Source organism: Castellaniella caeni NBRC 101664 (assembly GCF_001592225.1).
In the GTDB taxonomy this organism is placed as follows: Bacteria; Pseudomonadota; Gammaproteobacteria; order Burkholderiales; family Burkholderiaceae_B; genus Castellaniella; species Castellaniella caeni.
On the sequence record NZ_BCWN01000025.1, the window covers coordinates 1 to 51,071 of the forward strand.

The window sequence follows — 51,071 nt, forward strand, 5'->3', positions numbered from 1 at the left end:
GGGCGCCGCGCGGGTGGGCATAAATGGCCGCATAAATCGTTTCGTGGCTGATCTGACGCGACGCGTCGTTTGGATGCATCTTGTGCAGCTTAGCGGCAATCTGCTGCGGCGACCAGCACCAATCAACCAGGCGGCTACGCACGTAGTCGTAAAGCCAACTACCAGGCGTCATCTTCGTGTGGCGCACCGAATGCTTTCTTCTGGCACGGTACGCCATACCCGCAGATCGGGCGCTATAGGTCGCAGTTCCGCTCACGCGGCTGCGGGCCAGTTCCCGGCTGATGGAGGATGGACATCGACCAAGGCTACTGGCTATCGCCCTCAGACTCATGTGCTCGCTCATGCCTACCTGAATCACTGCCCGCTCCTCAGGGCTCAAATGGCTGTACTGAATTCCCATTGCAACACCTCTGATCTCACCTTAGATCCCGGGGTGTTGCACTTGCAAGTTGAGTTTGCCTAGCTCAAAACGCGGTAAGAGCACACCGAGGCCGAAATCTGGCCTAACCTATTGCCCCACAAGACCTTTCGTACCGTTGCATGTCCGCACTAACGACTTGACAGCGGACATTTTTTATTGCACCAAGCCCTCCGATACCGACCTTCGCTGGACTGCGCCATACTTTCCCATCGTAGTCCGTCGGCAGGCCTGTCCAGTTGACCGTTGGCCAATAGGTACAGCATCGCTATGCCCCGCCACGCCTACTCCAGGCCGTTGTTTCTGCGAATGTTTGCCCATTTCACATACAAGGTGCTGCGCGAAATACCCAGCAGGCGTGCGGCGGCCGCCATGTTGTGATGAGATTTTTCGATGCTGTCGAAAATGGCCTGCGCCTCGACATCCGCCAAGCGGCCAGAAGGGTTGGTAGAAGCCAAGAATTAACCCCCGCACGCCGAGTCCGACGCCGGGCCAGGCGTGCCATACGGTTCATTGCGCCACATCAAAAAGCCGCTTTTGAAAGCGCATTTTTTTCAGGTCTATTTCAGCCAGTTCACGCCATTCTGGGTACGTGTCAAAACACTACGAGAAATAAGGTTATGAGCTTTTCTCCTGACCTCAACCGCAACAAAACGCGGCAGCTCGCATGGCTTCTGGCCAGGCTCCTACTTCTCATTGGCACGCAGGCCGCCTGTGCACAGCCCGGCGGCACGGCCGGGCAAGCGACCAGCGGCGCACAGCAGCCCGACCAGGCCCGATACGCCGAACAACCGACGCCCATCTATGCCGATGCCGGCCACACCCAGACATTGGGCATGCTGACCCCCGGCACCAAGCTGTACCTGGAAAGAAACCCCAACGCCCCCGCACAAGGGGCGTTCTTTCTGGACGGCTGGACGCAACAAGGCAACGACACGGCCGTCTTTCTGCAACAGGGCAAACGCACCCTGGCCGCTTCCATGAACGGCAAGAGCTGGCGTTTTCAGAAACTGGGAGAAATCAAAGACGACTACGACAACCTCTGGACGCACATCCGCCTGAACGGCTACGTCGATACGAAAACCCTGACCGCCAGCCAGGACACCGTCTGGCACGCCGCCATCACGCTCTACAGCGCACGCTGCAGCGCCTGCCATGCCCTGCACAAACCCACCGAATTCACGGCCAATCAATGGCCCGGCATTCTAGAGATCATGGCGAAAAATGCCGCGCTGCAGCCGCCGGAAAAAGCATTGATCACCCAATACTTGCAAACACACGCCAAGCCGTAAGGAGCCGAACGATGAAAGCCCCCAAAGACAATCAACCTGGCACAGACCCATTGGGCTTTGCCATTTCCAGGCGCCAGTTCGTCGGCACCATCGGCGCCGTGGCGGGTGCGCTGAACGCGCCAGGCCTGGCACTGGCGGCCGGCAAGCAGCAGGAAATCCTCACCGCCAGCCACTGGGGCATGGTGCGGGCCATCGTGCAGGACGGCCGACTCGTCCGGGTTGAGCCCTTTGAGAAAGACCCGCACCCCACCAAAATGCTGAAGGCATTCCACGACCGGGTCTATTCTTCCAGCCGCATTGCCCACCCCATGGTACGCAAAGGATTTCTAGACCCGGCCACGCGCCACGACACCAGCCGCCGGGGGGCCGACGCCTTCGTCCGCGTCAGTTGGGATCAGGCGCTCGACCTGGTCGCGGGCGAACTCAAACGCGTCAAAGAGAAATATGGCAACTCCGCCCTTTTCCCGGGTTCGGCCGATTGGCAATCCGCCGGGCTGCTGCACAGCGCATCGACACTGACACGCCGAATGCTTGGGCTGTACGGCGGGTTTACCGACTGCTCGGGCGACCCGAGCATCGCCGCTGCCATGGTGATCCTGCCACACGTCCTCGGAGAACTCGAAGTCTACGGCCAGCAAACCGCCTGGCCCGCCATTCTGGACAACGCGAAAAACGTCGTGCTCTGGGGCTGCTGTATCTTGAAGGACGACCAGATCGGCACCCACCCCGCCGACCACGCCGCGTACCCGGCAATGGAGCAACTGCGCGCAAAAGTGGCCCGCAAGGAAATCAAGGTCATTTCCATCGACCCCCGCATCACCGATACGGCGCAGTATGTTCAGGCCGACTGGGTCGCACCACGCCCCAATACCGATACGGCCCTGATGCTCGCCTTGATGCATGTCCTCTATACGGAAAAACGCTACGACGCCGATTTCATCCAGAAATACTGTTATGGCTTCGACCAGTTCCTGCCCTATCTGCTCGGCACACCGGACGGCCTGCCCAAGACCCCCGAATGGGCGCAGCACATCACGGGGATCCCGGCGGCAAAGATCACGCAACTGGCCCGCACGCTGGCCTCGGGACGAACCATGCTGATCACCGGCTACGCCATACAGCGCGCCGACCACGGTGAACAGCCTTACTGGGCCCTGGTCGCCCTGGGCGCCATGCTGGGACACATCGGCCTGCCCGGCGGCGGGCTGGGATTCAGCTACCACTATGACAACGGGGGCTCACTCAGCGCGCGCGCCCCCGGCATCGTCGGCATCCCGGCGGGCAGCAATGCCATCGAGGCGGCCCTGCCATTCGAGCGCGTCACGGACATGCTGCTCCACCCCGGACAGACCGTGAACTACAACGGCGAAACGATCAAATACCCCGACGTCAAGATGATCTACTGGGCCGGGGGCAACCCGCTGACCCACCTCTGGCAAACATCCAAGGTGATCGAAGCGTGGCGGCGCCCCGAAACGATCGTCGTTGCCGACCCGTTCTGGACCCCCACGGCACGCTTTGCCGACATCGTACTGCCCGCGACAACGACCTTCGAGCGCAACGATCTGGAAGTCTGTGGCGCATACTCACAAAAATATATCGTCGGCATGCACCAGGCAATTGCGCCTGTGGGAGAATCGCGCAACGATTACGACATCATGGCGGGCCTGGCCAAGCGGCTGGGGTTTGAAGACCAGTTCACCGAAAAAAAATCCGAGATCGACTGGCTGCGCGAGTTCTACGACAGGGCCCGCACGGCCAGCAAGGCCATGGGAACCGCGCTGCCCGACTTTGATGCGTTCTGGAAAGGCAAAGGCTACGTAGAATTTCCATTAGAGCCAGGCGCCGACACCTACACCAAACACGTCGAGTTCCGCCAAGACCCGCAGAACAACCCGCTGGGCACGCCGTCGGGCAAGATCGAAATCTACTCAAAAACCATCGCGGCCTTCAACTATAGCGACTGCCCGGGCCACCCCACGTGGCTGGAACCCATCGAATGGCTGGGCAGCGAACTTGCAAAACAGTACCCCCTGCATGTCGTCTCTCCCCATCCCCAATTCCGGCTGCACTCGCAGCTGGACAACACCATCCTGCGCAAAGCATACGAAGTAGCGGATCGCGAACCCGTCTGGATCAGCGAGGTAGATGCCAAAAAGCGCAAAATCGCCTCGGGCGACGTGGTGCGCCTGTATAACGGACGCGGCAGCGTCCTGGCGGGGGCTGTCGTTACCAACCGGATTCGACCGGGGGTCATCATGCTGCAAGAAGGCGCCTGGTACGATCCCGACAAGCCCGGCGACCCCAGTGCGCAGTGCAAGCATGGCCTGATCAACGTGCTGACGATCAACAAGGGAACCTCGCAACTAGCCCAAGGCAATATTGCCAATACGTGTCTGGTGGAAGTCGAGCGCTACGCGAAAACCCCTCCGGCGGTAACGGCCTTCACCGCCCCGGCCTGAACGCCGCCAGCAGCCCGCCCCCCGCTTGCGACAGCGCTGCGCCTGGCCTCGTCCCCACGGACGAGGCCAGTGCTTTCGGGGACAGGCAAACACCCCTGATTACACCTTTTACCCAAGCAGAATTAACCCAGATCAAGCCTATGAAAAACAGGATAGAAATCGCTTGATCACACTATATATTGTGTTTATGATTCATCGAAACACAACATATAGAGAATCCAGCATGCACTCACTTGCCACCGCAACCGCTGCCGCGATCCCCGATACGGCCACAGGCATCCCTACCCTTCCAGCCGTATACGCAGCCCCGCGCACTGGCTCGCAGGCCGAATCCCGCCCCATCCCGCAGGTGGACGTGATCCGCTCCATCGACGAATACCTGCAGCAGCAAGACTGGCGCGTCAACGCCAACGCCAACCAGGGTTATTCGCTGGGCGGGCTCATCCTGAACACCTCGGGCAAGATGATTGCCAACTACTGGCTCAGTCATGTCTACCCTGAAGCCATCGGCCAGGCCCACCGCCAGGGCGACCTGCACATCCACGACCTGGACATGCTCTCGGGCTATTGCGCGGGCTGGTCGCTGCGCACCCTGCTCACCGAAGGCCTGAACGGCGTGCCTGGCAAGGTTGAATCCGCCCCGCCCAGGCACATGTCCAGCGCCGTGGGCCAGATCGTCAACTTTCTGGGCACCCTGCAAAACGAATGGGCCGGCGCCCAGGCCTTCAGCTCGTTCGACACCTATATGGCGCCCTTCATCCGCAAGGACGCCATGTCGTACGCCGACGTGCGTCAATGCATGCAAGAGCTGATCTACAACCTCAACGTGCCTTCGCGCTGGGGCACGCAGACGCCCTTCACGAATCTCACCTTCGACTGGGTCTGCCCTGAAGACCTGCGCGAACAAGTGCCCGTGATCGCGGGCTGCGAAATGCCGTTCTCGTACGGCGAACTGCAAACCGAGATGGACTGGATCAACCAGGCCTACATCGAAGTCATGATGGCGGGCGACGCGCGCGGGCGCGCCTTCACTTTCCCCATCCCCACCTATAACATCACCCCGGACTTCGACTGGCACAGCCCCAATGCCGAGCGTCTGTTCGAGATGACCGCCAAGTACGGCCTGCCCTACTTCCAGAACTTCATCAACTCAGAGCTCAAGCCCAACATGATCCGCTCGATGTGCTGCCGCCTGCAGCTGGATTTGCGCGAGCTGCTCAAGCGCGGCAACGGTCTGTTCGGCTCGGCTGAACAGACCGGGTCGCTGGGGGTGGTGACCATCAACTGCGCCCGACTGGGCTACCTGCACCGGGGCGACGAAGCCGCCCTGCTCGCCCGGCTCGACACACTGCTGGCGCTGGGCCGCGACAGCCTCGAAATCAAGCGCCAGGTGATCCAGGGCTACATGGACAACGGCCTGTTCCCCTACACCCGCCGCTACCTGGGCACCTTGCGCAACCACTTCTCCACCCTGGGGGTGAACGGCATCAACGAAATGATCCGCAACTTCACCGCCGACGCGCACGACCTCACCAGCCCCTGGGGCCACGCCTTTGCCGTGCGCCTGCTGGATCACGTGCGTGCCCGCATGGTCGAATTTCAAGAAGCCACCGGCCACCTGTACAACCTCGAAGCCACGCCCGCCGAAGGCACTACCTATCGCTTCGCCAAGGAAGACCGCGCCCGCTGGCCCGACATCCTGCAGGCGGGCACGGCAGACATGCCCTACTACACCAACTCGTCGCAGCTGCCCGTGGGTTTTACCGACGACCCTTTCGAAGCGCTCGAACGACAAGACGAACTGCAGCGCAAATACACCGGGGGCACCGTGCTGCACCTGTACATGACCGAGCCCTTGTCCAGTGCCGACGCCTGCCGCACCCTGGTGCGCCGCACGCTGGGCCGCTTCTCGCTGCCCTACATCACCATCACCCCAACGTTTTCCATCTGCCCCAAGCACGGCTATCTGCCCGGGCGCCACGATTTCTGCCCGCACTGCGACGACGACCTCATCGCCTGCAAGCGTGCCCAGGCGCTTTCGGACGTCCACTGATACCTGGGCTGCCGGGCTCCGGTCTCCGAAAGTTCAACTTGCGGCAGCCCGATCCAGTCCTTGGCAAGGATGCATCAACGATGCATCAACGCCGCACCAAGGCGCCCAAGCCACGGCCAAGCAGCACTTTCCCTCAACGCCTCAACAGGAGTTCATCATGACCAACACCACCATCACCCTGCACGACAGCGAACGCCAAGCGTGCGAAATCTGGACGCGCGTCATGGGCTATCACCGCCCGGTATCGTCCTTCAACACAGGCAAGAAGGGCGAATTCCACGAACGCAAATTCTTCGTCGAACGCCACAGCGGCCAGGCGCCCGCTGCGCACACCGCCTGATACCGGCACGGAGCAATATCTCGCCGACCAGATGGCTCGGATTCCAGGGCAGGAAACTCACAGTCCTTCCATCCGAGCCATCTATTCGCCCACCGAAGCTCCGAACAGGGCAACAACAGAGATCAGACCAAAGCGGAACACAGCAGATGCCCCAGCACACCCTCAAAGTAGGCGGCCTCGTCCCCTTCACCGCCACCGACTACCCGGGCCTGCTGGCCGCCGTCGTCTTCGTGCAAGGCTGCCCCTGGCGCTGCGGCTACTGCCACAACCCGCACCTGCAGCCGCGCACCGCCGACAGCCCCATGCCCTGGGGCGACGTCCACGCATTTCTGCAGCGCCGGGTGGGGCTCATCGACGGTGTTGTCTTCAGCGGCGGCGAGCCCACCATGGATCCGGGCCTGCCCCACGCCATCAAACAAGCCAAGGCACTGGGCTACCGCATCGGCCTGCACACCGGCGGCACGCACCCGCGCCGCCTGGCGCAAGTGCTGCCCGACATCGACTGGGTGGGCCTGGACATCAAGGCCCATTTCGCCGATTACGAACGGGTCACCCAGGTGGCCCACAGCGGCAAACCCGCGCGCGAAAGCCTGCAGGCGGTGCTGGACAGCGGCGTGGCCTTCGAGTGCCGCACCACGGCGCACCCCGACCTGATCAGCGCCACCGCGCTGATCAGCCTGGGCCAGGCGCTGGCCGACGCGGGCGTACAGCATTATGCCGTGCAGGTCTTCCGCCCCCAGGGCTGCACCGATGACACCCTGAACGCGCACGGCCAGTCGCTGCGCGAATGGCCTGGTGCAACGACCAGCGACGCGCTGGCCGCTATGTTTCCGTCATTTACGCTTCGACGTGCGTAGAAGCCGAAACGCTTCAGCCAACAGCCCAAGCGTTTCGCAAGCAATGGCCATCAGCTTGCCATCGCATCCAGCAACATGCGCGCAGTGTAATCCGCAAAGCTGCGCCGCACGATCAACTCCCAGCCGCCACCTCCGTCGTCGAGCGGGCGCAACAAGACGCTGGTCTTGAAGAAATGCGTCTGGGCGCAACGGCCAAACGGCAAGACACGCGGGTGCAAGTCGAGCGGGCAACCGGCGTTGAGCACATCGCGCGCCCCAGGCCCATGCAACTGAATCACCGAGTAGCCACTGGTCTGGTCGGTAACTGCAAACCAGTGATTCGCCAATGCACGTTCAACCCGAGACACCATGCTATCCAGGCCATCAGTCTGCGCACGCAACAACCACTCGTCAGGCGCCAACCAGAAGACCACTAGTGATTCGTTGCAAGCCACGGTATTGGGGGTCAAAGGCAGTGCCAGCCCCAGGCATGCCTGAACAGCCTCCAGGGCAGCGTGATTGGATGTGTCTACACGCAAATTGGCCAGGCTAATCAAAGGCCGCTCGCTCAGAGCCACCCGATCAGGGGTGCCGTGCCGCAACGGCAGGCCAAAGTCAGTGTGCAGCCCTGTCAGCGGGCTCTGCTGTTTGATTTCAGTCAACATTTTGGCGGGCTCCTTCGGGATCGTAGAACACCGGGCTGCATACGCGCGCCGGCATGAATTGGCCATCGGCTGTGGCTACCGTGACTTCATGGCCCATCTGCGCCTGGCCGTCCTTGAGCATGGCAAGCGCAATCGAACGGCCCAGAACCGGGCTCATGTAGCTGGAAGTAACGTGACCAAACATGGGGGCGATAGCCGCCCGAGTCGGGCCCTGCAGAATCTGGCCACCCTCGGGCAGCACGCAGGTGGGATCATTGGCCAGCAGACCCACAAACTGCTTGCGCCCCGAACCGCTGGTATGGCTGCGCCCAAGCGAGCGCTTGCCCAGGCAGTCTTTGGTTTTGGCCAACATGCCGCCCATCCCCAGATCCATCGGAGTCACCGACCCGTCTGTATCTTGGCCGACGATGATGTACCCCTTTTCCCCTCGCAACACGTGCATGGTCTCGGTGCCATAGGGCGTGATGTCATAGGGTTTGCCAGCCTGCATCAGCCGCTCGGCGACATGGCGACCCATATTGGCGGGCACATAGACTTCGTAGGACAGCTCGCCCGAGAAGCTCACCCGCAGCACGCGAGCAAAGACGCCATCAATGGTGCCTTCCTGAAAACTCATGAAAGGAAAGGCGCCGTTGCTGAAATCGATATCTTTGCAAACAGCGGACAACACCTTGCGGGCGTTGGGGCCGGCGATGGTCGTCACCGCGTATTGGTCGGTTACCGAGGTGAGGTACACCCGCAAATCGGGCCATTCGGTCTGCAGCCAGCGTTCCATCCAGCTCATGATGCGGGCCGCACCGCTGGTGGTCGTGGTCAACAGAAAGTGGTCTTCGGCCAAGCGGATGCTCACGCCATCGTCCATGACCATGCCGTTTTCATCGAGCAGCAGGCCATAGCGGCAGCGCCCAGGCTGCAACTTGGTCCAGGAGTTGATGTACAGCCGGTTGAGAAATTCAACCGCATCAGGGCCGCGCACATCGATCTTGCCTAAGGTGCTGTAATCCAGAATACCCACGCTGTTGCGTACGGCCAGACACTCGCGCCGTACGGCCGCATGCATGTCTTCACCCGATTTGGGGTAGTAATGGGCGCGCTTCCAGTTGCCCACATCTTCAAAGATTGCGCCCTGTTCGAGGTTCCAATCGTGCAAGCAAGTGCGGCGGATGGGATCGAACCAGTCGCCCAGTTCGCGCCCGGCCATCGCACCGAAGCTCACTGGCGTGTAGTTGGGACGAAACGTCGTGGTGCCGGTTGCCGGAATGCTTTGCTTTAGAGCCTCGGCCAGCACCCCCATGCCGTTGATATTGCCCAGCTTGCCCTGGTCGGTACCAAACCCCATGGCCGTATACCGCTTGACGTGCTCGACCGAGTGATAGCCTTCGCTGACCGCCAGCAAGATGTCCGACACCGAAACATCATTCTGGTAATCAATGAACTGTTTTGAGCCACGGGTAGCATCTTTACCCTTGTTCACCGCCCACAGCGGCAACAATGGGGTGGCCTCGACCGAGTTGGCCGACCAGGCCGGAAGCTCGGCTGGCCGCGTAGACACAGCACCTTGTGCAGCTCGCAGACCTGCCTGCACACCGCCATCCAGGGCGGCCTTCAAACTGAAGTCACCATTGGCAGCGCCCGCGCTGCTTTGGGGCTGCGCCGACACATCCGGCACGAAGCATGCGCGTGCGTCGCACCAACGCAGCTTGCCGCGCGATTGGGCGTACAGATGCACCACCGGGTTCCAGCCGCCCGACATCACCAGCAGATCACAAGCCAAGGAATCAACACCGTCGCGCAGGCTGGCCCCGTGCCCGCGCAGACGCACACCGCTGACATGTTTGCGGCCGCGCGCCTCGGCCACCACGGTCTGATGGATAACCCGGATGCCCAGGTGCTCAGCCAGGGTCGGCAAGGTGCCGTGGCTGAGCACACGCGGGTCAACCACGGTGACATCAGCGCCATGCTGCTTCAAGTCGATTGCGGTCTGGTACGCACTGTCATTATTGGTGAACACGACCGCACGATGCCCCGGCAACACACCATACCGATGGATATAGGCAGACACGGCAGCCGCCATCATGACGCCTGGGATATCGTTGTTACCAAACACCAGCGGCCGCTCATGTGCACCGGTGGCCAGCACCACGTGCCGCGCCCGAATCTTCCAGATGCGTTCGCGCACGCCGCTGCGCTGCATGATCGGCAGATGATCGTGCAAACGCTCGCAAGCAGTCAGCAAATTGTGATCCTGATAGCCAAATGCAGTGGTGCGCTGCAGCACCTGAGTTTCCGGCTGGGCGGCCAGCTCTGCCACGCGTTGCGCCACCCAAGCTAGCGCCGACTGACCATCGATGGTCTCTTGAGTACGCAGCAGGCTACCGCCGGCCTCACTGCCATCGTCCACCAGAATGACACGCGCCCCGGTACGGCCGGCCGCGCACGCCGCCGCCAGCCCAGCTGGCCCCGCCCCCACCACCAGCACATCGCAATGGGCGTAGCGCTTTTCGTAGCGAGCCGGGTCTTGCTCGTCGGGAACAGAACCCAGGCCGGCCGCATCGCGGATGCGCTCTTCATACTTGCCCCACCAGCTGCGCGGCCACATGAAGGTCTTATAGTAGAACCCCGCTGGAATAAAGCGCGCAAAGCGTTGCATGACTGCCAGACGGTCGCGCTCGATATCGGGCTTGGCATTGACGCTGGTGGCACTCAAGCCCTCATAGAGTTCGACCTCGGTGGCACGGGCATTGGGTACGGTATAAGGGCCGCTTTCCAGCTGCACCAGCGCATTGGGCTCTTCGACGCCCGCTGTCATAATGCCGCGCGGACGGTGATACTTAAAGCTGCGCGCTACGAAATGCACGCCATTGGCCAGCAAGGCAGACGCCAGCGTGTCACCCTGCAGACCGACATAAGCCTTGCCATTGAAGGTAAAACGCACCGATGCGCCACGCTGCACACGCCCCCCCTGAGGCAGACGATTGGTCTGGTTCATATGGCCTCCCGCACAGGTTCGGCGGCATCCCGGCTTTGGCCGCCAAAGGTTTCATAGCTCTGGATGTCGTAGGTTCGGGTATCGCGCTCAGCGATGAACCAGCGACGACAACCATGGGCATGAACCCACTGCTCGCGAAACAGCCCGAAGGTATTTCGGCGCATGAACACGTAATCCCCCCACTCGCGATCATTCATCGCAGCGTTGTCCACGGGGCGCACGATGCCGGCTTCTCCCCCATAACTGAATTCAGTTTCGGCGCGATCCCCGCACCAGGGGCATTTGATCTGCAACATGATGTCTCCTTCAGTGGGCGACGGCGGCCGCGCCGTGCTCGTCGATCAGGTGGCCGCTGTAGAAGCGGTCAACAGAAAAGGCCTTGTTCAGCGGATGCGGCTCGTCGTGCGCCACGGTATGCGCAAAGACCCAGCCAGAGCCCGGCGTGGCCTTGAAGCCCCCGGTTCCCCACCCGCAATTGAAATACAGCCCCTTGATGTCGGTCTTGGTGATGATCGGGCACGCGTCGGGCGACACGTCTACGATGCCGCCCCACTGACGATTCATGCGCACGCGGCTCAGGGACGGGAACATCTCGACGATGGCCTGCAGCGTGTGCTCGATGCTCTGGAAGCTGCCGCGCTGGCCGTATCCCAGGTATTGATCGATGCCCGCGCCGATCACCAGATCGCCCTTGTCAGACTGGCTGATATAGGCATGTACGGCATTGGACATGATGACGGTATGGATGCAGGGCTTGACCGGCTCGGAAACCAGTGCCTGCAAAGGATGGCTCTCGATGGGCAGACGGATGCCTGCCATATCCGCCAGCACGCTGGAATGCCCCGCCACCACCACGGCCACCTTCTTGGCCCTGATGAAACCTTTGCCCGTATCCACGCCTTCGATCGCACCGTCTTTCTTGCGAATGTTGGTGACCGGACAGTTCTGGATAATGTGCACCCCCAAACTATCTGCCGCACGGGCAAAGCCCCAGGCCACCGCATCATGGCGGGCCACGCCACCACGCCGCTGAAACGACCCGCCCAGCACGGGATAGCGGCTGCCCAGATTGATGTTGGGCACGATCTCCTTGATCTGCGCCGGTGTCAACCACTCGCCATCGACGCCGTTGTAGCGGTTGGCATTGATGCGCCGCTGGGTATCGCGCACTTCTTGCAGATTGTGTGCCAGGTTCATGACGCCGCGCTGGCTGAACATAACGTTGTAGTTCAGATCCTGCGACAAGCCCTCCCAGAGCTGCATCGCCTTTTCGTACAGCTGGGCGGATTCGTCCCAGAGATAGTTCGAACGCACAATGGTGGTGTTGCGTGCCGTGTTTCCACCGCCCAGCCAGCCTTTCTCCAGCACAGCGACGTTATGGATGCCGTGCACCTTGGCCAGGTAATAGGCCGTGGCCAAGCCATGCCCACCCGCACCGATCACGACGACATCGTATTCCCGCTTGGGCTCGGGGCTATGCCATGCCCTTCCCCAGTTTTCATTGTGACTCAGCCCGTTGCGGATCAGGCTAAAGATCGAGTAGCGATTACTCATGGTCTCCTCGCTTGGATGATGGCGCACCACCATTGGTGTCATGGGTGCAGTACATCAAAAGCGAACCCGACCCGATAGAATTATTTCGCCGTACCGGTGGAAGATTTCAGCTGCGTCAGAAGAACTCGCTGCGCTCCGGAAATACCTCGCTGATGTAATCGGTCACGGGCGTGGATGGCGACAACAGCGTATCGGGCAACTGCGCACGGCCACGCCATGCGCTGGGCGGCATCCCAAAAGCGCCACGAAATTCGCGTCCCAGATGCGACGCATCGGCAAAGCCACACTCTGAGGCGATGGCAGCAATGGTCTTTTTGGTATGGGTCAGCATCCAGGCAGCCAAACGCAGCCGCATGCCGCGAGCATACGCCTGGGGCCCCTGCCCGGTAGCTTCCTTGAAGAGCCGCTCCAGGTGGCGCACTGAAATACCCAGCTTGCCGCTCAGTTCATCCAGGCTCAGGGCTCGGCCCACGTGCTGTTCCATCAACAAAACAGCACGCCGTACAGCAGGGTGCGTCGTGGGCTGAATGCCAGGTGGCAAGGGCTGAGCGGCACTGGCTCGGCCCGCATCCTCGACCTGCAGGATGCGCAGCGCCTTTTGCACAATAGACTGATCGATATGACGCCGCAGGATCTCGGCGGCAACATCGATCGAGGCCCGCCCACCCGAACAGGTGATCCGGCGCCGATCGAAAACGTACAAGCGATCAGCCACCACCTGTGCCGGGTCAACGCTGGGAAAACGCTCGAGAAAATCCCAGTAATGAAACCAGCTGATGCAGATACGATGCTGATCGAGCACCCCCGCCTGCATCAAGGTAAACACCCCCGTGCACAGCCCCACCAGATGCACGTCTTTGTGTGCGGCCTCGCGAATGAATTCGAGTACCCCTGGGCTGACGGGCGGGCGCTGCAACAGGCCACCAACCACCACCACGTAATCAAAGCGGGTGGGGTCTCCGAGAGACTCCGAGGGTACCACCTGGATACCACTGCTGGAGCGCACCGGTGCCAGCGTCTCATCGACCACCTGCCAGGCGCACCGCACCGGGCGGCTATGGTCGCCTTCGTCACTGGCCAAACGCAACACGTCCAGCATGCCTGAAAAGGCCGTCAAGGTGAAATGCGGCAACAAAACAAAGCCAAAACGCACAGGTTCCACACTCATATGATCTCGCCTCTTCGTGCCCGAGCATTCAGGCGCCACGTCGTTTCCATTCTAGGCACACATTTCTCCTCATGCTGTAGTGGGCGCAAACACAGGGCCGTGCCACGTTGGCCACCAGCCCCAAACCGGAGACACACCATGCAGCAGCCCCCATCGTCCACACCATCAGCCGCCAACACACTGTTTTGCCTGACGGTGTCCTGCCCCAGCAAGGCGGGCCAAGTCGCCGCCATCATCTCGTTTCTAGATCAGCGGCAGGGCTACATCGACGAGTTCACCGTCTTCGACGAAAAAAGTACGCAACAATTCTTTGTGCGCTGCGTCTTCCACACCGAAGGGCCTCAAGCACTGGACACCGCTCCCCTGAACCGCGATTTTGCTGAACTGGCCCGGCGGTTTTCCATGCGCTGGACCATTCACGACATGTCGCAACGCCCCAAGGTACTGATTCTGGTTTCCAAGCTGGAGCACTGCCTGGCAGACCTGCTGTTTCGCACCAGAATGGGCGAGCTACCGATGGACATCATCGCCATTGCATCAAACCACGACACCTTGCGCGGCCACGCCGACGCCGCAGGCATCGCGTTTCACCACCTGCCTGTTACCATCGACACACGCCCCCAACAAGAAACCGCCATCCTGAATCTGACGCAAACCACCGGTGCCGAACTGGTCATCCTGGCCCGCTACATGCAGATTTTGAGCTCCGAAACCAGCAAGACCCTGGCGGGACGCGCCATCAATATCCACCATTCGTTTCTGCCCGGCTTCAAAGGCGCTCGCCCGTACCATCAGGCATACGAGCGCGGCGTCAAGGTGATCGGCGCCACCGCCCACTTCGTGACTGACGATCTGGACGAAGGCCCGATCATCACCCAGTCGGTCGAGCCGGTTGACCACACGCAAACCCCCGACCAACTGCTGGCCACCGGCCGCAACCTGGAATGCCGCGCCCTGGCACAGGCCGTACGCGACTACCTGGAGCGCCGGGTATTCATCAGCGGGCATCGGACAGTGGTGTTGTAGGCTGCCGGTGGACAGGTGGCAGACACCACGCTGGCCACCGCGACACGGCCAAAACCCAAACATCTACGCCCGGACCGTCGGCTGCTGCCGCGTCAGCAAAGCAAGCGCAACGAACAACAAAATGGACAACACCAGCAACAGCGTGGCGGCTGCCATGATCGTCGGATTGATCTGATCGCGAATGCCAGAAAACATCTGCACGGGCAGCGTGCGCTGCTCAGCGGCCGTCATGAACAATGCCACCACAACCTCATCAAATGAGATCGCAAAGGCAAAGATCCCGCCGGACACCACCCCAGGAAGAATGCTGGGCAAGGTCACCCGAAAAAACGTCGACAAAGGAGACGCACCCAGGCTTGACGCAGCCCGCGTCAGGTTGGTGTCGTAAGTAGACAGGGTTGCGCTCACCGTAATGACGACGAAAGGCGTTGCGAGTGCCGTGTGCGCCAGCACCAGACCCGTACGTGTATTAGTCAGGCCAAACTGTCCGAAAAACAGATAGCTACCCACCGCGACAATGACCACCGGAACGATCATGGGTGAAATAAGCAAAGCCATGATCCACCGACGCGCTGGAAAATCAGGCCGTGAAATACCCAATGCAGCCAATGTCCCGAGTGCCGTGGCCAGTATCGTAGTCAATACCGCCGTAATGGCACTATTAGTGATGGCATTCATCCAACGAGCATTGCCAAAAAAATCAGCATACCAGCGCAAAGAATACTCTTGCACAGGCAAGGTGAAGAAAGGGTCTCTTGAAAAAGACAACGGCACAATGATAAAGAGCGGTGCAATCAGAAACAACAGCACCGCGACCGCGAACGACACCACGAAGATGCGCGGCAAACGCTCTGCAGACGTTGCATAGGAAGGTAGCCACATGACGTTACCCCATCTTGATCTTGTCCGCGCCGCCCACCAGGCGCAGAAAGACGATATAAATCACCAGTGTCGCAACCAACAGTACCACCCCCAACCCAGAGGCCAGGCCCCAGTTGAGGTCACGGTTGATGAAGTCGGCGATGAAATTGGACACCATCTGGTCACGGGATCCACCCACCAAAGCCGGTGTGATGTAATATCCCAAAGACAAAATAAAAGTCATGAGGCAACCCGCAACGACGCCCGGTAAAGTCTGGGGGGCATAAATGCGCCAGAATGCACCAAGAGGTGATGCCCCCAACGAACGGGCCGCTCGCAGCTGTGTAGTCGAAATCGAGCGCATGACGCTGTAGATCGGCAAAATGGTGAAAGGTAATTGAATATGGGTCATAGCCGTCACCGTACCTACCCGGGTAAAGATCAACTGCACCCGCTCACCGACCAAGTGCAAAGACAGCAGTACATCATTGATGACGCCGTTAGACTGCAGCAAAACCACCCAGGCGGTCGTACGCACCAGCAATGACGTCCACAGCGGCAGCAATACCATCAGCATCATGAGGGCGGCAACGCCCCTGGGCGCAATCGTCAATACATAAGCAACGGGATAACCCAGAATCAGAGTCAATAGGGTGACCAGCGCAGCAATATAGAAGGTTCGCCCGAGAATGTCGACAAATACGGCCTGGCTGCCAGCCACCCGGCCAACCGACGCATCGGGGTTTTGCTGCAAGTCCAGTGCGCGCAACAGATAGTAAGGCGTGAAAACAGAACCACTGCGCTTGATGACAGCCCATACGGTCGGTGAACCCCAGTCTTTACTAAGCGCCAGAAACTTCTCTTTATATGGCCCTGTTTCGTCTCGCTCGACCATCCGCGCAGCCGCCAGCACACGACTGCGCATTCCCGGAATCTCATAATTAAGACGCTTGCCAAGCAAGGCAGCCGTACTGTCGTTTTGTGCGGCCCTGAGATCGATGGCGAGCGCATCATAGACAGATTCGTCGGGCACCGAAACCCCATCCCACTTATCTAGAACCGCCAGTGTGTGAGGCAACACCTGACGGCTCTCGGGATTGGCAACGGCTGTGGCCAACAAATACAAGATAGGCACCACAAAGACAATCACCAAAAAAACGATCAAAGGCAAAGCCAAAGACAGCGCTGCACGGCGCGCGGGCCGTTCGGCGCGTCGCACAGCCTTCGATACATCCAGAGGGGCAAGGACGGCGGCTGTCATGACATCAGGCCTCCAACAGCTGACAATCGGCAACGCCGCAATCAAGAGCGACACGTTCTCCGGGCGCAAAATGGCGGGCCTCGCGCGTCGGAATGCGGGCAATCAACACCTGGCTACCAAAGGCCTTGATGGACAGCCGCATGTGGTCACCCAAGAAGAAGACCTCATGCGCCTCTCCGACAATTCGGTTGCCGCTCTCGCGCGGTTCGCCACTGGCTAGCGTGAGGCTTTCCGGGCGCACAGACAGGCTGACATCATGAGTGCCCCCCGTCAGCCCGTGTCCCAGGCCCTTCAGAACCGTGCCATCCGGCATCCGCACCACGGCCACCTCACCCTCACGAGCAAGCAGTGAGCAGGCCAAGGTATTGTTCTCACCAATGAATGAGGCGACAAAGCGGTTCGACGGCCGCTTATAGAGCATTTCCGGCTCTGCCAATTGCTGGATGTGACCGTCATGAAAGACCGCGATCCGATCCGACATGGTCAGTGCTTCGGACTGGTCATGCGTGACATACACCATTGTGATGCCAAGCGACACCTGAAGCCGCTTGATTTCGACTTGCATATGCTCGCGCAGCTGTTTGTCGAGCGCACCCAAAGGCTCATCCATCAAGACCAGCGAGGGCTCGAACACCAAGGCCCGCGCCAGGGCCACTCTTTGCTGCTGCCCCCCAGAAAGCTGCGCGGGCCTGCGGCCTCCCAGATTGCCAAGGCTGACACGATCGAGCGCCTGGCGCACCTTGACAGCGGCTGCCGCACCCTTGATACCGCGATAGCGCAAGGGAAACGCAACGTTTTCCGCGACCGTCATATGCGGGAAAAGCGCATAGTTCTGGAACACAAAGCCTATATTGCGTTTTTCTGGCGGAAGCCGCTCGACGGGTTTCCCGTCGAGCAAGATACGCCCAAGTGTCGGGCGCTCGAACCCACCCAGCATCATCAGCGTGGTGGTCTTGCCAGAGCCCGAAGGCCCCAGCATGGTCAGAAATTCTCCGCGGCGTACAGACAGATTCAAACCCGTGACGACAAAGTTGGCGCCGTCATAAGACTTTTTCACGTCCTCGAATCGAACCAGAGCATCAGCCGACGCGTTCGACGTCACTGATTTCATTTTTTCAGAATGCCCCATGGCCAGCCTCCATCGATCAACAGCATCATTGTGCAATCCACGTCGTGAAACGTCGCCGGATTTCATCCCCGTGGTCAGCCCAGAAGCCGTTATCGAGCGTCAAGGCGCCGGTCATGTTTCGAGGGCTCGTAGGCAGGTTCGGGGCAACTTCTCTTTGTACGAACCGGGCAGCAGACTTACGCACCGGGCCATAGGGGATATACTGCGAAACGCCCGCAAGCTCTTTTGGTGCAATCGCGTATTTGATGAAGGCCATCGCAGCCGCCTGGTTTTTCGCCCCCTTCGGAATGACCCAGTAATTGGAATCCAGGATTTCATGATCCCAGACGATCTTGAAATTCTTGCCTTCCTTGTTGGCGTTATAGATGCGCCCATTCCATGCCGTGGTCATGACCACTTCACCAGAAGCCAGCAACTGTGGTGCCTGAGCACCGGCCTCCCACCAGACGATATTGCTTTTGATCGTGTCAAGTTTGGCGAACGCCCGATCAACACCCCCTGGTGTGGCCAATACCTGATAGACCTGCCCAGGCTCAACGCCATCGGCAAGCAATGCAAACTCAAGGTTGGTTGCTGGTTTTTTCCACAAGCCACGCTTACCTGGAAACTTGCCGGTATCGAAAAGATCTTTAATGGTCGTCGGCCCATTGGCCAACTGGGCACCGTCATACGCCAGGGTCGTTGCATAGACAATGGTTCCAACCCCGCACTTGGACGTGGTGCCATCGAGCCAATCGTCTTTCGGGCCGATTTGCGTCCAATCGATTTTCTCGAAAATGCCTTCATCACACCCTTGCAACAGCGTCGGGGCATCGACGTCAACGGCGTTGAGCGTCACATTGCCCGACTCGATCATGGCCTTGATCTTGGCGATCTCGCCACCGTATTCCTGTTCGATGATTTTGATACCGGTCTTGACGGTATACGGTTCAAAGACCGCCTTCCTCCAGGCTTGCTGATACGCGCCACCAAAACTCATCACCGCAATCTCTTCCTGCGCCAGTGCCGGCTTTGCACCGATCGCGGCCAGTGTCACCAGGGAAAGGACCAATAGACTGCCTGTAAAGCGATATTTCATCTTCACACTCCTAACAGCAGTTGAAATGAGCACCGGACATCCGGCGCAGCATATGGATGTGCATCTCGACGAAGATGGTGTTGCGCCATCTCCAAGGTCAAGCGGGGACTTTCGTCAGAAGATCAATACGTTGATGCAGTGCAGAAGAACTGGGAATAAGCCACTTTGTCTCCGTATCTTTTAAATAATTATATTTATCTGCAACAACCATCCTACGGACTTCGGCAACCGGACGAGTTGCCAGAAACGACATTAAATTGTCTGAAAACGAACTATTTTTTATTGAATACGACGTGAAAAATCATTCAGCGGCAGAACTGGATGCCACACGAGATCCTCTTTCTCTAAACTCGCGACGGATGTCTTCAGGCACCAACGACCCACCGGTACTCCAGATGACATGGCTCGCCCGGCTCATGACAGTTTCCAGGCCGTGGCGCCGAAGGTAAGCTTGGCCCATAGGCGAGCTCAGAACCCATGTCGGCCCGCGTAAGCCGGTTGCCGCAGAGGGTTCTACATAGATGCTCTCGGCAGCTTCCAGACGCCAGGCATCGCCGTAGAAAATCGGCTCATCCGTGGTGAACACCCCGGACAACAAAGACTTCATCAGCGGTGCCACCAATGGCGACGCAAGGCCCACCGCCAGGCCATCAGCCTCGGTGCGATTATCCAGCCCCACGTCATAAACAGACACAGGGTGCTGTACGCCACACGCCAACTGCACGAGCATGCACGGCGACGCAGTTGGCTCAACGAAGAAGCCATGCACATGGCGTCCAAACAGACGCTTCAAGCCGTACAAAATGCCGCCAGGCGCCCCACCCACCCCACATGGCAAGTAGACGAACAAAGGATGCTCGGCATCGACGGGCCGGCCGGCTGCTCGCAACTGCACCTGCAACTCATGAGCAGCCGCTGCATACCCTAGAAACAAGGCTTCAGAGTGCTCATCGTCTATGAAATGCATCATTGGATCGGCCTGCGCGATCGCACGGCCTGCCGCTACCGCAGCCGCGTAATCACCAGAATGCTCTACCACGTCGATACCATGCTTGCGCAAGCGTTGCTTTTTCCACTCTTTGGCATCGGCAGACATATGCACCACGGCACGCAAGCCCAGACCAGCCCCGATCAGGCCAATTCCCAGGCCCAGATTGCCAGTACTGCCCACAGCCAAGGTATGGCGTCCTAGAATGGCGCGCACACGCGGATCGGCCAGGACACGGCGATCGGTATCATCCTGCAAAAACCCCGCCTCGGTGCCGATCTGTTCGACCAACGACAGAACCTCGTGAAAGCCACCGCGTGCCTTGACAGAGCCTGCCACAGGCAGTGCATCATCTCGCTTCAACAACCAAGTTCCGGCCGACTCGCCAGGAAATATCAAATCTTTGAAGTGAGGAATGGCGGTCAAGGGCGACTCCAGGCGGCCCACACTGGCCTGCAGTTCGGGAAACACATCTTCCAACAGAGCCGCGCAACGGGCAAAACGGGCCTCGGCCACAGCCGGGTCTGGCGCACCAGCCGCCCTGTGGCCCCCGGCGCCGTAGCCCGGATTCAGCCACAACAAGGGTTGCCGCTGTGCCACACCTTCGGGCAAATCGGGATATCGGTCTGTTTGGGTCTCGCTCATCGTTCATTCCCGTTGTTCACCATGGCATAGGCGGAATGGTTATGGATAGACTCGAAGTTTTCAGCCTCTACCTGGTAGAAAGTCACACCTGACATTCGCTGCAACAGAACGGCTACATCACGTACCAGGTCTTCGACAAATTTCGGATTTTCATAGGCGTGCTCGGTGACGTATTTCTCATCCTCGCGCTTGAGCAGGCCCCATAGCTGCGTGGATGCCTGCGCCTCCACCCCGCGGATCAATGCATTCAAGTCGGCGGCGGCCGGGGTTTCGTAGTCGAGCCTGACCAACACGTGTGAACGCTGGTTGTGCGCCCCATACTCGGATATCGCTTTAGAACAAGGGCACAGACTGGTCACCGGAACCTGAACACGCTGCGAAAAGCAAGGCGGCGCCCCCCTTGAAGCACTGACCTCCCAGACGACCTGATAGTCCATGAGGCTGCGCAAGCCAGATACCGGGGCCGCTTTTTCCAGAAAATAAGGGAAGTGGGCCGTCAAATCAGCGCGTTCGGCCCCCAGGTGCTCGCGCACAGACAACGCCATTCGACAAAAAGCTTCTGGGGATAACGGCATTTCACGCGAGGACTCCAGGATCTCGATGAAGCGCGACATGTGGGTGCCTTTTTCTTGTGCAGACAGGGCGACTGTCATATCCCAATATGCGACGACCTGTTGAGACACAGCCTGAGAGACAAGCAACGTCAGAGGATAATGTACGCCTCGCACACCCACTTTCTGAATGGCAATGCCACGGGTTTCCAGACTACTTTGAATATCCGGCATCGAAGCCACGACGGGATCAAAAAGCGTATTCATGGACTTCCTCTCTGACGATGGATCAGAACCAACTCAAGGCTCTGACGGCCACCCAGTGTGACCCCATGGGGCCACGAATTGATAAAAAATACATTCAATCTGCAAGTGGGTCACGCGAGGTTTCCTCGCTCGCAACCATCGCAACCAAAGCGATACAGGCCGCCACCACGAGGTACCAGGCAGGCGCCAGCTTACTGCCCGTCAACTGAATCAGCCAAGTTGCAATGAATGGCGCAGTGCCACCAAAGATCGCGTTGGCCAAGTTAAAGCTCAGGGCGAAGCCGCTGTAGCGCACTCGAGTTGGAAAGATTTCTGATAAAAAGCAAGGCAAGGTACCGTCGTTCATGGTCAACATGGCGCCAAACATGATCTGAATCAGAACCATACCCAAAAAGCCCACGGCCCCCAGACCATTGAACAGCGGCACAGTCAGCCCAATAAAGGTAACCGAAGCAAGGATCAGCATCGTCTTACGACCCAGCCGATCTGACAAAATCCCCATCAGGAAAATGAATCCGATATAAGCAACCAAGGCGATCGTGGTTGCCATGAACGACTCTGTTTCACCGACCCCCAGTTCGACGGCCAGATACGTCGGCATATAGCTCAGAATGATGTAAAAGCCCACGGCATTCAGCATGGTGACCCCAACCGCGATCACCAAGGCACGGCGGTGCTTGGACAACAGCAGACTCACAGGCGCATGCGACACCTCACGAGACTCTTCCATTTCACGAAACTTAGGAGAATCTTCGAGGTGAATACGGATATAACGCCCGATATAGCCCAGCGGCGCCGCCAACAAAAATGGCAAGCGCCAGCCGTAGGACTGCATCTGATCTGGGGTCAAGAACAAATGCATGCCCGAGACCATCAATGAGCCCAGCAGCAAACCGGAAGCGGTGCTGGCCGGCACGATGCTGGCGTACAGCCCCCGCTTGTGGGATGGCGCGTACTCGACCAAAAACGCCGACGCACCGGCATACTCGCCCGAGGCCGAGAAGCCCTGCACCAAACGCAAGACCAGCAACAACAGCGGCGCCCATACGCCGATCTGGTTGAAGTCCGGCAACAAGGCAATGGCGAACGTGGCCAGGGACATGATGATGATCGACAGCGACAGGGCATGCTTGCGGCCAATTTTGTCGCCGTAGTGCCCCCAAAATACGCCCCCAATAGGCCGGACGATGAACGACAGCGCAAATACACCGAATGTGGCCATCAAACCGGCAGTCGGTGAAATATCAGGGAAAAAGACGGCGGCGATGATGGTTGCCAGATAAGCGTAAGACGCATAATCAAACCATTCGACAAAGTTGCCGATAAAGCCGGCAGCGGCAACTTTACTGATGACGCGGCGTTCACCAACGCCAGGCACGATGCCTGCGCGGACGGTGGCAGAATTCATTGCTTGTCTCCGTGGGCCTCCTGACCGGCAGCGCCCGCCTGGGGCGTGCTGACCAGAAGTGCTCCTTATATTGGTATAGTGGCAAATCGGGTGAATTCATGAGACGCTGACCCGGAGCATGCTGGGAGTGGCATGTCTCATGCGATCCAGATCAGCGTTTCACGATATTGTGTTCCGGGCCATACGGAAACTTGGTAATGTTTTCGGCACCGTCGGCTGTCAAGACCAGGATGTCGTGCTCGCGGTAGCCACCAGCCCCAGGCAGGCCTTCGGGCAACATCAGCATCGGCTCCATCGAAACCACCATATTGGGTACCAGCACCGTCTCGATGTCTTCCCGCAGCTCGAGCCCGGCCTCACGGCCATAATAGTGGGACAGCACACCAAACGAGTGGCCATAGCCAAAAGTGCGGTACTTCAAGACGTCATGCCGGTGGAAAATCTCGTTCAGTTCCGCCGCGATATCGCAGCAACGGGCACCCGGACGAATCAGCTTTTGCCCCGCCTCGTGCACCTCGACGTTGATTTCCCAAATGCGGCGATGGTCATCCGAGCACTCTTCAGCAAACAGGGTGCGCTCAAGCGCCGTGTAATAGCCGGAGATCATCGGAAAGCAGTTCAGGCTGAGAATGTCGCCACGCTGAATGCGACGCGACGTGACTGGGTTGTGCGCCCCATCGGTGTTCAATCCCGACTGAAACCACGTCCACGTGTCCATCAGTTCAGAGTCCGGGTAGGTGCGGGCGATTTCGCGCACCATGGCCTGGGTCGACGCCAACGCCACTTCGTGCTCAGGCACGCCCACGGCAATGGCATCACGGCAGGCGGCCCCGCCGATATCAGCGATGCGCGCCCCTTGCTTAATCACAGCAATTTCCTCGTCGGACTTGATCATGCGCAGCCGCATGCAGGCCTTGCTGATGTCCACGAACTCACTGCCTGGCAGAGCTGTGCGCAGCTTGTCCAAGTTCTCTGCGGTGATGTGATCCAGCTCTACTCCAACCCGCCGCTTGCCCTTCAGCAAGGTCTGAACGGCATAAAAATAGTTGTCACGCTGCCAATCGGTGTAGACGACGTTGTCGCCAAAGCTTCGGCGGCCCGGCTGGCCCGCGTCGATGTTCGCACTGATGGTCGTATGCTTGTCTTGCGTCAGCGCCAGACCGTAGAAGCGGCCAAAATGGCAAAATAGAAAGTCGGCGTAATAATTGATATTGTGGTACGAAGTGAACAGAACAGCATCGATGTCGTTGGCGGCCATGTGCTCACGCACGGCATCGACGCGCCGTTGCATTTCAGCAGCCGAAAAGGTTGGCTTGGCATGCGGCCCATTAGGGATGTTCAGCAGACGCGTCTCGCGCATTTGCTGGGCTGCCGTGGCGGCGTTCGAAAATTGCAGGCTGCTCATGGGAATGTCTCCTGTGATTGGTATCAGCTTTTGAAGTAACTTCGCGGTTGCCCGTGTTCGTGAAGACCATCTTAGAGACTCGCCGTTACACACCTTTTTTCAAAAGCGACCTTTAATTGTCTGAAAACGAAGACCTGCGACAAACAAGACAGGTTGGCAAGACAAACAGCTTTTCAGCTTGAATGCAGATGTATTTTTCCGAATGGAGACAAGCAGGATGGATGCCCCTTCAGTACAGGACGCCTCGCACGGACGGCCATTTCCTGCCACACAGCACTATGGTTTTTTGCTGGTTCCGGGGTTCACCCTGATCGGGTTTTCGTCCGCGGTAGAGCCCCTGCGCATGGCCAACCTGGCCAATGGTCACCCTTTGTTTCGCTGGTCTACGATCAGCCTGGATGGCGCACCCGTGCGGGCCAGCAACGACGTCCCGATCCAGCCGGATCACGCGCTAGACCAGACCCCGGCACTCGACGCCCTTTTCGTGTGCGGATCAAACCCAATCCCGTCTCGCATCGACTCGCACTGCCTCAACTGGCTGCGCCACCGGGCGCGCCACGGAACCGTGCTGGGCGGCATCTGCACGGGCAGCTATTGGCTGGCACGCGCCGGGCTGCTCAATGGGTATCGCTGCACCCTGCACTGGGAAGACACCGAACGGCTGCTGTCAGATTTCCCAGAGATCATCGTCTCCAAGCGCATCTACGAAATCGACCGGGATCGCTATACCTGCAGCGGCGGGATTGCCCCGGTAGACCTGATGGTTGCTCTCATTGGCTTGCGCACCGGCAGCAACGAGATTGCGGCCAAGGTCTCCGAGCTGATGGTCTGCGAGCGCATCCGCTCTACCCAAGACCCCCAGCGCATTCCACTGCGCCAGCAACTGGGCACCAGCCAGCCCAAACTGACCGAAATCGTGACCCTGATGGAAAACAACCTCGAAGAACCGCTCACAAAAGAAGAGCTAGCGCAGTTCATCCAGGTTTCGGTGCGTCAGCTCGAGCGCCTGTTTCAAGAGCACCTGAAATGCACGCCCAACGCCTACTACCTCGAGCTGCGACTGCGCCGGGCACGGCAGCTGCTGCTGAGTTCAGAGCAATCCATCATCGACGTGGCAGCTGCCTGCGGTTTCGTGTCGGTCACGCACTTCACCCATCGCTACCGAGATTACTTCGGCACCACGCCCGGGCGCGAGCGCCGCGTCGTACCGTTTCCAAACTTGTCGACCGACACCGTTTCGGTACGTGCGCCCGACCAACACCACTAAGCACACAAAGCGCAGCATCGTCTGCGGCCTTTGCGTCCCAGCACTATGGCGCGAACATACAAGCAGAAAACCTCGTGCTCCCTAGAATAGGCATCTGGCAGGCTAAGCCGATCACGGCAAAAGGGCTTGCCAGCCACGGCCGACTTTGCAAGGCGCACCCCAACGCGCACGGCGACACCAGACCCATCACAGGAGACACCATGTTTTTAGAAAACGAACAAATTCAGGGCTTTGACGACGAGCTATGGGCAGCCATCGAAGCCGAAAACCAACGCCAGGAACAGCACATCGAGCTCATCGCCTCAGAAAACTATACCAGCCCCCGGGTGATGCAAGCCCAAGGCACCAAGCTGACCAACAAGTACGCCGAGGGGTACCCCCAAAAACGCTACTACGGTGGCTGCGAGCACGTGGATGTGGTCGAGCAGCTGGCCATCGACCGCACCTGCGAACTGTTCGGCGCGGCCTGGGCGAACGTGCAGCCTCATTCGGGCTCTCAAGCCAACGCGGCGGTTTACCTAGCCCTGCTACAACCCGGCGACACGCTGCTGGGCATGAGCCTGGCACACGGCGGGCACCTGACCCACGGCGCCAAAGTAAGCTCTTCGGGCCGCCTGTACAACGCAGTGCAATATGGCCTGGATAAAAACGATCTGATCGACTACGACGAAGTCGAGCGCCTGGCTCTGGAACACAAGCCAAAAATGATCGTAGCCGGGTTTTCCGCCTACTCGCAGGTGCTCGATTTTCCTCGTTTCCGCCAAATCGCCGATCGGGTTGGTGCGCTGTTCATGGTCGATATGGCGCACTTCGCCGGGCTGGTCGCCGCGGGGCTGTACCCCAACCCGGTGCCCCATGCCGACATCGTCACGACCACCACGCACAAGACCCTGCGCGGCCCGCGCGGCGGGCTCATCATGGGCCGCGCCAACCCCGACATCTACAAGAAGATTCAGTCGGCCGTGTTTCCTGGTGCACAAGGCGGCCCCCTGATGCACGTCATCGCCGCCAAGGCGGTTGCCCTCAAAGAAGCCATGCAGCCGGCATTTCGTGAGTACCAGCAGCAGGTGCTGCACAACGCCAAGGCCATGGCCGAGGTCTTCGTTGCCCACGGCCTGCGCATCGTGTCGGGCGGCACACATGACCATCTGTTTTTGGTAGACCTGTCTGCCAAGGGCATCACCGGCAAGGCAGCGGACGCCGCGCTGGGCGCCGCTCATATTACGGTCAATAAAAACGCGGTTCCCAACGACCCACAGCCGCCGTTCGTCACCAGCGGCATCCGGGTTGGCTCGCCCGCCATCACCACACGCGGCTTGCGGGCCCAAGAGGCCCGTCAGCTGGCTGGCTGGATGTGCGAAATTCTGGACGATCTGGATAACCAGGAAACCATCGCTCGTGTCCGTGAACAGGTGATCGCACTATGTCAGCGCTTCCCGGTGTATCGCGCAGCCACCGAGACCGTCACGGCATGATGCCATCATGACCCTCAGCCCGGCCGACCCGATCGACCAGCCCTGCAGCGCCGGTACACAGACGCTGTTGTGTCTGGCTCTGTTCGGGGCGGCCTACACGGCACAGACAGTCTCGCCGGTGATGCTGTTCTACACCATTCACCTGCACTTATCGACGACCGATCTGACGCTGTTCTTCACGGTCTATGCCATGGGTCTGATGCTGGCTTTCCTGGTGGGGGGCCCCCAATCTGATCGGCGCGGCCGCAAGGCCGTGGTTTTGCCTTCGGCGAGCCTGCTGCTGTTGGCGGTACTGGCCCTGATGGGTGCGGCGGTGTGGGGCAAGCCGATGATTTTGGCGGCGCGGTTCATCCAGGGCATCGCCAGCGGCGCCATCTTCACCGTCGGCACCGTCTGGCTGCGTGAAATGGCAGGCAGCAGCAACGCCACACGCGCCTCAATGCTGGCCAGTGGCGTCATGGCATTTGGCTTTGCCGTCGGCCCCTTTGCCTCGGGCATCCTGGTTCAATGGCTGCCCTGGCCGCAGCTGCTGTCGTTCATGATTGCGCTGATCATGGTGGCGGGCGCCATCCTGATTCTTCGTACCTTGCCCGAGACGTTGACGCTGGGCCGGGCTTCTCGGGTTCAGATCGGCCTGCCGCCAGGAACTGCTGCGGGCTTCTTTTGCTATCTCGTCCCGTGCGGGCTCTTGGTCTACACCTTTACGATGCTGTCGCTGATCGCCTTCCCAATCCAGTTAGGCAAGGCAGGGTTCGTGCAGATTTACTTCGTGCTGGGGCTGAGCGCCTTGCTCGTACAAGGATTTGCCGCGGCAGCCACATTCTGGGCAATGCGGCTTGGGCCTGCTCGGGCCGGCTGGGTGGCAGGCCTGTGCGGTGCAGCGGGCTGCATCCTGGGCTACTTGTCGGTTCAACCCGGCGGCTGGCTCTGGGTGCTTCCGGCCTCTGCAGCCATCGGCCTGGCCAATGGCCTGTCGATGGCGTCAGGCGTGGCCGTGTCAGACCGTCTGGCACCTGCGGGCCAGCGAGGGGCATTGATTTCGATGTTCTATGTCGTTGTCTACCTGGGCTACTCAAGTCCGACGCTCTTGTCATTGGTCTGGGGCAGGCACACCATGGAGCGCGATGAAACTCTGATGACACTGAGCCTCTTTGCTTTGACGATGACGGCCGTCATCGCCACGGCAGGCCGACGCGCCATGGCACAGCCTTATTCGGCCAAGGCGGCAGATCAAGCCGAACACACCTAATCCGCCACATCCACGCGACGCGGTACGCGGTGGGTCAGGCCCGCCAGCAGGTCATTGGCGATGGTGCTGGACGACCAGGAGATTTCGTCCACCGACGGCCCGCCCTCGCCCCACAGGATCACGCGCGAGCCGATGTCGGCCAGCGGCACGGGGTCGAGATCGACCGAGAGCATGTCCATCGACACCCGCCCCACCAGTCGGGTGCGCACCCCCGCCACCGTGACGGGCGTCCCCGTGATCGCGTGCCGGGGATAGCCATCGGCATAGCCGCACGCCACGATCCCCACCCGCATGTCGTGATCGGTACGGAAGGCATAGCCGTAGCCAATGGCTTCACCGGCGGGCAGCACGTGGGTGCTGATGATTTCGGAGTGCAAGGTCATCGCGGGGCGCAGGTTCAGCGCGGTGGCATCGCGCCCCACGTAGGGCGACGCCCCATACAGGCAGATGCCGGGGCGCACCCACTGTTCGTCCCCGGGCACGGCGGCCACCAGCCCCGGAGAAAGCACCGCCGCCGAATTGCAGACGCTGACGGGCCCGGGCAAACCGGCGGTGACGCGCGCAAAGCAATCGAGCTGCGCGCGGGTGACGGCCAGGTCGTCGTCGGCACGGGCGAAGTGCGTCATCTTGCCCACCACCGACAGCTTGCCCGCCGCCAGCAAGGCCTGCGCCCGGGCAAACGCCGCCGCGTACTCGCCGGGCTGAAACCCCAGACGGTGCATGCCCGAATTGAGCATGACGTGCGCGGCAATAGGGGCATGCGCCGACGCGGCTTCAAGCATGGCCAGCTGCGCGTGGCTGTGCACCACGGTGCTGATGTGGTAGCGCGCCAGCACGTCGATGTCGCCCGGCTTGAAGAAGCCCTCGAGCAGCAAAATGGGCCGCTGCCAGCCCAGCTCGCGGCAGCGCACGGCTTCGGGCACTTCGAGCAGGGCCAGACCGTCCGCCGCGGCAAAACCGCGCACGGCCGCATCGAGCCCATGCCCATAGCCATTGGCCTTGACCACCGCCCAGACATGCACTGCGGCGCGGGCCTTTTCGGACGCCACATGCTTGCTGACCTGTGCCAGGTTATGCGCCAGCGCTCGTGGATGGACGACAGCAAGAATAGGACGCGACATGGTTCCCCCAGGCAATGGCGGGCACGCCGGATGAAGCGGCCCATGCCACCCGGCATGGGCCCGAAGGCCCGCTCTCGTGTTGCTCAGGATGCCACATCAGACTGAGGCGGCAAAGGGCAGCCCCATCGCGGGCAAGGTCTTGGTACTTACGCGGAATGCCCGCGCGGCTGGGGGGCGAGCCGCGACTTCAGGCCCTGGGTCAGATCGCGCAGCACCGCCTTGGGATGAAAGACCGCCATGTCGATGGCGTCGAGCGTGTTCTTGACCATGAGGCCCAGCTCGGTATCGCCCTCGATGACCAGACGGCGGCTGAAAAACAGTGTATCGGGGTCTTCGCGGCGCTGGATCAGCTGGTAGAAATCATGCACGTCGGCGCGGATGGTGAGGTCGGGCTCGGCATCCCCATGCTGTGCGGCCCGGAAAGCCCCCTGGCGCCAGGTGTAGTCGAAGCGCAGGCGGGCATCGGCCACGTGGATGCGCAGCGAGCGGCCTTCCAGCAGGTGCAGGGTGTCGGGGTGCAGGTGGCGTGCCAGCATGAGGTTCAGGCCGGCGACAAAGAGCAACGAACCGGGGTAGCGTGGCAGGCGCTCCAGCACCTGGGCCACGGTCTCGGGCACGCGAAAGGAAGAGGAAGATGAGGAAGTTTGCATCGATAAGGTTCCGGATAATAGGGGTCGAACGGAACGACACACTAGGCGCTTCGCGCGACCTGGACGCGCGGGCGCACCCCCGGCGCCCCGGAGGCCGCCTGGGCCTGCGCGGCGGATGCCGCCATGCCGCCGGCCGCCTGACCCGCGTCGCCCGCGGCCTCCATGGCCATACCCGGCAGGATCATGTCCAGGCCCGGGCGCCCATGCCAATAACCATTGCAGGGCCCGGCCGGCATCAGGGGCACGAGGCGCGCATGGGCGCTTTCGGGTGATTCCTGCCCGTCGAGCACGGCCCGGAAGGCCGCCACGACCTGATCCATGTGCTGCGACTGCGGGCTCAGGCGGATGACGTCCACCCCCAGGTCACGCAGCTCGTCGAGCTCGTGGATGAGGGTATTGACCAGTGCCGATTGCGTCTGAATGCCGTTGATGGTGAGAAAAGCCTGCGATTCTTTGGTTTCGAGCAGCAGGCCGTCGGGGTATTCCATGCAGACGTACTGGCAGTTGTCCTTGGGAAAATTGCGGTTGCGCGCGGTAAAGCAGCGCGCCGAAAACGCCAGCGGCATGCGGCCATAGGCAAAGACCTCGGTCTGCAGGCCCGCCGGGCGATCCTGCTGCAGCTGGGTCAGGCCCGCGCGTCCCATTTCGAGCGGCATCACCCAGCGCGTGGCGCCCTGGGCGGCCACGACGTCGAGCGTGGGCTTGCTGTAGATATTGAGAAACGGCCCGGCAATGAAAGGGCGCCCCTGCATGCGATGCACGGCCCCCATGTCGTTGGCCTCGATGGCGTACTGCGTGTTTTCGGTGATCTTGCGCAGTGTGTTGAGGTCGTTGCCCGATTCGAGCAACACCTGGGTAGAGAGCACCGGCGTCTTGCCCGCCTGCGCGAGCAGGTCGGCCACCTCGATCCAGTCGGGCAGGCGCAGTTCGTGGCGCCGCGAACAGACGGTTTCACCCAGGTAGACGATGTCGACTGGCCAGTCGCACACCGCTGCGTAGAATTCGAGTGTGGTGACGCGCGGCCAGTAGTACTGCAAAGGGCCCAAAGCGATTTTCATGATGTGTTCCTAAAAACTTATTTCCAGGGCCGGTGGTAGGCGCCCAGCGTGTGCTGCTGGCCTTCGGCCACCTTGTTGAGTTCGGCCATCCACGCGGGGTGCACCGAATAACGGGCCGCGTTGCCGCGCGCCTGGTCGATGGCCTGGCGCCACACGCGGGTGACCTGCGCCACGTAGGCGGGGCTGCGCTGGCGGCCCTCGATCTTGATGGCGCGCACCCCCATGGCCATGAGCTTGGGCAGCAGTTCGAGCGTATTGAGGCTGGTGGGTTCTTCGAGGGCGTAATAGTTTTCACCCGCCACGTCGAAGCGCCCCTTGCACAAGGTGGGGTAGCCCGCGTTCTCGCCCGCGTCGTAGCGGTCGATGAGCACACCGTTCAGGCGCGATTCGAGCCCCTGATCGGTCTGTTGCCAGCGCACGTGCTTGGCGGGCGAGCAGACCCCGTGCGTATTGGGCGATTCGCCCGTCGCGTAGGACGACAGAGCACAACGCCCTTCGACCATGACGCACAGGCTGCCAAAGCCGAAGACTTCGATCTCGACTGGCGTGTTTTCGCAGACCTGCTGCACCTGGGCCACCGACAGCACGCGCGGCAGCACGGCGCGCGCCACGCCAAAGCGTTCGTGGTAGAACTGGATGGCCTCGTAGTTGGTGGCCGAGCCCTGCACCGACAGGTGCAGGCGCAGCTGCGGGTGCGTGGCGTTGGTGTAGGCCATGAGCCCGGGGTCGGCCATGATGATGGCATCGACCCCGGCGTCGGCGGCCCGATCGACGGAGTCTTGCCACAAGCGCCAGGCATCGGGCTGAGGGTACGTGTTGAGTGCAAGCAGCACCTTGCGCTGGCGGTCGTGCGCATAACGGATGCCCTCGGCAATGGCCTTGGCATCGAAATTGAGGCCCGCAAAGTTGCGCGCATTGGTGGCGTCGCGAAAACCCAGATAGACGCAATCGGCGCCTTCATCGACGGCGGCTTTCAGGGCGGGCAGGCTGCCCGCGGGGCACACGAGTTCAAAGGTGGCGGGGTCGTGGTGAGGCACCACGCGGGGGCGGGAGGGGGGAGCAGATGACATGAGGAATCCTGGCAGTTCTAGCGAGAGGGCGGGGCTTGCCGCCGGGCCCTGCCTGTGCAATGGCCGCGTACGCGCAGCCCGCCGCCCTGCCCGGCAAACGCCGCTGAGCGCGATGTCGTCGGCAGGGCCGACGTTCACTATGCGCGAGTGCGCAATAAAATGCCTTAACGCGGATCAAGAATCGTCAAGATCACCCCGGTTTCCGTATGCCGCGACCGCAACGGCTGCACAGCTGCGGCAAGCAACGGGGGCCGTCACACCCGAGGCGATCCACGCCGCAACCTGCCTGCCCAAGCAGAACCGCCACGCGACACGCGGTTTTCGGGTGCGTTCGAGGCAGAATCGTGTAAGGTAGCGCCTGCATCCCAAGGACACCCGCCATGCCCCCTACCGACATCACGCTCGACGTGCGCGGCCTGCCGCCGCCCGAACCGCTGGAACACTGCCTCGAGGCCCTGGCCGACCTGAAACCCGGCGAACGCCTGTGCCTGATGATCGACCGCGAGCCCTACCCGCTGTACGCCATGCTCGACCGCGACGGTTTCGCGCACGACTGCACGTTTGAAGATACGCACTTCCTGGTCACCATCTGGATCGACTGAACATGCAGCGCGCGCTGGATTTCGACAAGACCCCGGCCCTGGGCGTGCCCCTGCCCTTTCTGCTCAACGTGCCGTTGTTCGGCCTGCTGGCGGGCCTGCTGGCCACCTGGGCCGGGCCGCAGGCCTTTTTGTCGCGCTGGGATGCCGCCACGCTGGCGCTCACGCACCTGTGGACACTCGGCATTCTGGGCAGTGCCATGCTGGGCGCCTCCATCCAGATTCTGGCGGTGGCCTGCAACGTGCCCATCGCCGCCGCACGCCCCGTCGCCCGCACCACGCATGCCCTGCTGACACTGGGCACGCTGGCCCTGGCGGGCGGCTTTCTCTGGTGGTCGCCCACGGCCTGGCTGGGCGCTATCGGGCTGCTCGCGGCGGCCTTCGCGCTGTACTTGCTCTCCGTTGGCGTGGCGCTGTGGCGGCACCGCAAGACGGTCTACAAAGGGGCCAAAGAGATTTTGGTGCCGGTGCGCGGCGCCCTGGCGGCACTGGGGCTTACCGTTCTGATGGGGCTGGTGATGGCCGGCTCTCTGGGCCTGGGCTTGAGCCTGCCCGCCTGGGTGGGCAGCCACATCCTGTGGGGGCTGCTGGGCTGGGGCGGGCTGCTGCTGATGGCCATGTCGTTTCAGCTGCTGCCCATCTTCCAGCTCACCGAGCTCTACCCGAAATCGCTCACGCGCTGGTTGCCCTTGCTCGTGCCCGGTCTGCTGGTGGCCTGGAGCGCGCTCGATGCCTCCAGCGGCCTGCCGCACCTGATGCGCGAGACGGTCGAATTGCTGCTTGTGGGCGCTTACCTTGCCTGGATCGGCACCTCGCTGCAGCGGCTTTGGGCGCGCAAACGCCCCACGGCGGAAGCCACCACGCTGTTCTGGTTCACCAGCCTGACCTGCCTGCTGGCCTGCGCGCCCGCCTGGGTCTGGCTGCGCCACGGACAGGCGCTGCAGGCACCCATGGTGCTGGGGGTGTTGCTGATCGTCGGCGGCCTGGGCGCCGTGGTGCACGGCATGCTCTACAAGATCGTGCCTTTTCTGCTCTGGAAGCACGCGCAGGACGCCATCATCATCCCCGACCGCGACCCTGCCCAGGTGCGCGTCTATCTCAAGGTGCTGCCCAAGATGGCTGAATACATCCCAGTGCGCGCCGCCCAGGCCCACTGGGCGTGCTACACGCTGATGACGGCCAGCTGGCTGCTGGCGGCGGCAGGCTGGGCACCCGCCACGCGCGCCGCCGGGCCACTGCTGCTGCTATCCGCCGCGCTGCTGGCCTGGAACCTGGGCTGCGCGCTGCGACGCTACCGCAAGGCGCTGCGCGACGCGGCGGCGCTGCCGCATCATCAAATCACCCCTTATATTCCCGTAGTCCCTGGGCGCTGAGGATGGTGAATTCGCGACCGCGCACGCGGATGAGGCCGCGTTCGCTCAGTTCGCGCAGCACGCGCGAGAAGTGTTCGGGGGTGAGATTCAGCCGCGAGGCGATCACCGACTTGGTGATCTCGATGCGAAAGGGCATGCCTTCTTCGCCGCGCCACTGGCGAAACAAAAACGCCACCAGGCGCTGCGCGCCGGTGTGCAGGGTATAGGCCTCGACGTCACCCATCAGGGAATACAGACGGCGGCTCAGGCCCGCCAGCATCTTGCGCGCCACGCCGGGGTGGCGGTCGATCTGCTCGAACAAGGCGTCGCGTCCCACGTGCAGCAGCAGCGTGTCCTGCAAGGTTTCGGCGGTGACGATGTAATTTTGCCCCATGAACATCAGCGCCTCGCCAAAGCCGTCGCCCGGCCCGATGAGACGCACCACGCGCTCGACCCCCGAGGCCGACACGAACACCAGCTTCACCTGGCCGTACACCACCACGTGAAAGCCCACGCAGGGGTCGCCACGGTGAAAGATGATCTGGCCGCGTGGCGCCATGATTTCGTGGGTGCCGCGCGCGATGGGCGCCAGCTCGTCGGGCGGCAGCTCGTTGAACAGCGGCACACCGGCCAGAAGATCCATCACCTTGGCGTCGGGGGCCAGTTCCTGCGCGCCACGGCGCGTCACCACGCGCCCCACCCAGGGCTTGCTAGAATCGTCGGCATGATCCGCGCCTTGTTCACCGTCCTGGGAACCCTTGCCCTGGCGCTGGGCGTCCTGGGGATTTTCCTGCCCCTGCTGCCCACGACGCCCTTTCTGCTGCTGGCGGCCTTCTGCTACCTGCGCGGCTCCGCGCGCGCGCATGCCTGGCTCATGTCCCATCGCATCCTCGGTCCATATATCCGCGACTTTCAATCAGGGCGCGGCATCCCCCTGCGCAGCAAATGCATCGCCCTGGCACTGATGTGGCCATCCCTGGCCGTGTCGGCCTGGGTCATGCCAGTGCCCTGGGCGCGCTGGCTGCTGCTCATCCCCGGCATCGGGGTCACTGTGTACCTGTGGCGCCTGCCCACGCGCACCCGCGCGCCTGCAAGCGCGGATTCAGATCAGCTTTGAATACGTCGCCACCCGCGGCTTGCGGATGAACTGATCGAACACCATCGAAAACGCCCGCACGAACACGCGCCCCTTGGGCAGCACCCGCAGGCCCTGCGCATCGAGCGCCAGCAGCCCGGCATCCGCGTAGGGCCGCAAGCGTTGCAGCTCGTCGGCGAAGAGACTGGCAAACGACTGCCCGTGGCGCGCCTCGAACTGGGCGAAGTCGAGCGGCATGCTGCACATGATGGTCATGATGACTTCGCGCCGGATGGCGTCTTCGCGGCTGAGCGTGTAGCCCTTGGCCGTGGGCAGCTCGTTGCGTTCGAGTGCCGCCGTGTAGGCATTGAGCGAGTGCTGGTTCTGGATGTAGGCATCGCCCACCTTGCCGATGGCCGAAATGCCGAAGCCAATCAGGTCGCACTCGGCGCGCGTGGTGTAGCCCTGGAAATTGCGGTGCAGGCTGCGGTCGAGCCGCGCGCGGTTGAGTTCGTCGTCGGGCTTGGCGAAGTGATCCAGCCCGATGTACACGTAGCCCGCCGCCAGCAGTCGCTGCACCGACATGAGAAAAATCTGCAGGCGCGCCTCGGCCGAGGGCAGGTCTTCGGCGCGGATGAGGCGCTGCGACTTGAAGCGATCCGGCAGGTGCGCATAGTTGTAGAGCGCGATGCGGTCGGGGGACAGTTCGATCAGCTGATCGAGCGTGCGGCTGAAACTGGCCAGCGTCTGCTTGGGCAGGCCGTAGATGAGGTCGGCGTTGATCGACTGGAAGCCGTTGTCGCGGCTGGCCTGCAAGGCCGTGCGCACCATGTCGTAGGGCTGGATGCGGTTGACCGCGGCCTGCACGTCGGGGTCGAAGTCTTGCACCCCGAAGCTGGTGCGATTGAAGCCCAGCCCGGCCAGCATGGCCAGCGACGCCGGGCTGACGGTGCGCGGATCGATCTCGACCCCCAGCTCGGCATCGGGCGTGAATTCAAAATAGCGGCGGATGTGTTCCATCAGCAAGGTGAGTTCGGCGGCGCTCAGGAAGGTGGGCGTGCCGCCCCCCAGGTGCAGCTGCACCGTCTGGCGCTGGTTGCCCAGGTGCTGGCTGACCAGCGCCATCTCGTGAAAAACGATGTCCAGATACTGCGCCGAGCGGCTGTGGTCTTGCGTGATGATCTTGTTGCAGCCACAGAAATAGCACAGGGACTCGCAGAACGGCAGGTGCACGTAGACCGACAGCGGCGCCGGGCTTGGCTGCGCGCTGCGTCGCTCGAGGTGCTGGATGTAGGTGGCCGCCGGGTAGTCGCGCTCGAAGCGATCCGCCGTGGGATACGAGGTATAGCGTGGGCCCGACTGATCGAAGCGGCGGATCAGGGCTTCGGAGATTTCGAGATCGGGAACTGCGATGACGGGGGCCGAGGCGGGCGCCCTGGCGGTGCCGGGTGCGTCGGCACAGGCGTGGGTGTCGGATACTGCGTGGGATGTCATGCCATGGCTCCTGAGGCGGGACGGCGGCCAGGCGCGAGGGCGTACCGGTCAGTTTGCGCGGCACCCACTGGCGCCCAGCTCGTCTGGCACAACCCCGGCCTTGGCGGCAAGAGGCCTCATTGTTCAATATTTGCGTTCATTGTCTGGCGAATCTTCGTTTTCAGGCTTGATTCAGGTCAAGTCTTCACTTCGCGTATCATGAGCACTTGGTTTCACCCTGAATCTTCATTCAAAAACGCATGCTCCTGACACTGATCCTCGCGATCCCATTTGCCGGCAGCCTGGGGGCCGCGCTGTTGCCGGCCACGGCGCGCAGGGCCGGCGCCTGGATCGCGGGGGGCTGTGCCCTGGCATGCCTGATGCTCACGCTGGCGCTCACCGCCGAAGTCGCCAGCCAGGGCGTGGTAAAGCTGGCCATCCCCTGGATTCCCGCGCAAGGGGTGGACATCACCTTGCGCATGGACGGCTATGCCTGGCTGTTTGCCATCATCGTCTCGGCCATGGGCGCGCTGATCGCCCTCTACGCGCATTATTACCTGTCACGCCAAGACCCCGTCCCGCGCTTCTTCGCCTTTCTGCTCAGTTTCATGGGCGCCATGCTGGGCGTGGTGCTGGCGGGCAACCTCATCCAGCTGCTGGTGTTCTGGGAACTCACCAGCCTGTCGTCATTCATGCTCATCGGTTACTGGCAGCACCGCGTCGATGCGCGCCGGGGCGCACGCATGGCGCTGCTCATCACCGGGGGCGGCGGCTTTTGCCTCTTGGCCAGCATGCTCATCATCGGCCACATCGTGGGCAGCTACGACTTCGACGCCGTGCTCGCCTCGGCCCAGGCCATCCGCGAGCACCACTGGTATCCCATCCTGCTGGTGCTGCTCGCCCTGGGGGCGCTGACCAAAAGCGCCCAGTTTCCCTTTCACTTCTGGCTGCCCAACGCCATGGCCGCCCCCACGCCGGTGTCGGCCTACCTGCACTCGGCCACCATGGTCAAGGCGGGGGTTTTTCTGCTGGCGCGCTTCTGGCCGATTTTCTCGGGCACCGACTGGTGGACCTACCTGATCGGCGGCGCGGGGCTCTGTTCGCTCTTGCTGGGCGCCTATGCCGCCACCTTCCAGCGCGACATGAAGGGCGTGCTGGCCTATTCCACCATCAGCCACCTGGGCCTCATCACCCTGCTGCTGGGCATGAACAGCCGCCTGGCGCTGGTCGCCGCCGTGTTCCACATGATCAACCACGCCACCTTCAAGGCGTCGCTGTTCATGGCGGCGGGCATCGTCGATCACGAAAGCGGCACGCGCGACCTCGTGCGCCTCTCGGGCCTGCGCCACCTGATGCCGCTCACCGCCACGCTGGCCATGGTCTCGGCGGCGGCTATGGCGGGGGTGCCGCTGCTCAACGGCTTCATTTCCAAAGAAATGTTCTTCGCCGAAACCGTGTTCATCAGCGGCCACTGGTTCACCCGCTGGGGCCTGCCCGCCGCCGCCGTCATCGCCGGGGCCTTCAGCGTCAGCTATTCGCTGCGCCTGATCATGCAGGTGTTCTTCGGCCCGCGCGCTTACCACCTGCCGCGCACGCCGCACGACCCGGCGCGCATGATGCTCATCCCCTGCACCATCCTGGTCATCATCTGCCTGGCGGTGGGCATCTTTCCGGGGCTGACCCTGGGGCCCATCCTCGACATGGTGATGCGCGGCCTGCTGGGCCCGCGCACGCCGCACTTCGACCTGCAGCTGTGGCACGGCTTCAACCTGCCGCTGCTGATGAGCTTCATCGCCCTGTTCGCCGGCATTGCCATCTACCTCGCCCTGCGCGAACGCGACCGCCGCAAGCCCGGCCAGGCACCGCTCATCTACCGGCTCGACGGCCGACAAAGCTTCGAGTCGGCCCTCGAAGCGCTGGACAGCGGCGCCATCGGGCTGCTGCACTGGCTGCAGACCCAGCGGCTGCAGCCGCAAGCGCTGCTGCTCATCCTCTGCACCCTGGGGGTGGCCCTGCTGCCGCTGCTGGCGGGCGGCTGGTGGCCCGTGGCCGCGCGGCAAACCCCGCTGCAGTGGTCGTTCGCGCTGATGTGGCTGGCGGGCGGCGCCTGCGCCGTGGCCGCCGCCTACCAGGCCAAATACCACCGTACAGCTTCGCTGATGCTGGCCGGGGCCGTCGGCCTCATCACCGGCATCACCTTTGCCTGGCTGTCGGCGCCCGACCTCGCCCTCACCCAGCTGGCCGTCGAAGTGGTCACCACGGTGCTCATCCTGCTGGGCCTGCGCTGGCTGCCCAAGCGCATCGAAGAGTTTCCCGGCCCCACGCGCTCGCGCACCCTGTGGCGGCGCTGGCGCGACTTCATCGTGGCCGTCGCGGGCGGCACGGGCCTGGCCGCGCTGGCCTACGTCATGATGACGCGTCCCGCCAGCCACGACAGCATTTCGCGCTTTTTCGTGCAGCAAGCCTGGCCGCTGGGGGGCGGGGCCAACGTGGTCAACGTCATCCTGGTGGACTTCCGCGCCTTCGACACCTTCGGCGAAATCACCGTGCTCGCCATCGTGGCGCTCAGCGTCTACGCCCTCTTGCGGCGCTTCCGCCCGCCCGCCGAAGCCCTCATCGTGCTGCCCTACCAGCGCGCCGCCAGCGGCCCGGCGCCCGACGCCGAAGCGCGCCTGCAGGCGCCGCTGCCCGAAGGGCTGCTGCGCATCCCGGCGGTGCTGGTGCGCCTGCTGCTGCCGGTCTCCACCCTCATTTCGCTGTACTTCCTGCTGCGCGGCCACAACCTGCCCGGCGGCGGCTTCGTGGGCGGCCTGGTGATGGCCACCGGCATCCTCCTGCAGTACATGGTGGGCGGCATCCTGTGGGTCGAAGCGCGCCCCCTCATCCGCCCGCAGATCTGGATCGGCCTGGGCCTGCTGGTCGCCGGCACGGCGGCCATGGCCGTCTGGTGGGCGGGCCAGCCGCTGCTGTCGGCCTACACGCTCGACCTGGTGCTGCCGCTCATCGGCGCCCTGCACCTGTCCAGCGTGCTGCTGTTCGACATCGGCGTCTACATGCTGGTCGTCGGCGCCACCATGCTGTTTCTCATTGCGCTGGCGCACCAGTCGCTGCGCTTCCACCGCAAACTCACCGAGCCCGCCGACGGGCTGGAGGCCTGAACATGGAATGGGTACTGGCACTGGCCATCGGCGTGCTGGCCGGCTCGGGCATCTGGCTGCTGCTGCGCCCGCGCACCTTCCAGTTCATCATGGGGCTGTCCCTGCTCACCTATGCGGTCAACCTGTTCATCTTCGCCATGGGGCGCGTCAAGCTCGACGCGCCGCCCGTCATCGACCCACACTGGGCCGACCCGGTGCGCTACGCCGACCCCCTGCCCCAGGCCCTGGTGCTCACCGCCATCGTCATCGGCTTTGCCACCACGGCGCTCTTTCTGGTGGTGCTGCTGGCTTCGCGCGGCATGAGCGACACCGACCACGTCGATGGCGAGGAACACCGTCCATGAGCGCCTGGATGCACCATCTGCCGGTTTTGCCCATTCTGGTGCCGCTGCTCGCCAGCGCCCTGATGCTGCTCTTCAAAGACAGCCAACGCCCCGTGCGCATCGCCCTGGGCAGCGTCTCGATTGCGCTGCAATTGCTGGCCGCGCTTGCCCTGGTGCGCGCCACCCAGGGCATCGGCGGCTCGATCTGGCCCGACGACATCGGCGTCTATCATCTGGGCAACTGGCCCGCCCCCTTTGGCATCGTGCTGGTGGCCGACCGCCTCTCGGCCCTGATGCTGGGGCTCACCGCCGTCCTGGGCCTGTGCGCCTGGACGTACGCCACGGCGCACTGGGATCGCGCGGGCAGCCACTTCCACGCGCAGTTCCAGCTGCTGCTCATGGGCCTGAACGGCGCCTTCCTGGCGGGCGATCTGTTCAACCTCTTCGTCTTCTTCGAGATCCTGCTCACGGCTTCGTACGGCCTGATGCTGCACGGCTCGGGCAAGCGCCGCGTGGGCGCCGCCCTGCACTACATCGGCATCAACCTCATCGCCTCGTTTCTGCTGCTCATCGCCATCGCCATGCTCTACGGGCTCACCGGTACGCTCAACCTGGCCGACCTGGCCGCGCGCGCCCGCGTACTCACCGGGGCCGACCGGCAGCTGTTCGACAGTGCGGCGGCCATCCTCGGCATCGCCTTTCTCATCAAGGCGGCGGCCTGGCCGCTGAACTTCTGGCTGCCCAACACCTACAGCGAAGCCAGCGCGCCGGTGGCCGCCCTTTTTGCCATCATGACCAAGGTCGGCATCTACGCGCTGCTGCGCATCGGCTCGCTGCTGCTGCCCGCTGGCGCGCCCGCCGCCTTTGGCGGGGCCTGGATGTTTCCGGCCGGCATCGCCACCCTCGCCTTCGGCACCCTGGGCATGCTGGCCAGCAGCCAGCCACGGCGCATCGCCTCTTATGCCATCATCACTTCGTCGGGCACGCTGTTTGCCGCCCTGGGCATGCCGGGCGTCACTCTCACGGGCCCCGCCCTGTATTACCTGCTGAACTCGGTGCTGGCGCTGGGCGCGCTGTTCCTGTTGCTCGAACTCACCGAGCGCAGCCAGTCTTTCGGGGCAGACATCCTCGCCATCACCCAAGAAGCCTATGAACAAGACGAACCCGAGGCGCGCAGCCTGTCCGAACAAGCCGTGGGCAGCCCCCTGCCCGCCACCATGGCCTTCCTGGGCCTGAGCTTTTTCGCCTGCGCGCTGCTCATCATCGGCCTGCCGCCGCTCTCGGGCTTCGTCGCCAAGTTCTCGCTACTGTCGGCAGCGTTGCAAACCGCCGAACAAGGCGCGCCCACGCTCAATGTCTGGCTGCTGGTGGGCGTGATGCTGGTCTCGGGGCTCATCGGCCTCATGGCCCTGGGGCGCTGCGGCATCCGCCTGTTCTGGGTGCCCGAGCAGCTGCACGTACCCACCCTGCGCCTGAGCGAAGTCACCCCCATTCTGGTGCTGCTGCTGGCCTGCGCCTTGCTGACCATCCAGGCCGGGCCCGTGATGGACTACCTGCAGGATACGGCCCACTATCTGGATCAACCGGGCCGCTACACCCAGGCGGTGCTCAAGCCCGCTCTGCCGGGATCACTGCCATGAAGCGCCTGCTAGGCTTTTTGCCGCTGCCCTGCCTGCTGCTGGCCCTGTGGCTGCTGCTCAATGACAGCGTGTCCGCCGACCAGGTCATCCTGGGCCTGGCCATCGCGCTCGTCCTGAGCGCACTGGCGCCCATCTTGCGACCCGTGCGCGCCCACCCGCGCCACCCACTCACGGCGCTGCGCCTGCTGGGGCACGTGGCTCGGGACATCGCGCACTCCAACTACCAGGTGGGCCTGCGCATCGTGCTCGGGCCGCGCGCCCGGGCCCGGCCCGGTTTCCTGGACATCCCCCTGCGCATCCGCGACCCCCACGGCCTGGCCGCGCTGGCCTGCATCGTCACGTTTACACCCGGCACCGTCTGGGCCGGGCACGATACGCAGCGCAACGTGCTGACCCTGCACGTGCTCGACCTGCAAGACCCCGTCGGCCTCACCCGCGTCATCCAGCAGCGCTACGAAACCCCGCTCATGGAGATTTTCGAATGAGTACCTTGATCCTGAACGCCGCCGTGGGCTTCGCCCTGCTGTGCTTCACCCTGGGGCTGGCCTGCGCGGCCATCCGTCTCGTGCGCGGGCCGCGCGCCGAAGACCGCGTGCTGGCCCTGGACACCATCTACATCAACGGCATGCTGATCCTGCTGGTGCTGGGGTTGCGCTTCGAGGCCGGCCTGTATTTCGACATCGCCCTGCTGATCGCCCTGTTCGGCTTCGTCGGCTCTGCCGCACTGGCCAAATTTCTGCTGCGCGGCGAGGTGATCGAACCATGAACGAGCTGCCACTATGGGCCGCCATCTTGGTGGCCGCCCTGCTGATCCTGGCGGGGGTCGTCACGCTGATCGGCTCGGTGGGGCTATTGCGCCTGCAGCGCTTCTACGAGCGCATGCACGCCCCCACCATGGGCATGACCCTGGGCGTCTTCTGCGTGGCTCTGGCCTCGACCCTGATGGCCAGCCTGCTGCAGGGGCGCCCCATCCTGCACGAATGGCTGATCTGCCTGTTTCTCTTCATCACCGCGCCGGTGACCGCGATTTTGCTGATGCAAAGCGCCATCCAGCGGCACGAGTGATTTTGTAACAACTGTCTAGGGGAGAACCCGTACACTAGATTCAACCCCAAGACGGGCGGGGATACGCCCGAACTGTTCCAAGGAGTGCCATTATGCGTCATGCATTACAGATGTCCCTGCGTGCCAGCCTGCTGGCAGCCGGGCTCGGCTGCGCCTTTCTGTTTGCGCCAGCCGCCCAGGCCGCTGGCCCGCAAACCCAGTACCAACGCGACGTTGAACACTGCAACACCACCCCGGGCATCGACAAGAAAGCCTGCCTGCGTGAAGCCGGTGCCGCCGCCCAGGCCGCCCGCCAAGACTCGCTCACCACGCCATCCACCCAGGCTGAAGACCAGAATCGCACACGACGCTGCGACGGCTTGCCCGCCGGTCAGCGTGAAGACTGCATGAAGCTCATGGATCAAGGCGACACGCGCGTGCAAGGCTCGGTGCAATCGGGCGGCATCCTGCGCGAAACCACCATCACCATCCCGGCCACCACGGGTTCGTAACCGTCCCGTCTCAACGACGCACCGATCCGGCAGCGCACGGTTCAGCTGATGCAACCGGCGCTGCCGTTTTTTCTCATAGTTCCATCTGCATGCCCATTTCCACCACGCGGTTGGGCGGTATCTTGTAGAACCGCGTGGTGCGGCTGGCATTGCGCGCCATGAAAGCAAACAGATGGCGACGCCAGCTTTGGTGCCAGGGCAGGCGCCGCACCACGATCACCGTCTGGCGCGACAAGAAATACGACGTCTGCATGGGTTCGAGATTGAGCTCGGCCACCTCTTGCGCAATCTGCTCGACCACCTGCGGCACGTTGGGCTCTTGCTTGAAGCCCCAGCGCGCCACCGCCTGCCAGCTGCTGCGGCTGACGCGCTCGACCTTCACCCGCTCGTTGAACGGCACATAGGGCTCGTCGGCCACCTCGATCGTGAGAAACAGCGCCTGTTCGTGCAGCACTTTATTGTGTTTCAGATTGTGTAACAAGGCGGGCGGCACCGTGCCCACGATCATGCTCATGAAGACCGCCGTGCCCGGCACCCGGGTGGGCGGATAGGCTTCGAGCGACTCCATGAAGCTGAGCAGCGACTGGTGGTCGCCCGCCAGCGTGTCGTGTATCTGCTGGCGCCCCTGCTTCCAGGTGACCATCAGGGTCAACAGGCAGATGCCCACCACCAGCGGCAGCCAGCCGCCCTCGTGCAGCTTGAGCGTATTCGACAGAAACAGCAGCACGTCGATGACCAGAAACAGGCTGATGAGCATGAGCCAGCCCGCGCGCCTGGCGCCGCGCGTGTTGCGCGGCAGGACGGCAAAGGCCAGCGTGGACGTCATCAGCATGGTGCCGGTGACGGCAAAACCATAGGCGTGGGCCAGGCGGTCGGACGAGCCGAAGGCCAGGATCAGTACCAGCACGGCCCCCAGCAGCAGCCAGTTGACGCGCGGCAGGTAGATTTGCCCTTCTTCGCGCGCCGAGGTGTGCTGGATCACCATGCGCGGCCAGTAGCCCAGCTGCACGGCCTGGCGCGTCATGGAGAACGCTCCGGAGATCACCGACTGCGAGGCGATCACCGTGGCGATCGTGGCCAGGCCCACCAGCGGGATGAGACCCCATTCGGGCGCCAGCAGAAAGAAGGGGTTGCGGATGGCCGAAGGGTCGCTGAGCAGCAGCGCCCCCTGACCAAAGTAGCACAGCACGAGCGCGGGCAGCACCATGGCGAACCACGCCCGGCGTATCGTGGGGCCGCCAAAGTGCCCCATGTCGGCGTACAGGGCCTCGGCCCCCGTGAGCGCCAGCACCAGCGCACCCAGGGCCAGGAAGGTTTCCCAGGGGGCGTCGGCGATGAAGCGCACCGCCCAGATGGGGTTGATGGCCGCCAAGACCTGCGGCTGTTCGACGACGCGCCAGGCCCCCAGCACCCCCAGGGTGAGAAACCAGACGAACATCACCGGGCCAAAGAGCTTGCCCACGGTGCCGGTGCCGCGCGACTGCACCATGAAGAGCGCGAGCAGCACAACGATGGAGATGGGCACCACCCAGGCATCGAGCCGGTGCGACACCACGCCGATGCCTTCGACGGCCGACAGCACGGAAATGGCCGGTGTGATCATGCTGTCGCCATAGAACAGGCTGGCGCCAATCAGGCCCAGGATCGCCAGGCGCCAGCGCGTGCGCCCCGGGCGTCCGCGCATGGCCAGCTCCATCAGCGCCAGCGTGCCGCCCTCGCCGCGGTTGTCGGCGCGCAAAATACAGGTGACGTACTTGATCGACACCACCACGATCAGCATCCAGAAGAGAATCGACAGCATGCCCAGCACGTGCTCGACGTCGGGGTTGCCCGTCATGGACAGCGCCACCTTGACGGTATAAAGCGGGCTCGTGCCGATGTCGCCATAGACCACGCCCAGGGCGCCGATCAACATGGCGGCCTGCGGGCTGCGCGCGCCCGCCTCTTTCTGTGTACTCATACTTATTCAGCCCGTGTCAGGCAGGCCCCTCGCCAGGGGCCGGGAAAAATCAGGGTGATACGCGTGCCGGCAAACGCCGGGCGGCTGACGACCTTCCACCAGGCGCCATGCGCCCGGGCGATCTCGCGCACGATGGCCAGCCCCAGGCCGGAGCCGCCGGGGCCCGCGTCCGACGCCCGGTAGAAGGCCTCGAAGACGTGTTCGACGTCGTCGCCCTGGATGCCGACGCCATCGTCTTCCACCGAAAACGAGGGCGGATTGGCGATGACGCGCAGCTGGATGACGTGCGCGCCTTCGCCGTAGCGCAAGGCGTTGTCGATCAGATTGCCCAGCAGTTCGCCCAGCAGCACCGGGTCGCCGTCCACCCACACCGGGGTGTCGGGCGCCGCCAGCCGAAGCTCGACCCCCTGGTCGTGCGCCTTGTCCAGCCACTCGGCCCCCGACTGGCGCATCCATTCGCAGAGATCCAGGCGCACGAAGCTGTCTTGCGGACGCGAGGCGTGGTCGGCGCGCGCCAGCACCAGCAGCTGCTGGCCCATGCGGATCATGTGGTCGGTGACCGACTTGATGCGCCCGGCGCGGGTGCGGATGTCGTCCGACAAGGGCTGCGCCAGCATGAGCTCGGATTCGAGCTTGAGCCCCGCCAGCGGCGTGCGCAGCTGGTGCGCCGCATGGCCGACGAAGCGGCGCTGCGCCTGCACGGAATCGTCCAGGCGCAGCAGCAGGTCGTTGAAGTGCAGCACGAGCGGCGCCACCTCGCTGGGCAGCCCGGCCAGGTCGAGCGGCTGCAGGTCTTCGATGGAACGCTGGCGGATCTGGTCGGCCAGGCGGTTGATGGACATGAGCTCGAAGCGGATGCCAGAAATCAGCACCCAGACGAACAGCACCACCAGCAGGCCCTGAGTGAGCAGCATGACCCAGAACAGATCGCGCAGAACCCAGGGCTGCGGGCTGATGACCCCGGTCATGAACCAGGTGGCGAGCAGATCGATGGCCACCAGGATGGAGAAGGCCGGCAGCAGGCGCCGCACCAGGCGGCGCGCCAGAGAATCTTGTGGCATCAGACGCTCGAACAGGCCCAAGGCATGGCGATCCTGGCGGGCGTCGGCGGCGGTCGGCCTACTGGGCGCTTTCAACGTCAAGCAGGTAACCGAAGCCGCGCACGGTCTGGATGCTGGCGCCGGTTCCATCGAGGCGTTTACGCAGGCGGTAGACATAGACTTCAACCGCGTTCTCGCTGAAATCGGCATCCCAGGCCGACAGCGAATTGACGATCTGCTGCTTGGTGACCACCCGGCCCGGGCGCGCCATGAGCATTTCGAGGACGGACAGTTCGCGCACTGAGAGGGAAATACGCTTGCCGTCCACCCGAATCTGGCGGCCGACGGTGTCGAAGGTGAGCGGCCCGCATTCGAGCGTGGTCTGCGCCTGCCCCGCATGGCGCCGCGCCAGGGCGCGCACGCGGGCGGCCAGTTCGGCCAGTTCGAAGGGTTTGGTGACGTAGTCGTCGGCCCCGGCGTCCAGCCCGGCCACCCGGTCTTCGAGGCCATCGCGCGCCGTGAGGATGAGCACAGGAATCTGTGAGCCCGCCGCGCGCAGGCGCTGCAGCACCTGCAGGCCGCTCAGGCCGGGCAGATTGAGGTCGAGCAGAAGGAGGTCGTACGACTGGCCCGCCACGGCGCCCTCGGCCCGGTCGCCCGTCTGCAGCCAATCGACCGCATAGCCCTGGCTACCGAGAAATTCTTGCAGGGCGTGGCCCAGAGTGGTGTCGTCTTCAATGACTAGAACTCGCATGGGGTGATTCTAGCCTGAAGACGATGCAATCTGACAGGGAACCCAGCCACACGTTACATAGCTGACCGGCAGATGAACGTTGCACGGAAAAATGGCCCACCTGGAAGCTTTTCAGGCAGACCAAGGGCTTATTGCGTCACGGCAGGGGCCGCAGGCGCAGCGGGCGCACCCGTCGGTGCCGGGTGGGTGACAAAGCCCAGACGCTTCATGCCTGCGCGCCGCGCGGCCCCCATGATCTCGGCCAACTCACCGTAGCGCGTATCGACGTCGGCGCGGATGCGCACTTCGGGCTGCGGGTCGGCCCCCGCTTCGGCGGCAAAGCGCGCCTGCAGCTCGTCCAGCGCCACCGGCTGTTCGTTCCAGAACACCGCGCCGCTGGTATCGATGGCCAAGTCGATCACCTTGGGCTGCTGCTCGATCGGCTGCGTGGTCACCTGCGGCACGTTGATCTTGATGGAGTGGCTGAGCAAGGGCGCCGTGATGATGAAAATCACCAGCAGCACCAGCATCACGTCGATGAGCGGCACCATGTTGATCTCGGACATGGTCGAGCCCGCCGGCTTGGAATCGAAGCTGCCAAAGGCCATGATCAGGACACCTCGCGGCTGCTGGCCAGGCTGATGTGGCCATGGCGCCCGTGCTTCTCGTGGCTGCCGTCAACCACTTGCTGGCCCGTGGACAGGAAGGTGAAAAGGTCGTGGGCAAAGGCGTCCAGCTGCGCCAGGTACACCCGATTGAGGCGCACGAAGGCGTTATAGGCCAGCACCGCCGGAATCGCCACGGCCAGCCCCAGCCCCGTCATGATGAGCGCCTCGCCCACCGGGCCGGCGATGCGGTTGATGGTGACGCCATCGGCCATGCTGATGCTGAGCAGCGCGTGATACACCCCCCACACGGTGCCGAACAGGCCCACGAAAGGCGCCGTGGAGCCCACCGAGGCCAGCACGGTCAGGCCGTTTTCCAGCCGCGCCGTTTCCTCGTCGATCACCTTGCGGATGATGCGCGTGACAAATGCCGCCGTCGAGCCGGTTTCTTCAAGCTTGAGCGCGCCATACTTGGCATGATGCTTCTGCGCATGAATGGCATGGCTGGCCAGGTGCGCAAACGGTTCTTCGGCGCCGTGCGTGGAAATCTCGTTTTCCACCTGTTCCAGCGAACTGGCCGCCCAGAATTCAGACAAAAATTTCTTCGAGCGCTGGCGAATGCGCAGATGGGTAAAGCCCTTGACCAGGATCAGATACCAGCTGGCCAGCGACATCAGCATCAGAAACACGAACAGCGACTTGCCCACGGCGTCGCTCTGGCCCACGAAGTGCAAGACGCCGCGCGACTCGGCCCCCAGTTCGATGGCGGCGGCCGCCGCAGGCAACGTCACCGCCCCTTGAGCCGCAGCGGCAGCCCCCTGGGTCGCAACCGCCGCCCCTTGAGCCAGCGCCGGAGCCGTGCCCGCCACGGCATGGGCCGCCTGCGCAGTGTCCGGCCCGGCCACCTGGGCCAGCGTCAGCGCCGCGTTCGAGATCAGATCGATCAACATGTGCTTGAAACTCCTGTCAGGTCAACGACCTATAAGACAAAATCGAAGGGAATATCCACCAACGCCTTGTAGGCCACGCCGTTTTCGGTATACGGGCGAAAGCGCGCCGACTGCATGGCCAGCACGGCAGCATCATCCAGGCGCTCGTAGCCGGACGATTTCTGCACCTTGACGTGGGCCACGCGACCCTCGGGGGAAATCAACACCCGCAAGACCACACGGCCCTGCTCGCCACGGCGCTGCGACAGCCGCGGATACACCGGATTGGGGCGCCGACCCAGATAATCCACCCGCCCGATGGTGCGTGGACGGTCGGGGTCTTGCGCCGTACGTTCGCCCTGCGACGCCGCCGATTGCTGGCTGCCACCAGCGGCCGACGCCACCTGGCTGGCGGTGCTGGGCGTCGGCTGCGGAGCTGGCTTGGCCGACACCTTGGGCTCGGGCCTGGGCCGCGGCTTAGGCTTCGGTTCGGGCTTGGGTTTCGGTTCGGGCTTGGGCTTTGGTTTGGGGGGGGGCGGTGGCGGCTGTGTGATGGCCTCGGGTTCGGGCGTGTCCACGACAGGCTCGGGTTCCGGTTCCGGGTCGGGCTGCTCTTCGGGAATCGGCTCGGGTTCGACTTCGGGTTCCGGGATGGGGGGCAGTTCTTCGGCCTCTGGCGGCTGCGTCTCGGCCACCGGGCCGGGTTCTTGCGCCGGGCCCAGCTCGACGAACTGCACGTCAAGCGCATCGGGTTCGCCCAGGGCCACCTGGGCAACGGGCGCTGACAGAATCATGGCCAGCACGCCCACGTGCAGCCCCAAAGCCGCGCCGCCCGCTGCCAGCTTCAACCAGGGAAAGCGTGAGGATGAACCCGAACCCATGAATCGGAATGCCACTTCAGTGAAAATGGAATGTTAGCAGGAATGGGAATTGTTCTCAATATCCACATTCACATATCTGCCCCCGAAATTCGTCATGGATCTGGATGTTGGCAAACCACGACAGCCCGCGCCCACATCTTGTGTCCATCCGTGTATGCCGCAGGCAAGCATGGAGAACCTGGGGATCTCTGTAACCACAGGCAATATCGGCCGCCCGGGCGCAAAAAACATGCGCATACTGAGCCCATGGAAAAACCGAGCTTCTCATGAAAAACGCCCTCTTCCACCGAGCCTGTCGGCTCGCGATTGCACTGGCCGCCGTGTCCGCCCTGGGCGGGTGCGCCGTCTACGAACCCGCCCCCGCCTACTATGGTGACGGTGGTGGCGTCGTGTACGCCGGGCCGTCCGTCTACGTCGCCCCGCCCGTCTACGTGGCGCCCCCCAGCCTTTACTTCGGTTTCAGTTCCGGGGGCTGGGGCCATCGCGGGTATCACCGCGGATACTACGGCGGACGCGGATGGCACGGCAGGCATTGATCCGGTGCGCAGCAAGCACACCGGCATCCAGGCGCAGCCCTGCAAAGCAAACCATGCGTAGTATTGAAGCAGTACTTTCTCAGTATATATTGAGAAAGTACTTGGATTTCCACCAAGCCCTCAGCTGAAGCGGATCTCCAGCTTCTTGCCCAGTGCGGCCGCGTATTTTTTCAGGGTTGAGATGGATGGAGAGTGTTTACCGGTAATGAGCGAGTTTTCCAGTCGTGCGACGGCCGGAGCCTTGGTTCCCATACGCTCGGCAACCTGCGCCTGGGTGAGCCCCGCTTCACGGCGGGCTTGCAGAATAGCGTCCAGCATGGGCATTTCTTCGCGTTCGATGCGCTCGTACTCAGCTCGAACTTCGGGGTCTTCCAGCATTTTCTTGACCAATTCATCGTGTGTCAGCATGTTTGATCTCCTTGAGTCTGTCCTCGGCAATCTTGCGTTCTGCGGGGGGCGTTTTGTCTGTTTTCTTCACAAAGCTGTGGAGCATCACAATATTGCGCCCTATCTGAGAGCAATAGAACACTCTGGCAATTCCCTCGGCACCTTTTAGTCGGAGCTCGAATAAGCTGGCTCAGCAGACCTCCGGGTCAATCGCCTTGAATATTCGGAGCGTGAGGATGCGATCGCGGTAGCCGTTCCTATACGTCAGGCGCTCGCCGCTACGCTCATGACGCCCGGCGCCGATCTGGTTGCCGATCTCGTAGTTCATGAGCCCCGAGCTTCCCCTGACTCTATCGAGACTGAGCCGCTGCCGTCACCACCCGCTCTCGTGCAATGCTCTGAGATACTTTATCGGCCAGAAGCTTTATCGGCCTGCCGCCTGAACGCCGCGGCCTCATCCGGTCTGCCGGTGTTTTCGTACAGGACAGCCAGGTTTTGCGCGGCCAGATAGCTGCCCCGCCCCGCTACCGAATCCGAT

48 protein-coding genes and 2 pseudogenes are annotated in these 51,071 nt (G+C 62.5%); 20 read left to right on the plus strand and 30 right to left on the minus strand.

All coding sequences use genetic code 11. The annotated features are described in order from the left end of the window. Positions 1–400 (minus strand): helix-turn-helix domain-containing protein (locus CCA01S_RS15695; RefSeq protein WP_157076543.1); only part of this gene is annotated, 400 nt, incomplete at its 3' end. Positions 401–702: 302 nt separating this feature from the next. Then, positions 703–876 (minus strand): helix-turn-helix domain-containing protein, encoded by a 174-nt coding sequence (locus tag CCA01S_RS15385; RefSeq protein WP_084386766.1) that lies wholly within the window; start codon positions 874–876, stop codon positions 703–705. A gap of 162 nt (positions 877–1,038) precedes the next feature. On the opposite strand from CCA01S_RS15385, the gene CCA01S_RS13325 reads away from it, so the two are divergent. The 5 genes from CCA01S_RS13325 (at position 1,039) to CCA01S_RS13345 (ending at position 7,422) form a co-directional block, all read left to right on the plus strand. Beyond that, positions 1,039–1,710 (plus strand): hypothetical protein, encoded by a 672-nt coding sequence (locus CCA01S_RS13325; protein WP_066459321.1) that lies wholly within the window; start codon positions 1,039–1,041, stop codon positions 1,708–1,710. An 11-nt stretch (positions 1,711–1,721) separates the two neighbouring features. Then, a complete protein-coding gene (gene torA / locus CCA01S_RS13330) occupies positions 1,722–4,172 on the plus strand; it encodes a trimethylamine-N-oxide reductase TorA (RefSeq protein WP_066459323.1) in 2,451 nt (816 codons plus the stop codon). A gap of 223 nt (positions 4,173–4,395) precedes the next feature. Continuing rightward, on the plus strand, positions 4,396–6,225 hold the full coding sequence (locus tag CCA01S_RS13335) for a ribonucleoside triphosphate reductase (RefSeq protein WP_103035931.1): 1,830 nt from the start codon (positions 4,396–4,398) through the stop codon (positions 6,223–6,225). A 157-nt stretch (positions 6,226–6,382) separates the two neighbouring features. Then, entirely contained in the window at positions 6,383–6,565 is a 183-nt protein-coding gene (gene nrdD / locus CCA01S_RS13340; RefSeq protein WP_066459327.1) for an anaerobic ribonucleoside-triphosphate reductase, read from the plus strand. Positions 6,566–6,711: 146 nt separating this feature from the next. Further along, on the plus strand, positions 6,712–7,422 hold the full coding sequence (locus CCA01S_RS13345; protein ID WP_066459329.1) for an anaerobic ribonucleoside-triphosphate reductase activating protein: 711 nt from the start codon (positions 6,712–6,714) through the stop codon (positions 7,420–7,422). Between the two features lie 50 nt (positions 7,423–7,472). Here the strand turns inward: CCA01S_RS13345 and CCA01S_RS13350 are convergent, their stop codons facing one another. The 5 genes from CCA01S_RS13350 to CCA01S_RS13370 form a co-directional block, all read right to left on the minus strand. After that, on the minus strand, positions 7,473–8,066 hold the full coding sequence (locus CCA01S_RS13350) for a sarcosine oxidase subunit gamma (RefSeq protein ID WP_066459332.1): 594 nt from the start codon (positions 8,064–8,066) through the stop codon (positions 7,473–7,475). After that, positions 8,056–11,055, minus strand: a complete 3,000-nt coding sequence (locus CCA01S_RS13355; RefSeq protein ID WP_066459334.1) for a sarcosine oxidase subunit alpha family protein — start codon at positions 11,053–11,055, stop codon at positions 8,056–8,058. Before CCA01S_RS13355 ends, CCA01S_RS13350 begins: the two co-directional genes overlap by 11 nt. Beyond that, a complete protein-coding gene (locus CCA01S_RS13360; RefSeq protein ID WP_066459336.1) occupies positions 11,052–11,351 on the minus strand; it encodes a sarcosine oxidase subunit delta in 300 nt (99 codons plus the stop codon). Before CCA01S_RS13360 ends, CCA01S_RS13355 begins: the two co-directional genes overlap by 4 nt. A gap of 10 nt (positions 11,352–11,361) precedes the next feature. Continuing rightward, on the minus strand, positions 11,362–12,609 hold the full coding sequence (locus CCA01S_RS13365; RefSeq protein WP_066459390.1) for a sarcosine oxidase subunit beta family protein: 1,248 nt from the start codon (positions 12,607–12,609) through the stop codon (positions 11,362–11,364). 115 nt (positions 12,610–12,724) lie between these two features. Next, the gene (locus CCA01S_RS13370; RefSeq protein WP_066459338.1) at positions 12,725–13,777 is read right to left on the minus strand and encodes a GlxA family transcriptional regulator; all 1,053 of its coding nucleotides are present in this window, start codon (positions 13,775–13,777) and stop codon (positions 12,725–12,727) included. Positions 13,778–13,915: 138 nt separating this feature from the next. Between CCA01S_RS13370 and purU the strand changes: the two genes are divergently transcribed. Then, the gene (purU, locus tag CCA01S_RS13375) at positions 13,916–14,803 is read left to right on the plus strand and encodes a formyltetrahydrofolate deformylase (protein WP_066459340.1); all 888 of its coding nucleotides are present in this window, start codon (positions 13,916–13,918) and stop codon (positions 14,801–14,803) included. 63 nt (positions 14,804–14,866) lie between these two features. Here the strand turns inward: purU and CCA01S_RS13380 are convergent, their stop codons facing one another. From CCA01S_RS13380 to CCA01S_RS13415, 8 genes are all read right to left on the minus strand, one after another. Continuing rightward, complete coding sequence (locus CCA01S_RS13380) at positions 14,867–15,685, minus strand: ABC transporter permease (RefSeq protein ID WP_066459342.1); 819 nt, start codon at positions 15,683–15,685, stop codon at positions 14,867–14,869. 4 nt (positions 15,686–15,689) lie between these two features. Beyond that, entirely contained in the window at positions 15,690–16,925 is a 1,236-nt protein-coding gene (locus CCA01S_RS13385; protein ID WP_066459344.1) for an ABC transporter permease, read from the minus strand. A 4-nt stretch (positions 16,926–16,929) separates the two neighbouring features. Further along, the gene (locus tag CCA01S_RS13390) at positions 16,930–18,054 is read right to left on the minus strand and encodes an ABC transporter ATP-binding protein (protein ID WP_066459348.1); all 1,125 of its coding nucleotides are present in this window, start codon (positions 18,052–18,054) and stop codon (positions 16,930–16,932) included. Positions 18,055–18,079: 25 nt separating this feature from the next. Beyond that, the gene (locus tag CCA01S_RS13395) at positions 18,080–19,132 is read right to left on the minus strand and encodes an ABC transporter substrate-binding protein (RefSeq protein ID WP_066459349.1); all 1,053 of its coding nucleotides are present in this window, start codon (positions 19,130–19,132) and stop codon (positions 18,080–18,082) included. Positions 19,133–19,433: 301 nt separating this feature from the next. Beyond that, positions 19,434–20,765, minus strand: coding sequence for a D-serine ammonia-lyase (gene dsdA / locus CCA01S_RS13400; RefSeq protein ID WP_066459350.1), 1,332 nt, complete (start codon positions 20,763–20,765; stop codon positions 19,434–19,436). Continuing rightward, positions 20,762–21,583 (minus strand): GTP cyclohydrolase FolE2, encoded by an 822-nt coding sequence (gene folE2, locus CCA01S_RS13405; RefSeq protein WP_066459351.1) that lies wholly within the window; start codon positions 21,581–21,583, stop codon positions 20,762–20,764. The genes dsdA and folE2 overlap by 4 nt, the downstream gene beginning before the upstream one ends. Before the next feature lie 94 nt (positions 21,584–21,677). Next, positions 21,678–22,991: an MFS transporter gene (locus CCA01S_RS13410; RefSeq protein WP_066459353.1), complete on the minus strand. Its 1,314-nt coding sequence runs from the start codon at positions 22,989–22,991 to the stop codon at positions 21,678–21,680. Positions 22,992–23,142: 151 nt separating this feature from the next. After that, a complete protein-coding gene (locus tag CCA01S_RS13415) occupies positions 23,143–24,351 on the minus strand; it encodes a M24 family metallopeptidase (protein WP_066459391.1) in 1,209 nt (402 codons plus the stop codon). 262 nt (positions 24,352–24,613) lie between these two features. Between CCA01S_RS13415 and CCA01S_RS13420 the strand changes: the two genes are divergently transcribed. The 3 genes from CCA01S_RS13420 to CCA01S_RS13430 all read left to right on the plus strand — a co-directional run bounded on the left by CCA01S_RS13420 (position 24,614) and on the right by CCA01S_RS13430 (position 28,387). Continuing rightward, on the plus strand, positions 24,614–25,663 hold the full coding sequence (locus CCA01S_RS13420) for a GlxA family transcriptional regulator (protein ID WP_198150019.1): 1,050 nt from the start codon (positions 24,614–24,616) through the stop codon (positions 25,661–25,663). Between the two features lie 200 nt (positions 25,664–25,863). After that, positions 25,864–27,138, plus strand: a complete 1,275-nt coding sequence (glyA, locus tag CCA01S_RS13425; RefSeq protein ID WP_066459354.1) for a serine hydroxymethyltransferase — start codon at positions 25,864–25,866, stop codon at positions 27,136–27,138. 7 nt (positions 27,139–27,145) lie between these two features. Continuing rightward, positions 27,146–28,387: an MFS transporter gene (locus tag CCA01S_RS13430; protein WP_066459355.1), complete on the plus strand. Its 1,242-nt coding sequence runs from the start codon at positions 27,146–27,148 to the stop codon at positions 28,385–28,387. Here CCA01S_RS13430 and alr read toward each other — a convergent pair. The 4 genes and pseudogenes from alr to ubiU form a co-directional block, all read right to left on the minus strand. Further along, positions 28,384–29,508, minus strand: a complete 1,125-nt coding sequence (alr, locus tag CCA01S_RS13435) for an alanine racemase (RefSeq protein WP_066459356.1) — start codon at positions 29,506–29,508, stop codon at positions 28,384–28,386. The genes CCA01S_RS13430 and alr overlap by 4 nt on opposite strands. Before the next feature lie 146 nt (positions 29,509–29,654). Beyond that, complete coding sequence (ubiT, locus tag CCA01S_RS13440; RefSeq protein ID WP_066459358.1) at positions 29,655–30,158, minus strand: ubiquinone anaerobic biosynthesis accessory factor UbiT; 504 nt, start codon at positions 30,156–30,158, stop codon at positions 29,655–29,657. 179 nt (positions 30,159–30,337) lie between these two features. Next, positions 30,338–31,216 (minus strand): annotated as a pseudogene (gene ubiV, locus CCA01S_RS13445) (ubiquinone anaerobic biosynthesis protein UbiV); the annotation flags it as partial. A 17-nt stretch (positions 31,217–31,233) separates the two neighbouring features. After that, a complete protein-coding gene (gene ubiU / locus CCA01S_RS13450; protein ID WP_066459360.1) occupies positions 31,234–32,286 on the minus strand; it encodes a ubiquinone anaerobic biosynthesis protein UbiU in 1,053 nt (350 codons plus the stop codon). A gap of 380 nt (positions 32,287–32,666) precedes the next feature. Here ubiU and CCA01S_RS13455 point away from each other — a divergent pair, with 380 nt between their 5' ends. Next, a complete protein-coding gene (locus tag CCA01S_RS13455; protein WP_066459362.1) occupies positions 32,667–32,888 on the plus strand; it encodes a DUF2249 domain-containing protein in 222 nt (73 codons plus the stop codon). A 2-nt stretch (positions 32,889–32,890) separates the two neighbouring features. Next, positions 32,891–34,258 (plus strand): hypothetical protein, encoded by a 1,368-nt coding sequence (locus tag CCA01S_RS13460; protein WP_066459363.1) that lies wholly within the window; start codon positions 32,891–32,893, stop codon positions 34,256–34,258. Here the strand turns inward: CCA01S_RS13460 and CCA01S_RS13465 are convergent. After that, entirely contained in the window at positions 34,224–34,880 is a 657-nt protein-coding gene (locus CCA01S_RS13465; protein WP_066459396.1) for a Crp/Fnr family transcriptional regulator, read from the minus strand. The two genes, CCA01S_RS13460 and CCA01S_RS13465, sit on opposite strands and share 35 nt — an antisense overlap. Positions 34,881–34,961: 81 nt before the next feature. On the opposite strand from CCA01S_RS13465, the gene CCA01S_RS13470 reads away from it, so the two are divergent. Next, positions 34,962–35,354 (plus strand): YbaN family protein, encoded by a 393-nt coding sequence (locus tag CCA01S_RS13470; RefSeq protein WP_066459364.1) that lies wholly within the window; start codon positions 34,962–34,964, stop codon positions 35,352–35,354. Here CCA01S_RS13470 and hemN read toward each other — a convergent pair. Next, entirely contained in the window at positions 35,340–36,806 is a 1,467-nt protein-coding gene (gene hemN, locus CCA01S_RS13475; protein ID WP_066459366.1) for an oxygen-independent coproporphyrinogen III oxidase, read from the minus strand. The two genes, CCA01S_RS13470 and hemN, sit on opposite strands and share 15 nt — an antisense overlap. A 239-nt stretch (positions 36,807–37,045) precedes the next feature. Between hemN and CCA01S_RS13480 the strand changes: the two genes are divergently transcribed. The 7 genes from CCA01S_RS13480 (at position 37,046) to CCA01S_RS13510 (ending at position 43,462) form a co-directional block, all read left to right on the plus strand. Next, entirely contained in the window at positions 37,046–39,943 is a 2,898-nt protein-coding gene (locus tag CCA01S_RS13480) for a monovalent cation/H+ antiporter subunit A (RefSeq protein WP_066459367.1), read from the plus strand. A gap of 2 nt (positions 39,944–39,945) precedes the next feature. After that, positions 39,946–40,287, plus strand: a complete 342-nt coding sequence (locus CCA01S_RS13485; protein WP_066459369.1) for a Na+/H+ antiporter subunit C — start codon at positions 39,946–39,948, stop codon at positions 40,285–40,287. Then, positions 40,284–41,906: a monovalent cation/H+ antiporter subunit D gene (locus CCA01S_RS13490; RefSeq protein ID WP_066459371.1), complete on the plus strand. Its 1,623-nt coding sequence runs from the start codon at positions 40,284–40,286 to the stop codon at positions 41,904–41,906. The genes CCA01S_RS13485 and CCA01S_RS13490 overlap by 4 nt, the downstream gene beginning before the upstream one ends. Next, positions 41,903–42,391, plus strand: coding sequence for a Na+/H+ antiporter subunit E (locus CCA01S_RS13495; protein ID WP_066459372.1), 489 nt, complete (start codon positions 41,903–41,905; stop codon positions 42,389–42,391). Before CCA01S_RS13490 ends, CCA01S_RS13495 begins: the two co-directional genes overlap by 4 nt. Further along, a complete protein-coding gene (locus CCA01S_RS13500; RefSeq protein WP_066459373.1) occupies positions 42,388–42,672 on the plus strand; it encodes a K+/H+ antiporter subunit F in 285 nt (94 codons plus the stop codon). The genes CCA01S_RS13495 and CCA01S_RS13500 overlap by 4 nt, the downstream gene beginning before the upstream one ends. Continuing rightward, positions 42,669–42,971 (plus strand): monovalent cation/H(+) antiporter subunit G, encoded by a 303-nt coding sequence (gene mnhG / locus CCA01S_RS13505; protein ID WP_066459374.1) that lies wholly within the window; start codon positions 42,669–42,671, stop codon positions 42,969–42,971. Before CCA01S_RS13500 ends, mnhG begins: the two co-directional genes overlap by 4 nt. A gap of 92 nt (positions 42,972–43,063) precedes the next feature. After that, positions 43,064–43,462: a hypothetical protein gene (locus tag CCA01S_RS13510; RefSeq protein ID WP_146030641.1), complete on the plus strand. Its 399-nt coding sequence runs from the start codon at positions 43,064–43,066 to the stop codon at positions 43,460–43,462. Between the two features lie 73 nt (positions 43,463–43,535). Here the strand turns inward: CCA01S_RS13510 and CCA01S_RS13515 are convergent, their stop codons facing one another. From CCA01S_RS13515 to CCA01S_RS13540, 6 genes are all read right to left on the minus strand, one after another. Continuing rightward, positions 43,536–45,422 carry a potassium transporter Kup gene (locus tag CCA01S_RS13515; protein WP_066459378.1) on the minus strand — a complete coding sequence of 629 codons (1,887 nt, stop codon included), beginning with the start codon at positions 45,420–45,422 and terminating at the stop codon, positions 43,536–43,538. 2 nt (positions 45,423–45,424) lie between these two features. Further along, positions 45,425–46,483, minus strand: a complete 1,059-nt coding sequence (locus CCA01S_RS13520) for a sensor histidine kinase (protein ID WP_066459398.1) — start codon at positions 46,481–46,483, stop codon at positions 45,425–45,427. Positions 46,484–46,541: 58 nt separating this feature from the next. Then, positions 46,542–47,216: a response regulator transcription factor gene (locus CCA01S_RS13525; RefSeq protein WP_066459380.1), complete on the minus strand. Its 675-nt coding sequence runs from the start codon at positions 47,214–47,216 to the stop codon at positions 46,542–46,544. Between the two features lie 128 nt (positions 47,217–47,344). Continuing rightward, positions 47,345–47,803, minus strand: a complete 459-nt coding sequence (locus CCA01S_RS13530; protein ID WP_066459381.1) for an ExbD/TolR family protein — start codon at positions 47,801–47,803, stop codon at positions 47,345–47,347. Between the two features lie 2 nt (positions 47,804–47,805). After that, positions 47,806–48,750, minus strand: coding sequence for a MotA/TolQ/ExbB proton channel family protein (locus CCA01S_RS13535; RefSeq protein ID WP_084386771.1), 945 nt, complete (start codon positions 48,748–48,750; stop codon positions 47,806–47,808). A 29-nt stretch (positions 48,751–48,779) separates the two neighbouring features. Next, on the minus strand, positions 48,780–49,610 hold the full coding sequence (locus tag CCA01S_RS13540) for an energy transducer TonB (RefSeq protein WP_084386772.1): 831 nt from the start codon (positions 49,608–49,610) through the stop codon (positions 48,780–48,782). A 266-nt stretch (positions 49,611–49,876) separates the two neighbouring features. Between CCA01S_RS13540 and CCA01S_RS13545 the strand changes: the two genes are divergently transcribed. Further along, positions 49,877–50,146 carry a hypothetical protein gene (locus CCA01S_RS13545; RefSeq protein WP_066459383.1) on the plus strand — a complete coding sequence of 90 codons (270 nt, stop codon included), beginning with the start codon at positions 49,877–49,879 and terminating at the stop codon, positions 50,144–50,146. 120 nt (positions 50,147–50,266) lie between these two features. On the opposite strand, the gene CCA01S_RS13550 is transcribed toward CCA01S_RS13545, so the two are convergent. The 3 genes and pseudogenes from CCA01S_RS13550 to CCA01S_RS15705 all read right to left on the minus strand — a co-directional run. After that, entirely contained in the window at positions 50,267–50,554 is a 288-nt protein-coding gene (locus CCA01S_RS13550; protein WP_066459385.1) for a helix-turn-helix domain-containing protein, read from the minus strand. Further along, a complete protein-coding gene (locus CCA01S_RS15700) occupies positions 50,538–50,675 on the minus strand; it encodes a type II toxin-antitoxin system RelE/ParE family toxin (protein ID WP_501161910.1) in 138 nt (45 codons plus the stop codon). The genes CCA01S_RS13550 and CCA01S_RS15700 overlap by 17 nt, the downstream gene beginning before the upstream one ends. Before the next feature lie 78 nt (positions 50,676–50,753). Beyond that, positions 50,754–50,861 (minus strand): annotated as a pseudogene (locus CCA01S_RS15705) (transposase); the annotation flags it as partial. Between the last annotated feature and the right edge of the window lie 210 nt (positions 50,862–51,071).

Bases quoted from the DNA above. Each gene is read 5' to 3' on its own strand.
- folE2 (WP_066459351.1), bottom strand. From the start codon at position 21,583: ATGAATACGCTTTTTGATCCCGTCGTGGCTTCGATGCCGGATATTCAA.
- ubiU (WP_066459360.1), bottom strand. From the start codon at position 32,286: ATGTCATCTGCTCCCCCCTCCCGCCCCCGCGTGGTGCCTCACCACGAC.
- hemN (WP_066459366.1), bottom strand. From the start codon at position 36,806: ATGACATCCCACGCAGTATCCGACACCCACGCCTGTGCCGACGCACCC.
- CCA01S_RS13430 (WP_066459355.1), top strand. From the start codon at position 27,146: ATGACCCTCAGCCCGGCCGACCCGATCGACCAGCCCTGCAGCGCCGGT.
- CCA01S_RS13345 (WP_066459329.1), top strand. From the start codon at position 6,712: ATGCCCCAGCACACCCTCAAAGTAGGCGGCCTCGTCCCCTTCACCGCC.
- CCA01S_RS13370 (WP_066459338.1), bottom strand. From the start codon at position 13,777: ATGAGTGTGGAACCTGTGCGTTTTGGCTTTGTTTTGTTGCCGCATTTC.
- CCA01S_RS13420 (WP_198150019.1), top strand. From the start codon at position 24,614: ATGGATGCCCCTTCAGTACAGGACGCCTCGCACGGACGGCCATTTCCT.
- dsdA (WP_066459350.1), bottom strand. From the start codon at position 20,765: ATGAGCGAGACCCAAACAGACCGATATCCCGATTTGCCCGAAGGTGTG.
- CCA01S_RS13495 (WP_066459372.1), top strand. From the start codon at position 41,903: ATGAAGCGCCTGCTAGGCTTTTTGCCGCTGCCCTGCCTGCTGCTGGCC.
- CCA01S_RS13515 (WP_066459378.1), bottom strand. From the start codon at position 45,422: ATGAGTACACAGAAAGAGGCGGGCGCGCGCAGCCCGCAGGCCGCCATG.
- CCA01S_RS13360 (WP_066459336.1), bottom strand. From the start codon at position 11,351: ATGTTGCAGATCAAATGCCCCTGGTGCGGGGATCGCGCCGAAACTGAA.
- CCA01S_RS13455 (WP_066459362.1), top strand. From the start codon at position 32,667: ATGCCCCCTACCGACATCACGCTCGACGTGCGCGGCCTGCCGCCGCCC.
- CCA01S_RS13535 (WP_084386771.1), bottom strand. From the start codon at position 48,750: ATGTTGATCGATCTGATCTCGAACGCGGCGCTGACGCTGGCCCAGGTG.
- CCA01S_RS13500 (WP_066459373.1), top strand. From the start codon at position 42,388: ATGAGTACCTTGATCCTGAACGCCGCCGTGGGCTTCGCCCTGCTGTGC.
- CCA01S_RS13385 (WP_066459344.1), bottom strand. From the start codon at position 16,925: ATGACAGCCGCCGTCCTTGCCCCTCTGGATGTATCGAAGGCTGTGCGA.
- torA (WP_066459323.1), top strand. From the start codon at position 1,722: ATGAAAGCCCCCAAAGACAATCAACCTGGCACAGACCCATTGGGCTTT.
- CCA01S_RS13540 (WP_084386772.1), bottom strand. From the start codon at position 49,610: ATGGGTTCGGGTTCATCCTCACGCTTTCCCTGGTTGAAGCTGGCAGCG.
- CCA01S_RS13335 (WP_103035931.1), top strand. From the start codon at position 4,396: ATGCACTCACTTGCCACCGCAACCGCTGCCGCGATCCCCGATACGGCC.
- CCA01S_RS13480 (WP_066459367.1), top strand. From the start codon at position 37,046: ATGCTCCTGACACTGATCCTCGCGATCCCATTTGCCGGCAGCCTGGGG.
- CCA01S_RS13510 (WP_146030641.1), top strand. From the start codon at position 43,064: ATGCGTCATGCATTACAGATGTCCCTGCGTGCCAGCCTGCTGGCAGCC.
- CCA01S_RS13460 (WP_066459363.1), top strand. From the start codon at position 32,891: ATGCAGCGCGCGCTGGATTTCGACAAGACCCCGGCCCTGGGCGTGCCC.
- CCA01S_RS13325 (WP_066459321.1), top strand. From the start codon at position 1,039: ATGAGCTTTTCTCCTGACCTCAACCGCAACAAAACGCGGCAGCTCGCA.
- CCA01S_RS13490 (WP_066459371.1), top strand. From the start codon at position 40,284: ATGAGCGCCTGGATGCACCATCTGCCGGTTTTGCCCATTCTGGTGCCG.
- CCA01S_RS13470 (WP_066459364.1), top strand. From the start codon at position 34,962: ATGATCCGCGCCTTGTTCACCGTCCTGGGAACCCTTGCCCTGGCGCTG.
- CCA01S_RS13350 (WP_066459332.1), bottom strand. From the start codon at position 8,066: ATGTTGACTGAAATCAAACAGCAGAGCCCGCTGACAGGGCTGCACACT.
- CCA01S_RS13520 (WP_066459398.1), bottom strand. From the start codon at position 46,483: ATGCCACAAGATTCTCTGGCGCGCCGCCTGGTGCGGCGCCTGCTGCCG.
- CCA01S_RS13485 (WP_066459369.1), top strand. From the start codon at position 39,946: ATGGAATGGGTACTGGCACTGGCCATCGGCGTGCTGGCCGGCTCGGGC.
- alr (WP_066459356.1), bottom strand. From the start codon at position 29,508: ATGTCGCGTCCTATTCTTGCTGTCGTCCATCCACGAGCGCTGGCGCAT.
- CCA01S_RS13545 (WP_066459383.1), top strand. From the start codon at position 49,877: ATGAAAAACGCCCTCTTCCACCGAGCCTGTCGGCTCGCGATTGCACTG.
- glyA (WP_066459354.1), top strand. From the start codon at position 25,864: ATGTTTTTAGAAAACGAACAAATTCAGGGCTTTGACGACGAGCTATGG.
- ubiT (WP_066459358.1), bottom strand. From the start codon at position 30,158: ATGCAAACTTCCTCATCTTCCTCTTCCTTTCGCGTGCCCGAGACCGTG.
- CCA01S_RS13355 (WP_066459334.1), bottom strand. From the start codon at position 11,055: ATGAACCAGACCAATCGTCTGCCTCAGGGGGGGCGTGTGCAGCGTGGC.
- mnhG (WP_066459374.1), top strand. From the start codon at position 42,669: ATGAACGAGCTGCCACTATGGGCCGCCATCTTGGTGGCCGCCCTGCTG.
- CCA01S_RS13390 (WP_066459348.1), bottom strand. From the start codon at position 18,054: ATGGGGCATTCTGAAAAAATGAAATCAGTGACGTCGAACGCGTCGGCT.
- CCA01S_RS13525 (WP_066459380.1), bottom strand. From the start codon at position 47,216: ATGCGAGTTCTAGTCATTGAAGACGACACCACTCTGGGCCACGCCCTG.
- CCA01S_RS13410 (WP_066459353.1), bottom strand. From the start codon at position 22,991: ATGAATTCTGCCACCGTCCGCGCAGGCATCGTGCCTGGCGTTGGTGAA.
- CCA01S_RS13530 (WP_066459381.1), bottom strand. From the start codon at position 47,803: ATGGCCTTTGGCAGCTTCGATTCCAAGCCGGCGGGCTCGACCATGTCC.
- CCA01S_RS13365 (WP_066459390.1), bottom strand. From the start codon at position 12,609: ATGAGTAATCGCTACTCGATCTTTAGCCTGATCCGCAACGGGCTGAGT.
- CCA01S_RS13380 (WP_066459342.1), bottom strand. From the start codon at position 15,685: ATGTGGCTACCTTCCTATGCAACGTCTGCAGAGCGTTTGCCGCGCATC.
- CCA01S_RS13465 (WP_066459396.1), bottom strand. From the start codon at position 34,880: ATGGATCTTCTGGCCGGTGTGCCGCTGTTCAACGAGCTGCCGCCCGAC.
- CCA01S_RS13550 (WP_066459385.1), bottom strand. From the start codon at position 50,554: ATGCTGACACACGATGAATTGGTCAAGAAAATGCTGGAAGACCCCGAA.
- CCA01S_RS13415 (WP_066459391.1), bottom strand. From the start codon at position 24,351: ATGCGCGAGACGCGTCTGCTGAACATCCCTAATGGGCCGCATGCCAAG.
- purU (WP_066459340.1), top strand. From the start codon at position 13,916: ATGCAGCAGCCCCCATCGTCCACACCATCAGCCGCCAACACACTGTTT.
- CCA01S_RS13395 (WP_066459349.1), bottom strand. From the start codon at position 19,132: ATGAAATATCGCTTTACAGGCAGTCTATTGGTCCTTTCCCTGGTGACA.
- nrdD (WP_066459327.1), top strand. From the start codon at position 6,383: ATGACCAACACCACCATCACCCTGCACGACAGCGAACGCCAAGCGTGC.